Origin of the sequence: Promicromonospora sp. NPDC050249 (assembly GCF_040656015.1) — a bacterium.
GTDB lineage: Bacteria > Actinomycetota > Actinomycetes > Actinomycetales > Cellulomonadaceae > Promicromonospora.
In genome coordinates, this window is sequence record NZ_JBFAKY010000025.1 from 1 (window position 1) to 54,457 (window position 54,457).

Here is a 54,457-nt window from a genome sequence, read left to right on the forward strand (position 1 = left end):
GTGTCCAGGTCCCCCTGGCCTCGCCGGGGAGACCTGGACACACGCTCTGCTTCGCGGACATCCAGAGAGGCCGGAGGGACCGCCGGAACCGCGTCGAGCAGCGTGCGCGTGTACTCGTGCTCCGGCGCGAGCAGCACCTGCTCCACGGGCCCGTGCTCCACGATCCGGCCGTCCCTCATCACGGCTACATCGGAGGCGAGGTCGGCGACCACTCCCATGTTGTGCGTGACCAGCAGCAGCGCGGTGCCCCGCTCGGCGACCAGCTCACGCAGCAGGTCCAGGATCTCGGCCTGCACGGTGACGTCGAGCGCCGTCGTCGGCTCGTCCGCCACGATCAGGCGCGGCTCGCAGGCCAGCGCTATCGCGATGACCACCCGCTGCCGCTGCCCGCCGGACAGCTCGTGCGGGTACTGCCGCGCACGCCGCTCCGGCTCGGGGATACCGACCGACCGCAGCAGGCCGACCGCCCGTTCGCGAGCGACGGCCCGCGGGACCCGCTCGTGGTTCAGCACGGCCTCGGCCACCTGGTCACCGAGCGTCATGGTCGGGTTGAGCGCCGTCATCGGCTCCTGGAAGACCATGGACGCCACGCGGCCGCGAAGGTCCACCAGCTCGCCCTCGGGCATGGCGACGACGTCGCGCGGCCCACCGCCGTCGAACAGCTCCACCGAACCCGTGACCCGCGCGGTCGAGGGCAGCAGCCCCAGCACGGCGAGCGACGTGACGCTCTTGCCGGAGCCCGACTCCCCCACGAGCGCGACGACCCGGCCGCGCCGCACCTCCAGATCGATACCGCGGACGGCGGGCACGTCGCCGGACCCGGTGGCAAAGGTGACGTTCAGGTCCCGGATGCGCAGGACGACGTCGTCCCCGTGCTGGGCCTGGACGGGCAGCGCGCTCATGCGGTCCTCCCCTTCACGTCGACGACGTCCCGCAGCCCGTCGCCCACGAAGTTCAGGGCGCACACGACGATCACTATCGCGAGGCCCGGCGGCAGGATGAGCCACCAGGCGCCCTGGTAGATGTAGTTGATGCCATCGTTGAGCATCGCGCCCCAGTCGGTGGTGGGCGGCTGGATGCCCATACCGAGGAAGCTGATGTAGGCGACGAGCAGGATGGCGTCGGCGACCTGGAACGTCGCGTTCACGACCACCGTGCCGACGGTGTTCGGGATGACGTGCGAGATGACGGTGCGGCCGTGCGATGCACCCATGGCGCGCGCCGCGACCACGTAGTCGCGGGTCCGGACGGACAGCGCCTCCGCCCGGATCAGCCGGGCCGGGACCAGCCACGACACCATCCCCAGCACGACGATCATCATGCCGACCGTCGGCCGCACGATCGTGGAGAGCACCAGCAGCAGGAAGATCGCGGGGATGGCGATCCCGGCGTCGACCACGCGCATCATGACGGCGTCCACGGCTCCTCCGACGTAGCCCGCGATCGCGCCCCACAGGGTGCCGACCACCGTGGCGAGCACGCCCGCAGCCACGCCGACCAGCAGCGATACCCGACCGGCGACCATGAGCCGGCCCAGGTTGTCGTAGCCGAGCGCGTCCGTGCCGAGCGGATGCCCGTCGACCCCGGGCGGGAGGTTCGCGGCGCCGAGGTCGGTCGCCACCTGCTCGGTCGGGTAGACCAGCGGCCCGAGGACGGCGAACAGCACCAGCACCGCGAGCGCCACCGCGCCGACCACGGCCAGCCGGTTCCTCGTGAAACGTCGCAGCGCGGTCATCGTGCGGCCCCCCGGGTGCGCGGGTCCAGGAGCGCCTGGACGACGTCGGCCAGCAGGGAGCCCACGACCGTGGCGACCGAGATGACGAGCACACAGCCGAGCAGGACCGGGAAGTCGCTGCTCTGCGCGGCGCTCCAGAACAGCAGGCCCATGCCGGGGTAGTTGAAGAGCTGCTCGACGACGAGAGCGCCCCCGAACATGACGGGCAGGTAGTAGCCGAGCATCGCGACGACGGGCGTCAGCGAGTTGCGCAGCACGTGCCGGAGCACGACGTCCCGGTAGGCGGTGCCCTTGGCGCGGGCGGTGCGCACGTAGTCCTCGCCGAGGTTGTCCAGGGTCGAGGACCGCATGTAACGGCTGAACGTGGCGACGATCGGCACGGCTCCGGTGAGTACGGGCAGCACGAGCCCGGCGGGCTGGGACAGGACCTCCAGGACCCCGTTGCCCTGCGGTGCCGCCGCCGGGAACAGCCCGGCGGTCTGGCTGAGCAGCAGGATCAGGAGCATCCCGAGGAAGAACGTGGGGGTCGAGTAGGCGACGATCGCCAGGGTCGAGAGCCAGTAGTCGACGGCGCGGTTGCGCCGCACGGCCTGGTAGACGCCGACGGGCACCGCGACGAGCACCGCGAGGACGAGCGACAGCCCGGTCAGGAGCAGCGTCTTGGGCAGGCGCAGGGCGATGGCGTCGGCGACCGACTGGTTCAGCAGGTACGACTCGCCGAGGTCTCCGGTCAGGGAGCGCCCGAGGAACGACAGGTACTGCACGACGACGGGCTGGTCCAGGCCGTTCGCGGCCTCGAACGCCGCTATCTGCTCCGCGCTGGCCTGCTGGCCGAGGACACCTCTGGCCGGGCCGCCGGGCAGCGCGTGCAGCAGGGCGAACACGATCACGCTGACGACGAGGACGACGACGAGCGCCTGGAGCACCCGCCGGATCAGGAACCGGCCGAAGCCGCCGCGCTGTGCCCTGACGGGCAGTGGCGCGGCGACCCCGGGTTCGACGGTCCCGCTCTGTGCTGGGATGGCGGTGGTCATGTCAGTCGGCCCAGCTCCAGCGCTGCGGGTGGAAGCTGGCCAGCGGGTCCTGGGTGGTGCCCTCCAGGCCGTTCTTGATCACCGACACCTGGTATACCGGGTTCGGCAGCCACATGACCGGGAGGTTCTCGGCGCCGTACCTCGAGTACTCCTGCATCACCGACGGGTCGGTGCTCTCGGTGGAGTCGTGCATGAGGGTGTCGAACTCCTCGTCGGAGTACGAGCCGAAGTTCGACGCCGCCCCGGTGCCGAACACGCGCTCGCCGCTCGGGTAGCCGCCGAAGTACCAGCTGCCCGCCGTACCGAAGAACGGCAGCTGCCAGTCGCAGTCCGGCTGGTCCGCGGTGCAGGGCGCGATGGACGAGAGCACGGTGTTCAGCGGAGCCGACTCGATCGTGACGGCGATGCCCGCCGTGTCGAAGGTGGACTTGATCTCGGCGAACATGTTGTCGGTCTCGGCCGAGCCGCTCTGCGTCAGGATGGTGATCGCGAGCTTCTGGCCGTCCTTGACGCCCTCACCGCACTCGTCGTCCCCGTCGCCCGGGGCGGTGCACTCGAGCACGCCGTCGGAGCCCGCGGTCCAGCCGTGGTCGGCCAGCAGCGCGGCCGCGGCCTCCGGGTCGAACGGGTACGGGTTCGCCTTCTGCTCGTCGGAGAGGAAGTCGCTCTCGGGGTTCTGCGGCACGGGACCGTAGCCCGGCAGCGCCGCGCCCTTCCAGATGACGTCGGAGATCTGCTCCTGGTCCACGAGGTGCTGCAGCGCCTGGCGCACGTAGAGCTGGCGGTAGACCGGGCCCAGCTCGGGGTGGTTGAAGTTGTACGGCAGGTACGTGATGGACCAGCCCGCCCACGGCTCGATCGTGTAGTCCAGCCGCTCGTACTGCTCCGGCGCGTCCAGGCCGGTCGTCGGGATGTACCCGTAGTCCACCGCACCGGACCGGACGGCGTTCACCTCGGCGTCCGTCGACGTGTACGGCAGGAGGTTGACGGTGGTGATCGAGGCGGCGTCGTCGCCGTCGTACTTGTCGTTCTTGGTGAGCTCGACCTGGCCGGCGTCGGTGAACCCGGTCAGCGAGTAGGGCCCGTTGATGGTCTGCCACAGCGGGTTGGTCTCGTAGGTGGACAGGTCCTCGCTCTGCGTGACGAGGTAGTCGAAGATCTCCTTCGCGCCCTCCTCCGTCTCGGCGAGCGCCGGGTCGGGTTCGGCGTCGTCGGAGGTCTTGGCCCAGGCGTGCGCGGGCAGCGGCACGATGAGGGTGAGCTGGGACGCCTGCAGCCACTCCGGGTTGTAGACCTTGTCGAAGGTCAGCTCGACCGTCTTGTCGTCGGGGGTCGCGACCTCGGTCACGTTGTCGGGCATGCGACCCTCGGAGTAGCTGGCCCAGACGTCGGTGTTGGCCTTCACGAGGTCGAACCAGAACTTCACGTCCGCTGAGGTGACGGGCTCGCCGTCGCTCCAGGTGCGGTCGTCCAGCGTGATGGTCGCGGTGCGGCCGTCGTCGGAGAAGGTGATATCGGAGGCGAGGTCGGCCTTCGCGACGCGCCCCACCTCGCCCTCGGAACCGTCGTAGGCGACGAGCGGCTCCCAGAGGGTGCGCATGATCGCGGAGTTGTGGGTGGCGAGCTTGCCGGCGATGCCGAGCGGCACTATCCAGTTCGGGGTCGCGTTGGCGGGCAGCGCGTAGTTGACGTCGGTGCGGCCGGCCGCCCCGTCCGCCCCGTCCGCACCGGAGGACGTCGAGCATCCGGCGAGCAGGGCGACGGCTGCGGCAGCCCCGACGGCCAGCCGTACGGCACGTACGGCATGCGTGGTGCGCATCTGAGTCTCCTTGGTGTGCAGCGCCGTCGATGCAAGAGCCTCTGGTCCTGAAGACTTGATTCGGCGGCCGAATAATCAAGCACCGTAGACGCACTAAGTTCTGCTGATCTACGCGCCATCCGTAACAAGACTGTTAATTCGCCCGCGCAAAAAGCCCATGGGCGCAGGCGGCGGCAGGCGATGGTGCAGACTCGTGTCGCTAGCTTGTTCCAGATCCGGCCGAAGTACGGGAAAGCCCCAGGCGCGCCGGACCGCAGAGACGGAGGATGCCCGTGGCCCAGATCGTGCGCCCCCGGGTCGGCGTACCCCGGCTCGAGCGGGAGATTCTCGTGCTCGTGTCGAGCGGCCGGGCCCGGTCCCGCAAGGAGATCGCCGACTCGCTCGGCATCGCACCGTCCACCGTGTCGCAGCGGGTGCAGGCGATGCTCGCCTCGGGTGCCCTGGAGGAGACGGGCGAGGGCGCCTCCAGCGGCGGACGGCGCCCCCGGTCCCTGCGGGTGCCGGGCAGCACCGGCTACCTCGGCGTCGTCGACGTCGGCGGCACCCACGCGCGACTCGGGATCCTGCGGCACGGCGGCGAGCTGGCCACGACGACGGAGGTGGCGATCGCCGTCGCCGACGGCCCGGAACCGGTGCTGACGCAGGTCACTGCGGCTCTGCGTGAGCTGACGGGCACCCTGCCCGACGGCGGCCGGCTGCTCGGCGTCGGTATCTCCCTGCCCGGCCCGGTCGACGTCGCCCGCCGCGCCCTCGACTCGCCGTCGCGCATGCCTGGATGGTCGGGGTTCGACGTCGGGACCTGGCTCGAGGACGCCCTGGACGTCCCGGTGGTGGTCGAGAACGACGCCAACGCGATGGCGGTCGGTGAGCACTTCGGGCACGCCCGCCGGACCCGGCACTCCGTGTCGGTCAAGGCGGGCAGCGCCATCGGCTCCGGCATCCTCGTCGACGACCGGCTGTACCGCGGCGCGGGCGGCGGAGCCGGCGACATCACGCACACCCGCGTCCCCGCCGGCGGCGACACCCCGTGCACGTGCGGCAACCGCGGCTGCCTGGAGACGGTGGCCTCGGGCGCTCACCTGGTGCGGCTCCTGAGGGAGCAGGGGTACGACGTCGCGGCGACCGCCGACGTCCTGCGCCTCGTGCGGGACGCCGACCCCGTGGCGACCACGCTCGCCCGGACCGCCGGCCGGCACCTGGGCGAGGTGCTGTGCACGGTGGTCAACTTCTTCAATCCCGGCGCCGTGTACCTGGGCGGCGCGCTGTCCACGCTCGAGCCGTTCGTCTCGGCGATCCGCAGCCAGATCTACGAGGGCGCCCACCCGCTGACGACCCGCGACCTGGTGATCGCGCCGTCCGCCCTGGGCGCCGACGCCAACCTCGTGGGCGTGGGCCGCCTCCTGGAGGACACGCTCGTACCGCACGCCCTCGCCACCACCGCACCGGAAGGATCACGATGACCAGCACCCGCCCGCGGGTTGCGATCGCCGGCATGTCGATCGAGTCCAGCACGTTCTCCCCGCACCGCTCCGGCTGGGAGGCGTTCACGCTCCGCCGCGGCGACGAGCTGGTGGCGCACTACCCGTTCCTCGCCGACGGCGCTCCCCTGCGCGACGCCGCCGGCTGGACCGGCGTGCTGCACGCCCGCTCGCTGCCCGGCGGGGCCGTGCCCGCCGACGTCTACGAGTCCGTGCGCGACGAGATCGTCGCGACGCTGCGCGCCCAGCAGGCCGAGCACGGCCCGTACGACGGTGTGCTGCTCGACATCCACGGCGCCATGACGGTCGTCGGGCGGGACGACGCCGAGGCCGACCTCGCGGCGGCCGTCCGCGCCGCCGTCGGCCCCGGGACGCTGATCAGCACCACCACGGACCTGCACGGCAACGTGCCGCGCGAGCTGGCCGAGGTCAGCGACCTGATCACGTGCTACCGCATGGCCCCGCACGAGGACGTGTGGGAGACGCGGGAGCGCGCCGCCGGGAACCTGCTCTCGCGGCTACGGTCCGGCGGCGCCCCGAAGAAGGCGTGGCTGCAGGTCCCGGTGCTGCTCCCGGGCGAGAAGACCAGCACGCGGATCGAGCCTGCCGCTTCGATCTACGCGGACGTCGCGCGGGTCGCCGAGCTGCCCGGCGTGGTCGACGCCGCGCTCTGGGTCGGGTACGCGTGGGCCGACGAGCCGAGCTGCCGGGCCGTCGTCGTCGTCACGGGTGACGACGAGGAGCTGATCGTGCGCGAGGCCGAGCGGCTGGGCCGCCGGTACTGGGACGCGCGCGACGAGTTCGCGTTCGTGGCTCCTGCCGCGCCGTACGAGGAGTGCGTGGCGACCGCCCTGGCGAGCGAGCAGCGGCCGTACTTCCTGTCCGACTCGGGCGACAACCCGACCGCCGGCGGCGCGGGCGACGTCACGTGGACGCTGGCACGGCTCCTTGCCGAGCCGGCGTTCGCCGCGACGTCCGAGGCCAGCAGCCGCACCGCGATCTACGCCTCGCTGCCCGACGCCGCCGCGGCCCGCGAGGTCGCGAAGGCCTGGGCGGAGCACGGCGCGGGCGCCGAGGTCGACGTCGAGGCGGGTGCCCGCGTGGACGACGGTCCGCACGGGCCGGTCCGGCTGCGCGGGGTCGTGGAGCACGTCAGCGAAGGTGACCCGGACGCCGGGATCGTGACCGTCGTCCGCGTGGGCGGGCTGCGCGTGATCCTCACGGAGCGCCGCAAGCCGTACCACCTGGAGTCGGACTTCACGTCGATCGGGCTGGACCCGCGCGGGACCGACGTCGTCGTCGTCAAGATCGGCTACCTGGAGCCGGACCTGTACGACATGGCGGCCGACTGGATGCTGATGCTCACCCCGGGCGGCGTCGACCAGGACCTGCTCCGCCTGGGCCACCACCGCCTGACCGACCCGACCCACCCGTTCCACGAGTTCGAGAGCGAACCGAACCTCACCCCGACCCTCCTCTAACCCGTTGAGTGCTGGCTATTCGTTGTCCAAGAGGCCCTCGGACAACAGATAGCCAGCACTCGACGGAGGAGGACAGTCAGGCCTCCGCGACCAGGGAGAACAGGTCCTTCGGGTCTTCCGGCTCCGCGATGAGGTCGAGGTGCTGGAGCAGCTCCGGCGCGTTCGCCGTCACGTCCTCCAGCACGAACTTCAGCGCGGTCCAGTCCTCCACGGCGAACCCGACGGAGTCCCAGACCACCAGCTCCTCGGCGCTCTGCCGCCCCGCAGCCGCACCCGTGATGACCTGCCACAGCTCCGTGACCGGGAAGTCCGGCGCCTGGTGCTGGATCTCGCCCTCGATGCGGGTCTGCTCCGGCAGCTCCACGAACACGCTCGCACGGGCGATGATCGCCGGGTCCAGCTCGGTCTTGCCCGGGCAGTCGCCGCCGATCGCGTTGATGAACACCCCGCCGGTGACCTCGGCGTCGTGCAGCACCGTCGCGTTCTGCTTGTCTGCGGTGCACGTCGTGATGACGTCGGCGCCGCGGACGGCGTCAGCGGCGTCGACCGCCATGACGACGTCGAAGCCGAGCGCCTTGGCGTGCCGGGCAAGCTTCTCCATGGCGAGCGGGTCGACGTCGAAGATCCGCAGCGTCTCGATGCCCAGCTCGGCACGCATGCCGAGCGCCTGGAACTCGGCCTGCGAGCCGCAGCCGATCAGGGCCAGGGTGCGGGACTCTGCGGGCGCAAGGTACCGGGCGGCGAGGGCCGACGTCGCGGCCGTGCGCAGCGCGGTGAGCAGCGTCATCTCGGCGAGGAACGTCGGGTAGCCGTTGCGGACGTCGGCGAGCACGCCGATCGCCGTCACCGTCTGGAACCCGTTCGTCGGGTTGAGCGGGTGCCCGTTGACCAGCTTGAAGCCGTAGGTCTCCGCGTCGGAGGTCGGCATCAGCTCGATGACGCCCTCCTTGGAGTGCGAGGCGATGCGCGGCCGCTTGTCGAGCTCGGGCCAGCGCGCGAAGTCGCGCTCCAGCGCGTCGGTCAGGGCGGCGATGGCCGCCTCGGGGCCGCGGCGGGCCACCCAGCGGGCGGTCGCGGCGACGTCGAGGTACGGGACTGTGGTCATCGCTGGGTCTCCTCGGAGGTGACGGTGATGGCTACGGCGTCGTCCGCCGCCGGGCGCAGCTCGAGCGTGCAGCACTTGACCGAGCCGCCGCCCTTGAAGATCTCGGACAGGTCGACGCCGACCGGGACGAAGCCCCGCTCCTTGAGGGCGTCGGCGTAGTCGCGGGCGCGGTCGCTGAGGAACACGTGCAGCCCGTCGGACACGACGTTCAGGCCCAGCACGGCGGCGTCGTCGGCACCGACCAGGATCGCGTCGGGGAACAGGCGGCGCAGCGTCTCCTGCGCGGCGGGGCTGAACGCCTCGGGGTAGTAGGCCACCACGGTCTCGCCGGAGACGGCGCCGTCGTCGAGCACCGAGAGCGCGGTGTCGAGGTGGTAGTAGCGCGGGTCGACCAGCTCGAGCGGGACGAGCTCGATGCCCTGCTCGGCCAGCTCCAGGCGCTCGGCCACCTCGGCGTGGCCGGCGGGCGTGGTGCGGAAGCCGGTGCCTGCGAGCAGCAGCTTGCCGATCAGCAGCAGGTCGCCCTCGCCCTCCATGGTCTCGACGGCCTCGCCGAGCCGGCGGTAGGGCGCGGCGGCGTCGGTGTCGAACCAGCGGTCGTAGGCCGGGCCCTCGGCCGCACGCTCGGGGAACGTGAAGCGGGCGGCGAGCGCCCGTCCGCCGACGACGATCCCGCCGTTGGCCGCGTAGACCATGTCGGGCAGGCCGGGCTCGGGCTCGATCACGTCGACCCGGTGGCCGCGGGCCTCGTAGGCGGCGCGCAGCGCCTCCCACTGCGCGAGCGCCTTGGTGGTGTCGACGGGCGACGACGGGTCCATCCAGGGGTTGATGGCGTAGACGACGTCGAAGTACGTGGGCGGGCACATGAGGTAGTGCCGGGGTGTGGCGGTCCGCTGCGCGGTGGTCTGCGGCATCGCGGTGGTCTGCGTCATGCCGTGAGGCTACGTGCGCACCGATTCACAACAGCCATGCTTCCGTTGTGCATTCAGCCACGGTTTCTTGCGCAATCGCGCGCCGTACTGAACGATTCGTTCATGGATGCCGTGAACCGGGCAATTGTCGGCGAGCTGCTGCGCGACGGGCGGGCCACCTACCAGGAGGTCGGCAGCGTCGTCGGGCTCTCCGCGCCCGCCGTGAAGCGCCGGGTGGACCTCATGATCGCCCGTGGGGAGATCGCGGGGTTCACCGTGCGCGTCGACCCGCAGGCGATGGGCTGGACCCTGGAGGGGTACGTCGAGATCTTCTGCTCCGGCATCGTCTCGCCCGCGGTGCTCGAGCGCGACTTCGCGCCCATCCCGGAGGTGGTCCGGGTCTCCACCGTGACCGGCGACGCCGACGCGATGGTGCACGTCATGGCGTCGAGCATGGAGCAGATCGAGCACGTGGTGGAGCGCATCCGGACGGTCACGCACGTGGTCAAGACACGGACGGCGCTCGTGATGTCGCGGGTGGTCGACCGTCCGGGCGCCTGATGTGACCGGTCTGGGCCCGGCACACCTTAGGGTGTCCTAACAGGACTTCCCTGTGAGGACCGGAGGGCGCCCCCGATGATCAGAACCACGGTCTCCGACGACGTCGCCGGCTGGCTCGACGTGCTCGGACCTCTCGCGTTCTACCTGGTCGTCTGGGGCCTCGTCTTCGTCGGCACCGCGTTCTTCGTCGGCGTCTTCATCCCGTTCCTCACCGGGGACGGCCTGCTGTTCGGCGCGGGCATCGTCGCGGGCAGCACCGACCGCATCGACATCTGGGTGCTCGCGATCGGCGTCGGCGTCGCCGCGGTGGCGGGCGACCAGGTCGCGTTCCTCCTGGGCCGCAGGTACGGGCGGCCGTACCTGAGCTCCCGGAAGGGACGCTGGGTGCAGTCGATGGTGGTGCGCACCGAGCGGTTCTACGAGCTGTTCGGCTGGTGGTCGGTGGTCATCGGCCGCTACATGCCGTGGGCGCGGGTGTTCGTCCCGGTGATCGCGGGGATCGGCGGCATGCCGTACCTGCGCTTCCTCACCGCGAACGTGTTCGGGGCGCTCAGCTGGGCGGTCCTCATCACGGTGCTCGGGTACTTCGCGGCGTCGGACCCGTCGGTACGGCCCATCGCGTACGTGGTCGCGGGCGTGGTCATCGCGGCGTCGGTGGTGGCGGGCATCCGCGCCTGGCGCCAGGACCGGGCGGGCCGCGCGGCTACTCCCGCATAGCGCCGGGGGATCAAGCGGGCGCGCCGGGGGATCAACTACGCCGCGTGGCGAGCGGCGAGGCTGGGAACATGCCTTCCCAGAGCGTCTCGTCGAGCACCTCCCCCGGGACTGCGGACAGCCGACCGGCCGTCGCCGTCAGCCCCCCGCGCCGCACCTGGACACCCGTCGCGGCGCTCTCCTTCGGCATCGCCATGGTGCTCATGGGCGAGTTCCTCCCGGCGAGCGTGCTGCCTGCCCTCGCGGCCGACGTCGGGGTGAGCGAGGGCCGGGCCGGCCTCGCGGTGGCCGCTACCGCGATCGCCGGCGCGTTCACCGCGCCGAGCATCGCCGTGCTGCTCCCGCGGACCGACCGCCGCACGGTGCTTGTCGCCCTGCTCGGGATCGCGGCGCTCTCGAACGTCGCGGTGGCGCTCGCGCCGAGCTTCGCCGTGCTCCTGGTCGGTCGGCTGCTGCTCGGTGTCGCGCTCGCGGGCTACTGGTCGTTCGCCTTCGGCGCCGGCACCCACGCCGTGCCGGGCAAGGATCGCCTGGTCTCGTCCGCGCTGGCGTTCGGCACCAGCATCGCGACGGTGGTCGGTATCCCGCTCGCCTCCGTCGTGGGGGACGCCGTCGGCTGGCGAGCCACGTTCGGCGGCACCGCGGTGCTCACCGCGCTCGGCGCCGTCGCGCTCGCCGTGGCTCTGCCCTCGGTCCCGCCCCACCCGGGGGCCGGCCTGCGCATGCTGCGCGCGGCCCTGCGCAACGGGCGGCTCATGGCGGGTATCGCCTGCGTGGTGCTGGTCGCGCTCGGCAACTTCGCCGCGTACCCCTACATCCGCATAGCCATCGAGGACGTGGACCCTGCCGCTACCACGTGGCTGCTGCTCACGTGGGGCATCGGCGGGCTGGTGGGCACCCTGCTGGCGGGCGTCCTCGCCCGGTGGCTGCGGCCGCTGGCCGCCGTCGCGCCGGTCGTGCTCTCCGCCTCGCTCGTGCTGGCGGCGTTCGCCACCTCGGTGCCAGTGCTTGCGGTCGCCATGGTGCTGTGGGGCCTCTCCATCAGCATGATGCCGGTGATCACGCAGCTCTGGGTCACCAGGGTCGAGCCGGAGCGGGCGGAGTCCGCGATGTCGCTGCAGGTCACCGCCTTCCAGGTAGCGATAACGGTCGGCGCCGCCCGGGGCGGCGCGCTACTGGACGGGCACGGCGTCCAGTCGTTGCTGCTGGTCGGCGCGGGAGCGGCTGTCGCGGCCGGGATCGGCTGGGCGGTCCTGCGGGTGCCCCGCACCTGAGACCGCCTGCGTGGCCGACGCCGCCGTCCGGCCCGCTCGGGCGGCCGGTGCCGGCGGGACCGACGGGACCCAGGGCCGCCGCCGCGAGACCGGCCAGGCCTCCGGCGGGTCGAGGGACGACGTCGGCCCGGTCGCCGTCGCCCCGGTCGCCGTCGGTCCGACGGGCGCCGGCGGCCCGGTCCGCCACGCGAGCGGCGAGACGCCGTGGTCCGCCGCGAACGCCCGGCTGAATGCCGCCACCGAGCCGTACCCCACCTCGAACGCGACCCGGGTCACCGGGAGGCGCTCGACGGCGAGCAGCGTGCGGGCCCGGTGCATCCGCACCTCCCGCAGCATCCGCATGGGGCTGTGACCCGTCGCGCGGCGGAACCGCCCGGTGAGGGCGGAGCGCGACAGGTGCACCAGACCCGCCATCTCGTCGAGCGTCCACTGCTCCTCCGGCCGGGCCGCCAGCTCTGCCACCACGTGGGCAACCACGGGGTCAGCGGCTGCGGCCCCTGCGCGGTCGCCACCGTCGGCACGGGCTGCGCCCTGCTCGCCCTGGTCGGCGCCCCCGCCGGAACCCGCTGCTCCGTCGGCGTCGTCCTGCGACAGCCGCGACATCGCCGCCCCGATGAGGCCCGCGTAGCTGGACGAGAACAGGTCCCGGCTGCACTTCACCTCGAGGGGGCAGGCGGTCACGAGCGCGACGACGCCGCGCTGCCGCTCGCTGAAACCCCGCACGATCAGCGGGCTCGGTGGCGCCGCGGACGGCACGGTGCACCACAGGTCGCCGCGCACGAGCTCCGTCTCCGCGTCGACGACGAGCCGGTGGGCCGTCCGGGCGTCGACGAGCACCGCGTCGCCCGGCAGCACCCGGCTGCGCGCGCCCGCTGTCTCGAGCGTCACGGCACCGGTGAGGACCAGGGCCCACAGGCCGTTGGACCCGGACGTGGTGGCACCGGCGGGCAACCACTCGCGCTTCAGCGTCGTCATCTGCCACTCCATATGAAGCGGAGCCACGGAAGCCGGTGGGCTATTCCCGCCCGGGCCGGTCCGAACGCGCGGACCGGCGGCACGCACTCGGCCGGGCGATCAACAGCGGGCGTCAGAGGATCAAGTGGCCTGAGGGCCTGGCGGCGACGCTGGAGGCATGCCCACCCAGAGCGCCACTGTGCCCGCACAGCCTTCGCCACCGAGCACCGCATCGAGCACCGAACCGAGCACCGACCTGAGCACCCCGCCCCGCACGACCTGGACACCGGTCGTCGCGCTCGCGTCCGGGATCGCGATCCTGGTCGCCAGCGAGTTCCTGCCCGCCAGCGTGCTGCCTGGCCTCGCGGCCGACATCGGCGTGAGCGAGGGCACGGCGGGCCTTGCCGTGGCCGCGACGGCGATCGCCGGGGCGTTCACGGCGCCGAGCATCGCGGTGCTGCTCCCCCGGGCCGACCGCCGCACGGTGATGCTCGGCCTGCTCGCCGCCGCCGCGGTGTCGAACCTCGCGGTCGCCGTCGCACCCAGCTTCGCCGTGCTGCTGATCGGCCGCCTTCTGCTCGGCATCGCGATCGCCGGGTACTGGTCGTTCGCCTTCGGCGTCGGCACCCACGCCGTCCCCGGCAAGGACCGCCTGGTGTCATCGGCAATCTCGTTCGGCGTCAGCATCGCGACGGTGCTCGGCGTCCCGCTCGGTTCGATAGTGGGCGACGCCGTCGGCTGGCGGATGGCGTTCGGAGGCGCGGCCGTCCTCTGCGCGATCAGCGCGGTCGCCCTCGCGATCGCCCTCCCCTCCGTCCCGGCCCACCCGACGGCGGGCCTGCGGATGCTGCGCGAGGCCCTGCGCAACAGGCGGCTGATGGCCGGTCTCGGGTGCGTGGTGCTGGTCGCGCTCGGCAACTTCGCGGCCTACCCGTACATCCGCCTCGCGATCGACCGCATCGATCCCGGCGCCACCACCTGGATGCTGCTGGCGTGGGGCGTCGGCGCCGTCACGGGCACGATCGTGGCCGGGATGCTCGCGCGCTGGCTGCGACCGCTGGCCGCTGCCGCACCGATCGCGCTCGGCGCCGCGCTGGTCCTCAGCGCGACCGCCTCGTCCGTGCCGGTGCTGACCGTCGCGGTGGTCCTGTGGGGCTTCGCGTTCAACATGGTCCCCGTGATGGTCCAGCTCTGGGGCGCACGGGTCGAGCCAGCACGGACCGAGTCGGCGATGTCGCTCATCGTCACCGCCTTCCAGGTGGCGATCACCGTGGGCTCCGCGCTGGGCGGGCTGCTACTGGACGGGTACGGCGTCCGGTCGCTGCTGCTGGTCGGCGCGGGAGCGGCGGTGGCGGCGGGGCTCGGCTGGGCGTTCCTGCGGATACCCCGCGGCTGACGCCCTTCTCGCGAACGGGGCGCCGGACGGCGCGCCGTTCGCGAGGGGGGCAGGGTGAGGCGCCACGGCGTCGGGGCCCGCCGCCGCGGGCGCGGTACGCCACGCGAGCGGCGAGACGCCGTGGTCCGCGGTGAACGCCCGGCTGAACGCGGCGACCGATCCGTACCCCACCTCGAACGCCACCCGCGTGACCGCCAGGCACTGCTTGGTGAGCAGGGTGCGGGCCCGGTTCATCCGCACCTCGCGCAGCATCCGCATGGGGCTGTGCCCGGTCGCACGGCGGAAGCGGTCGGTCAGCGCCGAGCGCGACAGGTGCACCAGGCCGGCCATCCGGTCGAGGGTCCACCGCTCGCCCGGGCTCGCCGCGAGGGCGGCGACCACCTCGGCGACCTCCGGGTCGTCGGCCGGGCCGCGTGCGCCGTCGGCCTGACCGCCGACCGCCTCGGCCGGCCGGGACATGGCGGAGATCGCCGCGCCGATGAGGCCGGCGTAGGCCGCCGCGAACCGGTCGGCCTTGCACTGCACACTGAGCGGGCAGGTGGTCACGAGGGCGACGACGCCGCGGTGCTCGTCGCCGAACCCCCGCAGGACCAGCGGGCTCGACCACGGCAGGGCGGGGGCCTCCCGCCGGAGGTCCCCGTGCACGAGGTCGGTGTCGACGTCGGCGGTGAGCCGGTATGCCGTCCGGGGATCGACGAGCACCGCGTCGCCGGGCAGGATCGTCCGGCGACCGCCCGCCGTCTCGAGCGTCGCGGCACCGGACAGGATCAGGGCCCACAGCGCGCCGGACCGCACCAGGGTCGCGTCAGCAGGTAGCTGCTCGCGCTTCAGCGTCGTCATGTCCCATTCCATACGAAGCGGAGCCACGAACGCGCGCCGCCTATTCCCGGACCGGCTTCAGCCTGGCCGTGGCCATCGCGACCGGGATCGCCACCGCGCCGATCAGCGCCCCCACCGCGACCGCGGCCGGCACGCCGAACCCGCTGATCGCGAGGCCGCCGACAGCGGCTCCCGTCGCGACGCCCACGTTCGCGGCCGACGCCGGGAGCGACTGCGCGAGCGGCGCACCCGGCCCCGCCAGGCCGACCACCCGGTGCTGCAGGGACGGCGCCATCCCCATGGTGCACAGGCCCAGCAGCGCCAGGATCAGCGCCACCATGACCGGCGACGAGCCGAGGAACCAGAGCGCGACCAGCGACAGCGTCAGGCCGGTCAGCCCGAGGACCAGCGCGCGTGCGGCGTTCCAGTCCGCCAGCCGGCCGCCCACGTAGGCGCCGGCGGCCGTCGCCGCGCCGTAGATCATCAGGTACACCCCGACCATGGCCCCGGAGACCCCGGTGACCTCCTCGAGGAACGGCACCACGTAGCTCCAGGCCGCGCACGAGGCGGCGAACACCAGGAAGCAGACGACGAGCAGCGCGAGCACCCGTGGCGCGAAGGCGCTCCTCAGCTGCCCGCCTCCGGCGTCGTCCGCGCTCGCGCCGGGCAGGGACGGGACCAGGAACCAGGAGGCGGCCAGGACGAGCGCGCCGAGCGCCGCCACGGCGACGAAGGCGCCGCGCCAGCCGGCGACCTGCCCGAGCGCCGTCCCGAGCGGGGCACCGAACGCCCCGGCCAGCGTGTTGCCGAGGAGGATCGCGGCCATTGCCCGGCCGGCCGCCTCGCGCGGGACGACGGCGGTCGCCACCGTGAACGCCGTCGCGAGGAAGAGGCCGTGCAGGGCCCCGGTGATGCCGCGGGAGACCAGGAAGGTCAGGTAGTCGGCGGTGACGACGGCGAGCAGGTTCCCGAGCACGAAGATCGCGATGGAGCCGCGGACCACCGTCCGGCGGTCGAGCCGCATGGTCGCCATGGTCAGGAGCGGACCGCCCGCGGCCAGGCCGACGGCGTAGGCGGTGACCAGGCCCCCGGCGGCGGGCACCGATACGCCGAGGTCGCCCGAGATGACCACCAGCAGGCCGATCACGAGCGTCTCGGCGGTACCGAGCACGAAGTTCGCCGCGAAGAGCGTCGAGAGCGTGCGGCGGGCCGACGGCGGCGCGGCGGGAACCGCTCGTGTCCGTACGTCCATGCGTTCCTCCGGGTGAGCAGTGGCCGCGCCGATCGCAACCAAGTGATTGCGACACTATGGCAACCATCTGGTTGCGTCAAGACGTGAGCGGGCATAGGCTCCGGGGCATGTCCTTTCCCGACCGCATAGAGCGGACCATCGAGCTCGGCCACCCGCCCGCGACCGTCTGGGCCGCCGTGACCACCGCGGAGGGCCTGGCGTCCTGGTTCGGCCACCACGCCGACATCGACCTGCGCCCGGGCGGCGCCGCCCGGATCGCGTGGGACGACGGCGCCAAGCACGACCTCCGGATCGAACGCGTGGAGGAGCCGTCGGCCTTCGCCTTCACCTGGCAGATCCACGACATGCCTGACGACGACCCGCGCCGCACCTACGTCGAGTTCACGCTGGAGCCGGCCGGCGACCCCGCCGGCACGAGCACCCGGCTCACCGTGACGGAGACGGGCTTCGCCCAGTTCCCCGCCGACGACCACGCGGTGGCATATCCGGACCACGTCACCGGGTGGGAGCGGGAGCTGGGCGAGCTCGCCGCATATCTCGCTGTCGCGTGAACGATGATCTCGTGAGCGACCGCCCCGTGAACGAGCCGGAGAAGACAGCCGAGCAGGTCTTCGCGGCACTCGCCGACCCGACCCGGCGCGCCATCCTCGGCGAGCTCGCGGCCCGCGGTCCCGCGACGGCGACGGACCTGTCCGGCCGGCTGCCCATCACCCGGCAGGCGATCGCGAAGCATCTGGCCCTGCTGACGGACGCCGGCCTGGTGATCCCGGAGCCCGGCGAGCGCCGTCGTGTGCGCTACCGGCTGCACTCGACCCCGATGCAGGTGGCCCAGCAGTTTCTCGCGGCGCTCGCGCGGGACTGGGACTCCCCGCTCGCCGCGCTCAAGGCACATCTGGACGGCGGGGCACATCTGGACGGCGGGCAGCCGCCGTCGCGCTGACCTGGGCCTTGCCCTGACATACTGCGGGTGGCATGCCCGCAGGTCATGTCACAGCCAAGGAGTCAACATGCTGATCGCCGGTCTCGTGCTCGCGGGTGTCGCAGCCCTGGTCCACGTCTACATCTTCTATCTGGAGGCCTTCGCCTGGACCGACCGGAAGACCTTGGCGACGTTCGGGATGACCGCAGACCAGGCAGAGGCGACGCGGCCGATGGCTCTGAACCAGGGTTTCTACAACCTGTTCCTCGCGATCGTCACCGGCGTCGGCATCGTCTTCACGGCCACCGGGTCGACGGCTGTGGGTGCGGCCCTCGTGCTCGCCGGAACCGGCTCGATGGTCGCGGCGGCGCTCGTCCTGGTGATCTCGGACCCGACCAAGCGCGACGCGGCGCTCAAGCAGGGCCTCGTCCCGCTGCTGGCGATCATCGCCCTGGTGGTCGGCCTGCTCCTCTGACTCCCCAGACCTCCTGGCCGTGGGCGCTCAGGTGGGGACGTCCATGCGTTGCGTTCCGATGACCGCGAGGAGACGTAAGGCCTCTTCCGACGGCGAACCCGGGTCCGCCGTGTAGACCACCACCTGCTGGTCCTGGTCGGTGAGGTCGAGGGCGTCGCAGTTGACGGTGACCGGCCCGACCAGCGGGTGCCGGAAGGACTTGCGCAGGGTGCGCGCGACCCGCACGTCGCCGGAGGACCACAGCTCCGCGAACTCCGGGCTGCCCGCGACGAGCTCCTCGACGAGCGCGGTCACCTCGGAGTCTTCGGGGTACCGGGCCGCCGTGTTGCGGAGCCGAGCGACGGACGAGCGGGCGAACTCGCCGGCGTCGGAGACGCCGTAGAGCCGCTCCCCCGGCACCTGTGAGCCGAGGAACGCCCGGCGGGCGAGGTTGCGCTCACGACGCGGCAGCGCCGACCAGTCCTCCATGAGCGCCGCCGCGAGCCCGTTCCAGGCGATGACCTCGAGGGTCGCCGAGGTGACGAAGGCAGCGGCCTGCGGCAGCCGGTCCAGCATGAGCTGGACGCTCGGCCGGACCTCGCGCGGCGGTCCTGGCGGTGGGCCCGGAGGCACGCCGGCGAGCTCGTGCAGGTAGCCACGCTCGGCGTCGGACAGGCGCAGCGCCCGCGTGAGGCCGCCCAGGACCTCGCGCGAGGGATGCGGGCCACGGGCCTGCTCCAGCCGCGTGTAGTACTCGGTGGAGATGTAGGCGAGCTGCGCCACCTCCTCGCGGCGCAGGCCCGGGGTGCGGCGTCGCCGCCCTGCGGGCAGGCCGACGTCGGCGGGTGTGATCCGTTCCCGTCTGCCGCGCAGGAACGTCGCGAGCTCTGCTCGGTCCATACCCCGAGTATGGGCAGACGGCGGGGCCATAGCCAGGTACCCGCGCTGCCTGGATAGACCCCGGCGCCCGGCGCAGGCTCGTCGGTATGAGCACACCACCTACCGAAGCGACCACCACGACGACCGGAGCCGGCCTGCTCGCCGGCAAGGTCGCCTTCATCACCGGCGCGGGCCGCGGCATCGGCGCGGCCTCGGCCCGCCTGTTCGCCCGGGAGGGCGCCACGGTGTTCCTCGCTGCCCGCACCGAGGAACAGCTCAAGACCGTCACCGACGAGGTCAGGGCGGCGGGCGGCACCGCGCACTACGCGGTAGCCGACCTGTCCGACGCCGACAGCGTGCGCGCCGCCGTCGACCGGGTGGTGGAGCTGCACGGCCGCCTGGACGTCGCGTTCAACAACGGCGCCACGTTCACCCCGCCACAGCCGCTGGACGAGGTCTCCGAGGCCGACTTCGACCGCCTCTACGCCGTGAACCTGCGCGGGCCGTGGCTGGCCATGGTCGCCGAGATCAACGCCATCCGGGCCACGGCGGGTACCGGTGCCATCGTCAACAACACCAGCATCGGCAGCCTGCGGGCCAACCCCGTGCTGCCCGCCTACGGCGCGATGAAGAGGGGCGTGAACAGCCTCACCGAGTCGGCCGCCGTCACCTACGGGCCCGAGGGCATCCGGGTCAACGCGGTCTCCCCCGGCGGCACGTACACCGAGATGATCCGGGCCTGGGAGGAGCACACCCCGGGGTTGATGGAGCAGCTGACGCCCGGGATCCCGCTGCGCCGCGGCGCCCAGCCCGAGGAGATCGCCGAGGCAGCGGCCTGGCTGCTCAGCGACCGCGCCTCCTTCGTGACGGGCGCGATCCTGAAGGTGGACGGCGGCGCGGGAGCCTGACGCCGGCTGAGGCACGTGGTCGGCGATCCGTCAGGTGATCGGCAGTCCGAGGTGCCGATCACCTGACGGATCGCCGATCACGCCGCGGCTCCTCTGCGGAGGCGGCGCAGCATGCGCGGGTCCTGGAAACCGACCGTACGGGCCGCCGACTCCACGGTCGCGCCGTGGCCGATCAGGTGCTCTGCCCGTTCGAGCCGCAGCAGCTGCTGGTACCGCAGCGGCGTCATCCCGGCGGCCCGGGTGAACAGCCTCGTCAGCGTGCGCGCCGCGACGCCGGCGTGCGCGGCCAGGTCGGCGAGCGGCAGGGTCCGCGCGAAGTGGGTGTCTATGTGGTCCTGCACGCGGTGGACCGTGTCGTCGACGTGCGACCGGTGCCGCAGCATCGCGCTGGCCTGCGGCTCCGTCCCGTTCCGGCGGGTGTAGACCACCATCTCGCGGGCCACCCGGGCGGCGAGCGCGGGGCCGTGCCGCATGGCCAGCAGGTGCAGCGAGAGGTCGATGCCGCTCGCGATGCCGGCGGAGGTGACCACGCCGCCGTCCGTGGTGAACAGGACGTCCCGGACCACGTGCGCCCGGGGGTAGCGGGCGGCGAGATCGTCCTGGACGGCATGGTGCGTGGTGCAGCGCCGGCCGTCCAGCAGGCCGGCCTGGCCGAGGGCGTCCGCCCCCGCGCACACGCTCGCGACGGTGCCGCCCGCGCCGTGGTGGGCGGCGAGCCGCTCGCGCAGCGAGACGCTCAGCCGGGGCCAGGCGACCTTGACGCCTCCGACGCGCCAACCGGGTACGACGACGAGGTCGTCGGGGCCCAGCTCCGGCCAGTCGGTACCCGCGACGAGCGGGAGGCCCTGCGCCGAGGCGACCACACCGGCGTCGGGCCCGCCACCTGCGGAACCATCCGGTTCGACGCCGGAGACGTACCGCAGGTCGTAGGGCCGGCCGAAGTCGCCCGCCGCGAAGAAGGCCTGCGCGGGGCCCGCCAGGTCGAGCAGGTGGACCCCGGGCAGCAGCACGAAGACGACAGTGGTCACGTGGCCGATGCTGTCACGCCCACCTCGGACTTTGCCTCGGACTCTGCCTCGGACTCGAGCTCCGCGACGGTGGCGATGCGCGCGAACCGGTCACGGAGCACGGCCTCGGTGCGCTCCAGGATGTCGGCGGCGCTGAACCGGCCGAGCGGATCGGTGCTGGTGGCGTCGCTCACGAACGTCACGGCGTAGCCGAGGTCGGAGCCGACCCGCGTGGTGGTCTCCACGCACTGCTCGGCCCGGATGCCGCACACGCGCAGCTCCCCCACGCCGTGCGCGGTGAGGATCTGCTGGAGGTTGGTGGTCGTGAACGCGTTGTGCGAGGTCTTGTGGAGCACCGGCTCGTCGGGCAGTGGCTCGCTCAGCTCGGCGAACAGCCGGACGTTGCCGGACGCCGGGTCGAACGGGTTGCCCGTCCCCGGCTCGGTGTGCAGCACCCAGACGACGAGGTCACCGGCGGCGCGGGCGAGGTCGACGAGCCGGTTGACGGGCTCCGCGACCGTCGGGTTGAGAGTGTCGGCCCACTGCGGGCGCACACGGAAGGACTCCTGGACGTCTACGACGATCAGCGCTCGGTTCATGCCTCCAGTCTGGTCACGCGGGCGCTCGGGCGGGAGGCCGGATCGGGTCGCGGGGCGGACGGATCTGGTCATCGTGTGGGCCGCTCCGACCCGGCGAGGACGCCGCCCTGGCGGCCGGCCGAGCGGCCGGCCGAGCGAGGTGTCGCGGGTGGAGTGTGTTGCCGTGCGTAGACGTTGTCTACGCACGGCAACACACTCCGCGGCCGGGCTGTCTGCCGACCGCGCCAGGTGCGGACCGGAGCCCGTCAGACCTCGAAGGCAGCCACGTTTCGCCGCGCCCAGTCGGCGAAGGACCGCGCGGGCCGGCCCAGCACCGTCTCGACGTCCGGGCTCACCACCTGCTCCTCCGGGAGCGGCTCGCCCAGGATCGCCAGGGTGCCGTCGACGACATGCTCCGGGATGTACGCGAGCATCCCGGCGCGGGCCTCCGCACGCGTGAGCTCGACAAACGTCAGGGGGACGCCGAGCGCCTCGGCGAGCGCCCGGGTCCGCTCGCGCGGCGAGACCGCAGCCGGGCCGGTGAGCGCGTAGGTGCGGCCCGTGTGGCCGTCGTCGACCAGGGCGGCCGCCGCGACCTCCGCGATGTCGGACGGGTCGACGGCGGGCAGTGCGACGTCGCCGAACGGCGCGTGCACCGTGCGTTCCGCGCGGACCGACGGCGCCCAGGCGAACGCGTTGCTGGCGAAGTCGCCGGGCCGCAGCACCGTCCAGTCGAGGCCCGACCCTCGCACGAGCTTCTCGAGCTGGGCGAGGGGTCCGTGCGAGACCGAGCCGGACCGCGTGGCTGCGCCCAGCGACGAGAGCAGGACGAGGCGGCGCACGCCCGCGTCGGCCGCCGTGGTGATGATCCGCTCGGTGTCCAGGTGCTCGCCCGAGCCCGGCACCAGGAGGAACATCGCCTCCGCGCCGGCGACGACGGCGCGCAGGCTGTCCGGGTCGGCAAGGTCCGCGCGCTCTCCGCGGACCCGGGGGTCGTCGAGCGGGGCGGTGCCGGCGCGAGACACCGCGGTGACGTCATGGCCCCGTCGGGCAAGCTCGGCGACCAGCGGTCGGCCGATGTTTCCGGTGGCTCCGGTGACGATGATCATGGGTGCTCCTTGGCTCAAGCGACATGACCCCGAACCGGGGCCCGGCGACCCCTGCGGCCGCCCTGCCGCCGACGTTACGAGCCTGAGTACAGTAGGTTCCCTCAGGAAAGTATTGGAGCCTGCCATGCCGAACGCGAGAGCTGCTACGAGCACGTGGTCACCCCAGCCCGACGACGACCCCGCCACCGCCTGCCCCATCTCACCGGTCGTGGACCTCGTCTTCAGCCGGTGGACGACGCCGATCCTGTGGGTGCTGCAGGCTCACGGCACCCAGCGCTTCGTCGAGCTGGAGCGGCGCATCGGGGTGACGCCGAAGGTGCTCACGCAACGCCTGCGGCAGCTCGAACGGGACGGCCTGGTGCAGCGCAGGATCTACGCGGAGGTACCGCCGCGCGTGGAGTACGAGATCACCGAGCTCGGCAGCAGCCTCCACTCCGTCTTCGCCGCCCTGGGCGAGTGGAGCGACGCCCACCTGGCGGACGTCGAGGCCTCCCGCGCCGCATACACAGGGCCGCTCCCCCGCTGAGCGGAGGAGCGGCCCCGAGATCCGAGCGTCAGGCCTTGACGAAGGCCAGCAGCGCCTCGTTGACCTCGGCCGCGTGGGTCCAGAGCAGGCCGTGCGGCGCGCCCTCGATCTCGACGTACTCCGCCTCGGGGAACGCCTTGTGGAACGGGCGGGCCGTTGCGTCGATCGGGAGGATGTTGTCCTTGGTCCCGTGCAGGATCAGGGACGGCTTGCCCGCGGCACGCACCGCCTCGACGTCGGCCCGGAAGTCCTCGATCCAGGCCGAGACGACGGCGTAGGCCGCGACCGGGGCGCTGCGCGTCGCCGTGTTCCAGCTCGCGGTGACGACCTCCTGGCTGATCCGGCTGCCGAGGTTCTCGTCCAGGTTGTAGAAGTCCTGGTAGAAGTTCGTGAACCAGGCGAAGCGGTCGGCGTGGGCCGTGTCACGGATCCCGTCGAAGACCGACTGCGGCACGCCGGTCGGGTTGTCGTCGGTCGCGACGAGGAACGGCTCGAGCGAGGCGAGGAAGGCCAGCTTGGCGACGCGCTCGTGGCCGTAGTTCTTCACGTAGCGGGCGAGCTCGCCGGTACCCATCGAGAAGCCGACGAGGATGACGTCGCGCAGGTCGAGGGTGTTGAGCACCGCGTCGAGGTCCGCGGCGAAGGTGTCGTAGTCGTAGCCTGCCCCGACCTTGCTCGACTGGCCGAACCCGCGGCGGTCGTACGTGATGACGCGGTACCCGGCGTCGATCAGCTCGCGCGACTGGCGCTCCCAGCTGTTGCCGTCCAGCGGGTAGCCGTGGATGAGGACTACCGGCTGCCCCGTGCCGTGGTCCTCGTAGTAGAGCTCAGTCGTGGTGCTGTTCTCGGTGCCGACCGTGATGAAACCCATGATGTGTTCCTCTCCTTGAATCCCGCTTGCCATCCTGTGGCCCGGCGGAGAACGATCGTTCTCTGCCGATATCCGTTACAGTAGAGAACGAACGTTCTCCGCGCAAGTCGTGCGGAGCGAAAAGTGGGGTGAGATCGCATGATCGACGAGAAGACCGCTCGCGAGGCAGTGATCGAGGCCGCCGACGAGCTGTTCTACGCGCACGGCGTCCAGGCGGTCGGCATGGACGCCGTGCGGACGGCGGCGGGTGTGTCACTCAAGCGGATCTACTCGCTCTTCGCCTCGAAGGACGAGCTGATCGTCGCGGTGCTGCGCCACCGCACCACGGTCTGGGACTCCGGCCTCGCGTCCGCGTCGGAACGGGCGACGTCGGCACGCGAGCGCATCCTCGCCATCTTCGACTTCCTGGACGCCTGGTTCAGGGAACCGGACTTCCGCGGGTGCGCGTTCATCAACACGCACGGCGAGCTGGGCGCCTCCTCGACGGCGGTCGCGGACGCCGTCCGCGAGCAGAAGCGCGGCTTCCAGGAGTACGTGGCCCGCCTCGTGTCGGACGCCGGCGCGCCCGCCACCCTGGCGCCGCAGCTCGCCATCCTCGCGGAGGGCGCGCAGACCACTGCCGCCATCGCGGGCACCCCGGACGCCGCGCACCAGGCGCGCGCCGCTGCCGAGACCCTGCTGGACGTGGCAACTGCGAGAGGATGAGGACATGACGACCGACGACACCACCGGCGGCGGACCGGTAGCCACTCCGTACGCCCTGCAGACCGGCCCTCACGAGGGTGACTTCGCGTTCCGCTGGGCGTACGGCAACCCCGAGGCGCCGTTCACCATCATGGAGTTCGGCGACTTCGAGTGCCCCTACTGCGGGGCGGCCAAGCCCGTGCTGCACGAGCTCGTCAACAGCTCCGAGGGCCAGGTCCGCCTGGTGTGGCGCCACTTCCCCCTGTTCGAGCCACACCCCTACGCGCTGACGGCGGCCCTCGCGGCCGAGGCCGCGGGGCACCAGGGGGCGTTCTGGCCGATGGCGGGTCTGCTCTTCAAGAACCAGGACAGCCTCGACGACGCGTCGATCATCCGTTACGGCGAGCAGCTCGGCCTCGACGACACGAGCGCCCTGATCGGTGACCCGGCGCAGCGGTTCGCCGGCGCCGTCCGCAAGGACTACCAGGCGGGCATCGACGCCGGGGTGCACGGCACGCCCACGCTGTTCATCAACGGCGAGCCGTACCTGGGCGCCGTCACGGTCACCGACCTGCGGGACACCATGTCGATGTCCCGCAAGCGCGCCCGCTTCCGCCGGTGACGGCGGTTACCGCGCCAGGAGGGCCCGCAGGTGGGCCACCACCTCCCGCGGGGACTGCTCGGCCATGAAGTGCCCGGCGTCCAGCGTCCGGTGCTCCAGGTCGGCGGCCCACGCGGACCACAGGCCTGCCGCGTCGTAGCCGAGCGCCGTGCCCCAGTCCTGCTGGAGCACCGTGACCGGCATGGCGAGCCGCAGTCCAGCTGCCCGGTCGGCCCGGTCGTGCTCGACGTCGATCCCCGCCGACGCGCGGTAGTCCGCCACTATCGACGGCACCGCCTCCCGCGAGGCCCGCAGGTACTCCGCCCGCACCTCGGCCGGGATCGCGTCGGGACCTGTGCCCCAGGCATCGAGGAAGAACCCGAAGAAGTCGTCGGCGGAGGCCTCGATCATCCGCTCGGGCAGGCCGGGCGGCTGCGCCATGAGGTAGAGGTGGAACGCGACGGCGGCGTCGGCGCCGTGCAGCACGTCCCACATGTCGAGGGTCGGCAGCACGTCGAGGATGGCCAGGTGGGTGACCCGGTCGGGGTGGTCCAGGCCCGCGCGGATCGCGACGAGCGCTCCCCGGTCGTGGCCCGCGAGGGCGAACGTCTCGTGGCCCAGCGCGCCGGCGAGTGCGACCACGTCCTGGGCCATGGTGCGCTTCGAGTAGGTGTCGCGGTCGAGCTCGGCGGGCTTGTCGCTCGCACCGTAACCGCGCAGGTCGGGGACGATCACCGTGTGGTCACGGACGAGGTCCGCGGCGACGTGGCGCCACATGAGGTGCGTCTGCGGAAAGCCGTGCAGCAGCACGACAGGGCTGCCGGAGCCGCCGACGGCTACGTTGAGGACGACGTCGCCCACGGCGACGCGCTGGTGATCGAGCCCAGGGATCTTCTGTGTCATGCCCCGAATCTCCAGGACGTGGATGAGCAAGCGATGAGTAGGCGATGAGGACGGACGTGCGGGTAGGGGTGCTGGGCCCGGTCACCGCGTGGGTCGACGGCGCAGAGGCGGCCCTGGGCGGCCCCCGCCAGCGCGCCGTCCTCGCGCGGCTGGTCGCGGCAGGCGGCCGGACGGTGACCGCCGACCGCCTGGTCCAGGACCTGTGGGTCGACCCACCGCAGGGCGCGCTGGCCGCCGTGCGCACGTTCGTCGCGGCGCTCCGCCGCGGCCTCGAGCCCGGGCGGACGCCGCGCACACCCGCCCGGCGGCTCGTGACCGACGGGCCGGGGTACGCGTTGCACGACGTCGATGTGGACGCCTGGTCGTTCGAGGCCGCGGTGGCCGGGGCGCGCGACCTGACTCCCGCGGCCGCCCGGGCGTCGCTCGACCAGGCGCTCGGCGCCTGGCGCGGCACCCCCTACGCGGGATTGGACCAGCCGTGGGCGGCCGCCGAGCGAGCCCGGCTGGCCGAGCTGCGGCTCGTCGCCACCGAACGCCGCGCCGAGGTGCGGATCGCGCTGGGCGACGCGGCCGGCGTCGTGCCGGGTCTGGACGCGCACGTGGCCGAGCACCCGTGGCGGGAGGAGGCGTGGCGCCTGCTCGCGCTCGCGCTGTACCGGTCGGGCCGGCAGGCGGACGCGCTGGCCGTGCTCCGCCGGGCGCGAGCGATGCTCGCCGACGAGCTCGGCGTCGACCCGGGCCCGCGGCTCGCGGAGCTGGAGGGTCAGGTGCTGCGGCACGACGTCGGCGCCGACGCCGCCACGCCCGACGACGTCTGGCGGGACACCACCTCCGCCTACGAGCGAGTGGTCGCCGCCGGCGCCCGCAGCCGCCTGGAGTCGACGGCGACGCTCCTGCGCACCCTGGCACTGTCCGGTGGCGAGGGCCTGGCGGCGGCCCGCTCACAACGGGTGGCCGCCGTCCGCGCCGCCGAGCAGCTCAGCGATCCGGAGCTCACCGCCCGGGTGATCGGCGCCTTCGACGTGCCGGGCTCCTGGACCCGGTCCGACGACGCGGGCGCTGCCGCCGAGATGGTCGCCGCCGCCGAGCGCACCCTGGCCGCGCTCCCCCAGGACGCACCGGACGCGGTCCGGGCCCGGCTGCTCGCGACCGTCGCGATGGAGTCACGGGGGCTGCCCGGGCCGCGTGGACCGGAGGCCGCGCGCCAGGCGGAGGACCTCGCGCGGCGGGCGGGCGACCCGGCGGTGCTCGCGTTCGCCCTGGCGGGCCGGTATCTGACTGCCTTCGGACGCACGGGGCTGGCCGGTGAGCGGGACGCGATCGGCGCGGAGCTGGTGGCCCTGGCGGCCCGGCACGGGCTGAGCACCTTCGAGATCCTGGGGCACCTGGTGCGGATGCAGGCACAGTCGGCCCTCGGCCGGTGGGAGACGGCGCAGCAGCACGCGGCCGCCGCCGCCGCACTGGGCAGGAGGTACGAGCGGCCGCTGGTGGCGGTGTTCACGGGGTGGTTCGCGGCGCTGCGGATCGCAGCGTCGGGTGCGAGTGCAGACGCCGCCGAGGACGCCTACCGCACCGCCGCCGAGCTGCTCGACGGCTCCGGCATGCCCGGCCTGGCCGAGGGCCTGCTCCCGCTGGCGGTGCTCGCCGTGCGGGTCTGGCACGGGTTACCTGCTGACGGCGGAGTGCCCGACGGCGGTGCGGCACACGGCGAGGCTGTACACGGCGAGGCGGCGGACGGCGAGGCGGCACACGGCGAGGCGGCGGACCAGGCCGCCGCTCGGGGCGCGGGAACGGCCGGCGCAGCAGGAGACAGCAGCCGCTGGGGCCCCTACGAGTCGTGGGCCCGCCCGCACCTGCTCCTGGCCCGCGGGGCGGATGTCGAGGCCGCGGCCGCCGTCCGCCGCATCACCGACCCGCCGCCCGGCCTGCTCGCCGAGGTGCTCTGGATCCTGGCGGGGCGGGCGGCGACCGCGGTCGGAGACCGCCGGGTCGCCGAGCGGGCCCGGGCGGCGCTCGTCCCGGCAGCCGACGAGGTGTCGGCGGGCAGCGGCGTCCTGACCGCCGGCCCGGTGCGGGATCACCTGGACGCGCTGGCGGAGTTCCTCGACGGCTGACGGCGTCGGCGTCGAACCCCGGCCGGGCAACGGACCGAACTCACCGACTTCGGTCCGTTGCTCCGAGATCGGTCAATCAACCGACCGATCTCAGTGCAACGGACCGATCTCGACGAGCCGCCTGTGCAACGGACCGATCTCAGCACCGGACGCCGGCAATCCGCAGCGCCGGCGCCAGGACAGGCCGGGGAACGGTCAGGCCGGCGGGCGCCAGGCGCCGTCCGGCAGCGGCGGCGGGCCGCTGGCCTCGTGCGGCGAGCACAGCGGCAGCCGGTCACCGAAGTACCGGAGGACCAGGATGCCGATGACGCCGGACAGGATCGAACCGACGATGATGCCCACCTTGGCCTCGTTGATCAGCGCCTCGTCGTCGAACGCGAGCTCGCTGACGAACAGCGCGATGGTGAACCCGATGCCGCACAGGAACGCACCGCCGGCGAGGTGTCCGTAGCGCACCTGGCCGGGCAGGGTACCGAGCCCGGTCGTGAGCGCGATCATCGCACCGGCGAACACGCCGATCCCCTTGCCGAGCACGAGGCCGACCAGCACACCGAGCGTGACCGGGCTGGACAGGGCTGCGCTGATCGACTCCCCGGTGAGCGCTACGCCGGCGTTGGCCAGCCCGAACACCGGCACGACGAAGTACGAGCTGACCGGGTGCAGCGCGTCGAGGATGCGGTCGCTCGTGGGGACCGCCGACCGTGCGGCGCTGACGGCGAGGCGGGAGCGGGCCGGGTCGAGATCCTCCATGAGGGCGCGCGCGTACCACCCGAGATCTCGGCGCGCCTCGTCGTCGTGCCCCCGGCGGGCGGTCGGGACCGAGAGGCCCACGACGACGCCCGCGAGCGTCGGGTGCAGCCCGGACTCGAGGACCGCCACCCACAGGATCAGGCCGACGAACAGGTACGGCGGGATCTGCCAGACGCCGATCCAGCGCATCGCGAACAGCACCAGCGTGAGCAGCGCCGCGAGCGCCAGCGCACCCATGGAGATCGCGTCGGAGTAGAAGATGCCGAGGAGGGCGATAGCCCCGATGTCGTCGAAGATCGCCAGCGTGAGCAGGAAGACGCGCAGCTGGTCGGGGCAGCGTGGCCCCGCGAGCGCGAGCACGCCGATGACGAACGCCGTGTCCGTGGACATCGGGAGACCCCAGCCGGACGCGTCCGGGGCGGACGGGTTGATCAGCAGGTAGATGCCGATCGGGACGGCCAGCCCGCCGATCGCCCCGAAGAGCGGCACGGAGGCGGCGCGGAAGGTGCGCAGCTCGCCGACGGTGAGCTCGCGGTTGACCTCGACGCCGACCACGAAGAAGAACACCGCCATGAGGAAGTCGTTCACCCAGTGGTGCAGCGAGAGGTGCAGCTCCCAGGTGCCGACCGTGAGGTTGACGGGCGTCTCCCACAGCGCGTGGTACGAGCCGCCCGCCACGTTCGCCCAGACCAGGGCGATGGCCGACGCCGCGAGCAGGAGCGTCGCTCCCCCGCCCTCGGTTGCGAAGTAGCTGCGTAGGCCCGGGGAGAGGCGTGGGTACGGGATGTCCACCCGAGGCCGGGGACCCGGCCTGGTCGGAACTCCGGTGGGGATCCGGTCTGTCACGGGTCAAGAATGACAGAGTCGGGCGGCGTCAGCGGATCGCTCTCGTCGCGGCGATCGTGCCGAGCAGGGCCAGCGCCTCGGCGGCCGGCGAGCCAGGGGTCGCGTGGTAGACGACGAGCTCCTGGCCCGGCACGCCACGGACGTCGAACGCGTGCACGCGCAGCTCCAGGTGGCCCACGTCGGGATGCAGGAAACGCTTGCTGGTCAGGCGCTTGCCGCGGGCGTCGTGCTGGTCCCACATCCGCACGAAGTCCGGGCTCTTGACCCGCAGCTCGTCGACGACGCCGCGGATCACCGGGTTGCCCGGGGTGAGTCCGTCGGCCAGGCGGAGCCCGGCCACGGTGTTCTCGGCGACGGCGTGCCAGTCCGGGTAGAAGGTGCGCGCGGCGGGGTCGAGGAAGGTCGCGCGGGTCAGGTTCCGCGAGAACGGGAACCCGCCGAACAGCGCCTCGCCGAGCGGGTTGCTCGCCAGCACGTCGAAGGCCCGTCCGAGCACGATCGCCGGGCTGTCCCGCCAGGAGAGCATGAGCTCCAGCAGCGAGCTGTCGACCTCCTCGACCGCCGCGGGAGCCACCGGCCGGGGGCTGAGGCCGGCCAGCCGGTAGAGGTGCTGCCTGCCGTCGTCGTCCAGGCGCAGCACCTCGCCGAGCGAGTCCAGGACCTGCGGTGACGGGCTCACCTCGCGTCCCTGTTCGAGCCGGACGTAGTAGTCCACGCTGACGCCGGTCAGCATCGCCACCTCCTCACGGCGCAGGCCGACGACGCGGCGCCTCCCGTACACGGGCAGGCCGAGCGCCTCCGGGGTCAGCTGCGCGCGCCTGCCGCGCAGGTAGTCGCCGAGCGGTGATGCGGTCATGCCTTCGACGGTACCCGGCCGGCCACGCGTATCCAGGGTGTGCTGCACCCAGGAGGACGGCGTCCTTCCTGGGCCCGGCGCGGCACCGCAGCCTGGATCCATGACCACAGAGACGAACACCCAGCTCAGCAAGATCGTCCTCGTCACCGGAGCGAGCAGCGGCATCGGCGAGGCCACTGCGCTCCGGCTCGCGTCGGAGGGCCACCACGTGGTGCTCGGCGCCCGCCGGACGGACCGCCTCCAGGCCGTGGTGGAGAAGATCCGGGCGAACGGCGGGGCGGCGAGCGCCCACCGGCTCGACGTGACCGACGCCGCCGACGTACGCGCCGTCGTGGACCGCGTCGTCGAGGAGCACGGGCGGATCGACGTCATCGTGAACAACGCGGGCGTCATGCCGCTGTCCCGGCTCGACGCGCTCCTCGTGGACGAGTGGGACCAGATGATCGACGTCAACGTGCGCGGACTGCTCCACGGCATCGCCGCGGTGCTGCCGCACTTCGGGCGGCAGGGTGGCGGGCACGTCGTCACGGTCGCCTCGATCGGCGCGCACGAGGTGTATCCGACGTCGGCGGTGTACTCCGCCAGCAAGTTCGCCGCGTGGGCGATCACGGAGGGCCTCCGCATGGAGTCGGACCCGAGCGTCCGGGTCACCACGATCACGCCCGGCACGGTCGAGAGCGAGCTCGCCGAGCACATCTCCGACACCGGGGCGCGGACCTACATGCAGTCGTTCCGCCGCAACCTCATCCCGGCGGACGCGATCGCCCGCGCCATCTCGTTCGCCCTGGACCAGCCGGCCGACGTCGACGTGAACGAGATCATCGTGCGCCCGGCGGCCCAGCGCTGAGCACACCGACCGGTACACCCACCGAGACACCCACCGAGACGCAGGGAGAGATCATGTCCAAGGTCTGGTTCATCACCGGTTCCTCACGCGGGTTCGGCCGCGAGTTCGCGCTCGCCGCTCTGCGACGCGGAGACCAGGTGGCCGCCACCGCCCGCTCGCTCGCCGCGCTCGACGGGCTCGTCGCGGAGTACGGGGACCTGGTCCTGCCGCTCCGGCTCGACGTGACGGACCAGGCGGCCTGCCGGGGCGCCGTCCGGCAGGCGCACGAGCGGTTCGGGCGGCTCGACGTCGTCGTCAACAACGCCGGGTACGGGCACTTCGGGGCGGTCGAGGAGGTCACCGAGCCGGAGCTGCGCGCCCAGCTCGACACGAACCTCTTCGGCGCGCTGTGGGTGACCCAGGCTGCCCTGCCGATCCTGCGCGCGCAGGGCAGCGGGCACGTGGTGCAGATGTCGAGCATCGGTGGCGTCGGCGCCTTCGCGAACCTCGGCGCGTACCACGCGTCGAAGTGGGCGCTGGAGGCCATCAGCGAGTCGCTGGCGATCGAGGTCGAGCCGCTGGGCATCCACGTCACCCTGGTCGAGCCCGGTGGCTTCGACACCGACTGGGCAGGGCCGTCCGCCCGCACCTCGACGCGCTGGGCGACGTACGACTTCGTCCGGGAGGCCGCCGCCCGGCGCCGGGGTACGCAGGCACCCGGATCCCCAACGGCGGCCGCGGCCGCCCTTCTGGAGGTGGTCGACAGCGAACGGCCGCCGCTGCGGGTCCTGTTCGGCGCCCAGGCGCACCAGATCGTCACCGGCATCTACGAGCACCGCCTCGCGACGTGGCAAGACGGCACCGAGCTGGCCCGCAGAGCGCACGGCTCCGCCGGTTGACCAGCGTTCAGCGGGCGAACACCTGGGTACCGATGGTCCCGAGCAGCTTCAGCCGGTCGGCGTCCTCGCTGCCGGCCCCCGCGGTGTACACGACGATGCGCAGGTCGCTGCCCGGCACCGCGAGCACGTCGCAGTCCAGGACCAGCGGGCCGACGTCGGGGTGCAGGACCGTCTTGTGGTTCGACACGTGTTCGCCCACGACCCCGGCGTCCCACTGCCGCGCGAAGTCGGCGCTGGCGCTCCGGAGGTCCTCGACGAGGGAGAGCAGGCCGGCGTCGGCCGGGTACCGGGCCCGCGCCGCCCGCAGGTCCGAGATCATCGCCGCCTCGAAGCTCGCGCCGTGCTCCGGAGACTGCCGGATGCTGTACGGCGGCCCCACGAAATGGCGCCAGATCGGGTTGCGCTCACGTTCGGACAGCTGGGTCGGGTCGCCGAGCAGGGCCGCCCACATCGGGTTCCACAGCACCATGTTCCAGGCGGCGTCGTTCACGCTCAGCGGGGCGCCGTCGAGCTGGTCGATCAGCCGCCGCACCCCCGGCGGGATGACCTGGGAGAGGTGGCCGGGGCCCGGCACCGGCTGGCCGGCGAGGACGTACAGGTGCTCCCGCTCGGCGTCGGACAGCCGCAGGGCGCGGGCGAGCGAGGACAGGACCTGCGGCGACGGCGAGGTGGCCCGGCCCTGTTCGAGCCGCACTATGTAGTCGACGGACAGGCTGGCGAGCTGCGAGAGCTCCTCCCTGCGCAGCCCGGCGGCGCGCCGCACGCCGCCGGAGGGCAGGCCCACCGCGGCCGGCGCGGTGCGGTCGCGCCAGGCGCGCAGTGCGCTGCCCAGCTCCGTGGATCCGCTCATGCCCCCAACGTATCGAGGCCCGACGAGAACAGCCTGGTACTGGCCGTACCCAGGCTGCACGGGGCGCTGTCTGTCCACCCCAGGACCGACGACGGTGGGGATCTCAGCAGGAACCACCGACCGTTCGGAGCGAAGAACTATGACGACCACCCTCATCACCGGGGCGAACAAGAGCCTCGGCTACGAGACCGCCCGCCGCCTCATCGAGGCCGGGCACACCGTCTACGTCGCGGCACGCGACCCGGAGCGCGGCAAGGCGGCCGCCGCGCGGCTCGGCGGCCGCTTCGTCCAGCTCGACGTGACGGACGACGACTCGGTCCAGGCCGCCGCCGACGCCGTCCGCGCCGAGGCCGGCCACCTCGACGTGCTGGTCAACAACGCCGGGATCTCCGGTGTGCCGAAGACCCCTGGCGACGTGACCGGTGCCGACATGCTGCACGTCTACGACACGAACGTCTTCGGGCCGGTGCGGGTGACGCGGGCCTTCCTGCCCCTGCTGCAGGAGAGCGACAACCCGGTGGTCGTCAACGTCGGCAGCGGGCTCGGCTCGCTGGCGGCGGTCACCGACCCCAGCCGGGTGGAGTTCCACGTGAAGCTCATGGACTACAGCTCCTCCAAGGCCGCCCTGGTCATGGTCAACGCCATGTACGCCAAGGAGTTTCCGGGCATCCGGTTCAACACCGTCGACCCTGGCTACACCGCCACCGACCTCAACGACCACGGCGGGTACAAGACCGTGGAGCAGGGCGCCGAGATCATCGTCCGGATGGCCCTGATCGGCGCCGACGGCCCGACCGGCGGCTTCTTCGACGACGAGGGGCCTGTCATCTGGTGATCTCGCCACCACTCTCGCGCTCGCCGTGAAAGGGTCGGGCCATGACGTCTCCGCACCTGCGCCGAGCCGAGGCGATCGCATGCTGAAGGTCCGCGGCATCTCCTACCTGCTCGGTGAGTCGAGCGCGGACGACGTGCGCCGGGATCTGGAGATCATCGAGCGGGACCTGCACTGCGACACGGTGATGGTGACGGGCGGCGACGTCGAGCGGTTGATCGAGGCCGCTCGCGTCGCCCTCGACGTCGGCCTGGCCGTCTACATCCGACCGGACCACACCGACCGGCCCCGGCGCGAGCTGCTGGAGCGGCTGGACGCCGTGGCCGCGGCGGCCGAGACGCTGCGCCGCGAGCACCCGGACCGCGTGACGCTCCTCGTGGGCACCGAGCTCTCGCACACCGTGCCCGGCATCGTCCCTGGATTCCGCTCGTTCCTGCGGCTGAAGCTCATCCTGCGGTTCCACCGTCTGCTGCGGCGCCGGATCAACCGGCGTCTCCACAGGCTGCTCGTCCGCACCGTGGCGATCGCGCGCCGCCACTTCCAGGGCCCCCTGACCTATTCGGCGGCCGGGTGGGAGGAGGTCGACTGGTCTCCGTTCGACGTGGTCGGCGTCAGCCTGTACCGAGGTGCGCGCAACCAGGCGACCTACGCCGACCGGCTGCGCGGCCTGGTCCGCGACAACGAGGGCAAGCCGGTGGTCATCACCGAGTTCGGCTGCGGTGCCTTCACCGGGGCCGACCTGCGCGGTGCCGGCTCGTTCCAGATCGTCGACTGGTTCGCCGAACCGCCGCGCATCCGCGACGACCATCCGCGCGACGAGTCCGTCCAGGCCCGCTACCTCGGCGAGCTCATCGAGCTGTACGACGCGGAAGGCGTCCACGGCTGTTTCGTCTTCACCTTCGCCATGCCCGACTTCCCGCGTCGCGAGGACCCGGGCCTCGACCTCGACAAGGCCGGCTTCGGCGTCATGGCCGTGACGGAGGACGGCGTCTATCAGCGCAAGGAGGCGTTCGGCGAGGTCGCTCGACGGTACGGCGGCTGACCGCCGATGCTCTCCGCCGCCGTCCGGAGCGCCGCGATCTCGTCCGGCGTGGACATCCGGGCCAGGGGTGTGGATCGCCCAGGCGATCTGGGTCACCCACGCTGCGGGTGCCGCCCGGGCGCTCCGCCGCGCGCCGACCGGCGCCGAGCCGCTGCCGACGACCCTGGCGGTCGACAGGTTCGCCGGACGCGACCACCAGGACCTCACGTCGACCTCGCGTCGGAAGCGCTGCGCCTCTACCAGGACATCTACGCCAACGACGCGTCGGCGTCCGCCTGATCTGCCGCTGACCGAGTCGTGGTCGGCAGGCTTCAGGCGACCGGAACCCCCAGGGTTCCGGCCGCCTGAAGCCTGCTGGACGGAGGTCGGCCACAGGACCTCCGTCAGGTCACGGGCCCGTCGTCAGGTAGGTCACCTGGCGGCCGCTGTTCACCGTCTCGCCCGTGTTGTTGATGACGCGGCGGATGGTGCCGACGCCGCCGAGCGACACGGTGACCATGTTGTGGAACCGGACGCCCGAGCGGACCGGCACCTCGAAGGCCCGGGCGTTCGCCACCGCGGGGTTCACGTTGAAGAACGCGTAGCTGCCCAGCCCCCAGGCCTGGTGGTCGGTCACGGCGTCGCCGACCTTGTATGCCGCCCAGCCCTCGGTCGAGCCGTTCATGTAGGCGGCCTGGTTCGGCGGGTCGTACGGCATCTCGTTCTGGTAGAAGTACGTGCGCCCGCGCTCCCCGTTCCAGATGGTCTGGTACTGCTGGTAGTGCTCGACGAACAGGCCGTACATGGTGACGTCGTCGCCGTTCACGATCAGGCCGTTGCGGCCGGTGTTCACGGTCCAGCCCACCGTCCCGTTGTTGCCGTGGTCGGCCCGCCAGATCCAGGCGTGGTCGCCGATGACGTCGTCGCTGTTGACCTCCATGCTCACCGCGGCCTTGCCCGCGATGGAGCCGCCCACGCGGATGAACACGTCGGACAGCACGGTCGGGTTCGCCGCGTGGTCGGCGGACGAACCCGCCGGGCCCACCTGGAGCAGCACGTTGGAGCTGGTGGTCCCGGCGTCGAACATGATGCCGGCCAGGCGCACGCCGTCGACGTCGGCCACGTTCATGGCGTTGATGCCGCCCTGCGGCACGAACGTGGCGAGGCCCAGGCCGAGCACCACCGTGTTCGCCCGGTTGACCTGGAGCGTCTGGTTGAGCTGGTAAGTGCCAGGGGTGACCAGCAGGTTCTTGCCCGCCGCGAGCGCCGTGTTCATGCTCGCCGCGGTGTCGCCGGGGCGCACCACGTGGAAGTCGCTGATCGGCAGGGACTGCCCGGCGGGGTCGCCGTTCGCCCAGGTGGTGCCTGTCGTCCCGGTGCGGACGGCGGGGACGAACACCCGGTAGGAGCCGTTGTCGTCGACGTACAGGTACGGCTTCTCGGCGACCTTCGGGGTGGCGGCGATCGTCGTGTACGGCGGGTTCGGGAAGCTGTTGCCCGGCGCCCCCGTGCTACCCACGAAGACCTGGTTCCAGTTGGAGCCGGCCCAGCTGCCCATGGCGGAGTTCCGCGTGAGGAACTGCTGCTGGGTGCCGGAGTTGATCTGCCCGTCGACCTTCGAGTCGGCGATGAGGCCGCCCGACGACCAGCCGCCGTCGGACAGGGCGAGGTTGCCGCGCAGGTGCATGCGCCGGTAGGGCGCGGCCTGGGAGACGGACCAGCGGTCGTTGCCGTCCGCGGGCGTCACGGACAGGCCCTCGGCGGAGCGCCAGAAGTTCTGGGTAGCGTTCTGCGAGCCGTCCGGCCACCAGTCGGCCTCGACGTGGACGTGGCCGTTGATGTTCACGTCGTCCGGCACAAGGCCGAGGCCCGCTACCTGGGTGAAGAAGCCGACGTTCGCGTCGACGTCGTACGAGCCCGGGTAGAACAGCATGGCGTGGCGCTGGGGACCGAACTGGTTGGTCTCCTGGGCGTCGAAGACGCTGTTGAGCTTCGACTGGACCGCGGCGTCGGACATGGAGGTGTCGAAGACCGCGACGTTCGGGCCGAGGTCCGGGTTCGCCGGGTTCGGGAGGACAGGGTCAGGGTTCGGTCCAGGCACGGAGCCTCCGTTGTGGGACCACTTCTGGTTGGCGGCGCCGGTGCAGCTCCAGAGCTGGACGCGGGTGCCGTTCGCCGTCGCACCACCCGCGACGTCCAGGCACTTGTTCGCAGCCCGGTTCACCAGGTCGCCGGCCGCGGTCAGGGTCCACTTCTGGCTCGCCAGCGAGCCGAAGCAGTCCCACAGGTGGACGACGGCGCCGTCCGCCGTCGAGCCGTTCGCTACGTCGAGGCACTTGCCGAGGCCGCGGACGGAGCCGTCGTCGGCGAGCGTCCAGGCCTGGTTGGCGTTGTTCGACGTGCAGTCCCAGATCTGGGGCCGGTTGCCGTTCGCGGTGGACCCCTCCGCGACGTCGAGGCACTTGCCGCTCGCCGAGCTGACCAGCGTGCCGGTCGTCGCGGCGACGGCCCCCGGCGATGCCACGACCCCGAGCAGGCCCGCGAGCACGACGGCGGCGAGGGCGCCCACCGCTTTCCGAACAGATGACATGACGGCCTCCGGCGAGTCTCCGCCGCCGCGTCGGTGCGGCAGCACCTCACCATAGGGAGAAACTTACCGACCTGTCAGTTGTGGAAACCCCCTATGCGCGGGCAGCCGCTCGTGTCACGTTCAGCGCCGCCGAGGCAGCGGTCGCGGCTCCTCCGGGTCGCCGCCCACGCCCGCACCGACACCCGCGCCGACGCCGGCTCCGACCGGGGTCCGGGCCGGGGCGAGCTCCGCCTCGTCTGCGGTCGCGCGGCAGTAGACACGCTTGCCGCTGCCCTTGCAGAGCTCGTTCAGCCCGGCGGCGAAGGCGTTCAGGTCCTCCGGGTCCGCACGGCGGAACCGGCGGGACAGCGACCAGTGCTTCACGACGTCGTCCAGCGTCGCCGGGCGCACCATCCCGAACAGGGACACCAGGTGGTTGGACAGGCGGATCACCAGGCGCGCCCCGTCGGCGCTCTCGGCCACGAGCTGGGCGCTGCGCAGGCCGTCGTCCCCGACCGGGCCACCGAGCAACCGCTCGAGCTGGCCCAGTACCGATGCGGGGTCGACCACGTGGGATCCCACGCTGCCGTCGATGTCGCCACCGTCGATGGTCAGGGCTGCTGTCTCGTCGTCCGCGACTGCGAAGTACTCGAACCTCATGCGCGCATCTTTCCGCATGTCAGGGGGTGCTCGGTGCCACTTTCCGCCCGGCGCCTTCGCATCCTGCGGAACGGGTCGCCGAGATCAGCCGTCGGCGTCGAGCGCCGTGACCACGATCACACGCCTGCCCAGGCCACGTACTCCTGGCGCTGCCGTCCCAGGCCGTCGATCTCGGTCTCCACCACGTCGCCCGGCTGCAGGTACGGGAACCGGCCGGACAGCGCCACACCCTCCGGCGTGCCGGTGAGCAGCACGTCGCCGGGCTCCAGCACCAGGTACTGGCTCAGCGTGTGCACCAGCACGTCGACGCCGAAGATCAGGTCAGCCGTCGTGGAGTCCTGGCGCGGCTCGCCGTTGACCCACGACCGCAGGCGCAGGCCAGCGGGGTCCGCGCCGTCGGCCTCGTCGGGCGTGACGAGCCACGGGCCGAACGGGGTGAACCCCGGAGCGCACTTGCCCTTCGACCACTGGCCGCCCGACTCCTCGAGCTGCCACGTCCGCTCGGACAGGTCGTTGGCCACGGCGTACCCGGCGATCACGTCCCGGGCCTGCTCGGGCGAGTCGAGGTAGGACGCGCGGCGGCCGATCACCACCGCGAGCTCGACCTCCCAGTCCGTCCTGGTGCTGCCCCGGGGGATCGTCACCGTGTCGTACGGCCCGGCGATGGTGTTCGGCGTCTTGAGGAAGATGACCGGCGCCTGCGGCGGCGCGGAACCCGACTCCGCGGCATGCGCCGCGTAGTTCATGCCGACGCACACGATCGCTGACGGCCGGGCCACCGGCGAGCCGAACCGCACGCCGTCCGTCTCCACAGCGGAGAGCGTCCCCGCCGCGAGCGCCGCCCGGGTGCGCTCGACGCCGTCGGCCTCGAGGAACGCACCGTCGACGTCCGCGGTCAGCGTGCTCAGGTCGTACCAGCTGGTGCCGTCGTGCACCACCGGGCGTTCCTGGCCGGGGGTTCCGATCCGGGCGAGCTTCATTCTTGCTCCTCTGTGTTGGGCTCCGCGTGAGCGGTGGGAGCTGGCCCACCGGGCACTCCTGCTGCGCGTTCCGTCGACAGGCCGTAGACCCGCCGGGCAGTACCGTGCCAGACCGCCGCCTGTTCGGTGGACGTCAGTCCACCCAGCAGACCTGTCAGCGTGTCCACCCACTCGGCGTAGCGCGTGGCCAGGAGGCTGACCGGCCAGTCCGACCCGAACATGAGCCGGCCGGGTCCGAAGGCGTCGAGCGCATGGTCGACGGCGGGCCGCAGGTCCTGGCTGGACCAGTTCGTCCAGGACGCCTCGGTGACGAGGCCGGACAGCTTCGCGGTGACGTTGGGGTGCGTGCCGATCTCGCGGATCGCCTCCGCCCAGCCGACGAGGTCGCCGCCGTCGGCGGGTCCTGGGTCCGCGAGCGGCGGCTTGCCCAGGTGGTCCAGGACGAACGGGACCTCTGGCAGGTCGCGCGCGAGCCGTGCCACGCCCGGCAGCTGCTCGTGCCTGGTCACGAGGTCGACCGTCAGCCCCTGCTCGGCCACTGCCCGCATGCCCCGGCGCAGGTCCGCGCCGTCGAGGTAGCCGGGGTCGTGCTCCGCCTGGACCATCGACCGGACGCCCACGAGGTGCCCGCCGCCGGGCCCGGAGCGGAGCCTGGCCAGCGCGTCGGCGACACCGGGGTCCGCGAGCTCCACCCAGCCGACGACGCCGCGGATCACCGGGGTGCGGTCCGCGACGGCGAGCAGGTCGACCGTCTCGGCCTCCGTGGGCACCGACTGCACCACGACGGTCCCTGTCACGTTCAGCCCCGCCAGGGCGCGCGCCAGGTCGTCGGTGGTGAAGTCCGCATCGATCGCCCGCATCGACACCGGGTCGATCCAGGGCTGCGGTGTCCGCGTGCGGACCCACAGGTGGTGGTGCGCGTCTATCCGCTCCATCGAGGCGTCTCCTGTCTCCGTGCCCGGAGCACAGGCTAACGGCGGTCCCGGTCAGCTCGTGCGGGAGGTACGCACCAGCGCGACGCCCAGCGCCACCAGGAGGGCCGCGGCCAGGCCGATGGACCCGACCGTCGCGCCCGTCGCGGCGAGGCTGCCCGAGCCCGGCCCTCCCGCGGCGTCGCCCGGGGCGGGGCCCGCCGACGGCTGCGGGGTCGGGGTCAGTGTCGGGCCCACGCTCGGCGTCGCGCTCGGAGCGGGGCTCGGCGTCGGGCTCGGCACGGGCACCCGCACGACGGGGAAGTGCTCCTCCAGCCAGTTCTCGCCGGCACCGGTCACCTCTACCGGACGCTCGGTGGCGTCAGCGGTGTACCCGTCGGGCACGGTCAGCGTGATCACGTAGTCGCCGGGTGCCAGGTCCCCGGTGAAGTACCCGCCTGCGGCGTCGGAGGCCAGGGTGATCGACCCACCGGGACCGGCGACCGTCACCGTGGCGTCGGCCACGGGGGCGTCGGCGTCGTCGGTCACCGTTCCGCCGACGGAGCCGGGACGGGACAGCCCGAAGTCCAGCTCGGCCAGGTCCTCGGCCGTGACGGTGACGTCGCGGGCTTCCCGCCCGTCGGGGCGGTACCCGTCGGGGGGCGTCACGCGCACCGTGTGGTCACCGGGGAGCACGCCGTCGAAGACGTAGGTGCCGTCGGCCTCCGTCGTGGTGCTTGCGGTCCCGTCCGGGCCGGTCAGCGTCACGACGACCCCCGCGAGCGGTTCCTCGCCGACGGTCACCGTGCCCGAGAGCGACGCGGGCGCCCGGACGGCGAAGTCGTTGCCGGCGCTGGGCTCCTCCTGGCCGACCGCCACGGTGATGCCGTCCGGCGCCGTGGCCGTCACGTACCCCTCGGGCAGCTGGCCCAACGCGAACGTGTAGTCCTGCGGCTGGTCGTCGCCGGCGTCCCACCCGACGTCGTCGATCAGGTACTCGCCGGTCGAGCTCGTCACCGCGGTGAGCGGGGTGCCACCGCCGACCGGTGTGAGCGTGACGGTCGCGCCGGGGACGGGCGCGCCGTCGTCGGTGAGCACCGCGCCGCTCACGGCGACGGGCCGGATCTCGCGTGCCGCGAGGTCGACGCCGGTGGCGTCGGCGGAGCTGAGGTCGACCTCGTCGACCACCCGTTCGCCGAAGGGGGTCAGCCCGTGCGGGTAGGCGTCGTCAGCCTCCGGGAGGGTGGTGAGCTCCACGCGGTAGCCGGATGCCGCGACACAGCCGGGGAAGATGTACTGGCCGCTCTCGTCCGACGTCGCGGTGTCGAGCTCGGTGCCGTCCGGGCCGAAGAGCGTGAGAGTCGCGCCGGGGAGGACACCCTGCGGCGCTCCGCCCGCGTCCACCAGGTCAACGGTCCCGGCGATGTCACGGGCCAGGGACGCGAACCACGTCTGGTACACCGGGAAGCCGCCGCGCTGGTAGAACTCGACCGTCAGGCTCTTGATCGGCGCGGAGGGCCGGAACCAGCCGGCGGCACCGGACGTGTCCGCGGCGGCAGCGTTGCCGAGCAGCTCGCCGGTGGCCGGGTCCCAGGTCGGCACGTCCTCCGCCGCCCCCGCGCAGGACGGCGACCCCGCCCCCTGGCAGTAGTTGAACCCGCCCTGCCAGCCCAGCTCCGCGCCGGCGAGCAGCCGGCCGTCCGCGCCGCGTGCGGTCACCACCGCGCGGTCGGCGTCGATGTCGCCCAGCACCAGCGCCCAGCCGCTCGCCGGCGTCGGGTGCTCGAAGGTGTACGTGGTGGTCGACGGCGTCGTGGGCCGGTCGGCCTGCGGGCGGAGGTTGAGGTACTGCTGGTCACGGCTCGATCCGAAGGCCTCGCCCGGCGGCGTCGCCGGACCGAGCCACGAGGACGCGCCGGAGACGACGCCGACGCCGCCCCGTGAGTCGGAGGTCACCGTAGCGGCGGGAAAGCCGCCGGCCGGCAGCCGCACCGTCGTCGACCAGTCGCCCGCCGACCCGGTCAGCGGCTCCCAGTCAGCCCATCCGGCGGACGTCTCCGCGGTCGCGGGCAGCGCTGGGACGACGACGCTCAGCGCGGCGAGCACCACCGCCGCGACTACGCCCAGGCCCGCCGGGGTGTGCTTCACAGTCGAAACGCTAAGAGACAACCGGCGCGGCCGCGCGGGGGGCGAAAAGCTGCACGACGCTCCCGAGGCGAGCGCCGGCTCCGACGGTCAGCCGGCGAACTCGCGGGCTCGGATGCGGGCCAGGTGGGCGTGGACCAGCGGGAGGACGGAGGCGCCCTCGCCGCTCGCCGAGGCCACCCGCTTCATCGAGCCCGCGCGTACGTCGCCGACGGCGAAGATGCCGGGCACCGTCGTCTCCAGGCTGGCCGGCGGCTGGCCGTCGACCCAGAACTCCCGCGGCACGTCCCGCCCCGTGAGCACGAACCCGCGCTCGTCGAGCGCCACGCCCTCGGGCAGCCACGAGCAGTCGGGCTCGGCGCCGAGCAGGCAGAACAGGCCGTCGGCCAGCGTCTTGAACGGCTCGCCGGTGTCCAGGTTCTCGAGCCGGAGCCACTGGAGCCGCCCCTCCCCGCCGCCGTCGGTGACCACGGTCCGGGTCCATACCTGGATGTTCGGCGTCGCCTCGATCTCGCGGATCAGGTAGGCCGACATCGTCTCGGCCAGGCTCTCGCGCCGGACCACTATCGTCACCGCGCCCGCGAACTTGGCGAGGTGGATGGCGGCCTGCCCCGCCGAGTTGCCGCCACCGACCACGTAGACGTCGCGGTCCTGCAGCTCGCGCGCCATCGACGTCGCCGCGCCGTAGTAGACGCCTGCGCCCACGAGGTCGTCGACGGCGGGTACACCCAGGCGGCGGTACTTCACCCCGGTGGCGATGACGACGGTCCGGGCGCACATCTGGGCGCCGGCGACGTGCACGTGCTGGTGCTCGGGCTCGTTCGCCGGTCCCGGCTCGATCCGGATCGCCGGGCGCCCGGTGAAGAACTGCGCGCCGAACCGGCCCGCCTGGATGCGGGACCGCTGGGCGAGCCTCATGCCAGAGATCCCGCGCGGGAAGCCGAGGTAGTTGCGGATCATCGAGCTGGACCCGGCCTGGCCACCGATGGCGTCGCGCTCGAGCATCACCGTGGCCAGTCCCTCGGACGCCGCGTAGACGGCCGCGGCGAGCCCCGCCGGGCCACCACCGACGATGGCCACGTCCGCGATCACGCCGTCGGGGATCGAGTCGAACCCGCCGTAGATGGCCTCGGTGACCGCGGCGGGTGTCGCCGCTGTGAGCACGCGGCCGGTATGGGTGCGCACCAGCGGTAGCTCCGCACCCACCCCGGCGGCCTCGACGATCTCCTGCGCCGCGTCGTCACCCGGCGCGAGCGAACGGTACGGGAAGCCCAGGCGCTCCAGGAGGTCCCGGACCGCCGCCGCTGCCCGGTCGCCCGGCTCCGCGACCAGGTCGTTGATGGTCACCATCGGCCGCCCCACCGACCACCCCCACTCCGACAGCAGCTCGATCAGCGCGGTGTGGAACTCCTCGTCGCGCGGGCCGCGCGGGATGACGACGAACGTGTCCATGTCCCGCCGCAGCGCCGCCGCGCGCAGGTCGTCGATGGCACCGGCGAAGTCGTCGAACCAGACGAGCGCCACGCGCCGCGCCGTCGCGACGATGGCGGGCACGTGGTGCAGGAACTCGATCGAGGTGCCCTCGTCCAGGACGTGCTCCGCCGCGACCATCGCGATCTGCGCGCCGTCGCGCACGAGGTCCCGCGCGCGGTCGAGGCCCGCGTCGAGACCCACGGCGACCTCTATCCGGTAGTCGCGGTCGTACCGGGCGCGGAACTCCTGCTCGACGACGTCGGCGTGCTCGCCGACGACCAGGAGGATGACTGGCCTGTCGCTCATGGCGCCAAGACTAGACGCGGCTCGGCCTGGTCGTGCGGGCCGGCGCGGTCAGGCGGCGACGCCGGGCCGGGTACGGCAGGGGGTGGGCCACCATGTACGCCGCGCCCTTGCAGATCAGCTCCTTGTAGCCGGCGGCGAGGCGCCCACCGGGTGCGGCCGGCTTGGCCCGGTCGTCGGCGGTGACCAGCTGGATGACGGCGTCCTGCCGGCCCAGGCTGATGCACTGGTGCACGTAGCCCAGAGGAGTGTTCGGGAGCTTCCCGCCGGTCAGGCGCGCGGCGATGGAGTCGGCCGCCTGCCAGGCCATCGGGATGCCCGAGGCGCACGACATCCGCAGCGGCGTCCCCAGCGGGCCGTCGGCCAGCGCCACGTCGCCCACCGCGTAGACGTCCGGGTGGGAGACCGACCGCATGGTGCCGTCGACGACGATCTGGCCGGTCGCCGAGACCCGCAGGGTGGTCGCGGCCGCGATCGGGTGCACCGCGAACCCCGCCGACCACACGGTGACGTCCGCCGGGATCGTCCCGCCGGCGCCGGTCAGCACCTCGGTGGCGCCCACCTGCTCGACGTCGGCGTGCTCGTGCACGGTGATGCCGAGCCGGTCGAAGACCGCGCGGAGATGCCGCTGCCCGGCCGGCGAGAGCCAGTCGCCCAGGTCGCCCCGGACCGCGAGCGCCACGTCCAGGTCGCCACGTGCCTCGGCGATCTCGCTCGCCGCCTCGATGCCGGTCAGCCCGCCGCCGACCACTACCACCCGGCCGCCGGGGGCCAGCTCGGCGAGCCGGTCGCGGAGCCTGAGCGCGCCCGGTCGGCTCGCGACGTCGTAGGCGTGCTCGGCGACGCCGGGCACACCGTGCTCGGCCAGCGAGCTGCCCAGGGCGTAGACGAGCGTGTCGTAGCCGAGCTCGTCTACGCCGTCGGCGGGGACGGTGCCGTCCGGGGCGGCGAGGGTGACGATCCTGCGGTCGACGTCGACCGCCGTGACGCGCGCGATCCGCAGGGTGACGCCCGTCCCGGCGAGCAGGTCGCGCAGCGGACGGTGGCGCAGCTCCTGCCCGGCGGCGACCTGGTGCATGCGCACCCGCTCGACGAAGTCCGGTTCGGCGTTGACCAGGGTGACGCCCACGTCGTCGGCGTGCAGACGGCGCGCCACCCGCCCGGCGGCGGAGGCTCCGGCGTATCCGGCTCCGAGAACGACTATGCGGTGCTTCATGGGCCACTCAGCTCCTGTCGTAGAAGGTCTGTGCCTCCTGAACCGGACAGCTGCGCGATCCCTGACACGCCACGGATGTGACGCCGCTCACCATCCCTTGATGATCGGCTCGCCGTGGTCGGACGCCGCCCACTGCCGCGCGGCTCGGCCGAGCTTGTCCGGGTTGACCTGGCTGAGCACCGAGGTGATGCCGTCGTCGGTGGCCTCGAGCGTCATGACGCCGACCAGCGTGCCGTCGACCACGGCGACCAGCGCGGGCCGGCCGTTCGCCGTCCACGCGTAGACGTCGGGGCTTCCGCCCAGCGCCGCCCGCTTGGCCTCGGCAGGCTTGAAGAGCCCGCGCAGGAACTTCGCGACGGCCTCGGCGCCGAAGAACGGCTTGGCACGCGCCGGGACCTTGCCGCCGCCGTCGCCCACGCCCATCGCGTCCGAGGTCAGCAGCCTGACCAGCGGCTCCGTCCGGCCGCTCGTGGCGGCGGCGAGGAACTCCTCCACCACCTGCCGGGCAGCGGCCTGGTCGACAGCCGCGCGGGACCGCTCGGTGGCCAGGTGCTGCTTGGCGCGGTGGAGGATCTGCTGGCTGCCGACCTCGGTGATGTCGAGCAGCTCGGCGATCTCCGCGTGCGAGTAGGCGAACGCCTCCCGCAGCACGTAGACGGCGCGCTCGTTCGGGGTGAGGCGCTCCATCAGCACCAGCACCGCCGTGGACACGGAGTCGCGCTGCTCCGCGGTGTCCGCCGGACCGAGCATCGGGTCGCCGCCCAGCACCGGCTCCGGCAGCCACTGGCCGACGTAGACCTCCCGCCGGGCGCGCGCCGACTTGAGCTGGGTGAGGCAGAGGTTGGTCAGCACCCGGGTCAGCCAGGCCTCCGGCACCCTGATCTGCTCGCGGTCGGCGGCTTCCCAGCGCAGGAAGGTCTCCTGGACGGCGTCCTCGGCCTCCGCGGCGGAGCCCAGCAGGCGGTAGGCGATGGCCTCGAGGCGCGGGCGGAAACCTTCGAAGGCCTCCAGCTCGTCGGGCCGCAACGACTCCTTGGTCATGGGCCCGACCCTACGACGTCGGCGGGCGGGGCAGCTGCGGTCCCGAGCGACCCGGAAAGTTCGCCCGCGGGCAAGGCCCGGTTCCACGCGCCACGGGGCGGCCTGCGGCTCTACGCTGATCCCACCATCGAGCCGGGCTCGCCGGCCCGGCCCCAGGTCGCCCGGACGGGAGTCAGCATGTCCTTCGCCACCCGTGGTTTCTCCGGCCGCAGACGTGAGCCGGACGCACGCCTCCCGCCCGGCCAGACGCTCGTCCAGGACTGGCCGGTGCTCAGCGCCGGCCCCACCCCGCAGATCGACACCGCGGAGTGGGAGTTCACGATCCGCGACGAGACGGGCGCGGAGCACCGGTGGAGCTGGGACGACCTCCTCGCGCTCGGGGTGGAGGACGTCACCGTCGACATCCACTGCGTGACGCACTGGTCCAGGCTCGACATGTCCTGGCGCGGCGTCAGCCTCGACAAGGTCTTCGAGAACGTCGAGTCCGAGCACGAGTACGTCATGGCCCACTCCTACGGCGGGTACACGACGAACATCCCGCTGGAGGACCTGCTGGACGGCAAGGCCTGGATCGCCACGGAGGCGGACGGCGGTCCGCTGGACCCCGAGCACGGCGGACCCGCCAGGCTGCTGGTGCCGCACCTGTACTTCTGGAAGAGCGCGAAGTGGCTCCGCGGCCTGACGATGATGCCCGACAACGACCCGGGCTTCTGGGAGCAGTACGGCTACCACCTCTACGGGGATCCGTGGAAGGAAGAGCGGTACTGGTGAGCGCGTCACCGATGACCCCGCTGCGCCGGTCCGGTCCGCGCCCTGCCTGGCACGTCGCGACCGTCGCCGAGACGCGTCGCGAGACGCCGACTGCCGTGCGGCTCGTCCTCGACGTGCCGACGTGGCCGGGCAGCGCGGCCGGGTCCCACGTCGACGTGCGTCTCACCGCTCCGGACGGCTACCAGGCGAGCCGCTCGTACTCGATCGCGTCCTCGACCCCGGCGGGGCAGGTGGTCCTCGCGATCGACGAGCTGCCGGACGGTGAGGTCTCCCCGTTCCTGGTCCGCGAGGTGCTGCCCGGTGACCAGCTCGAGCTGCACGGCCCGCTCGGCGCGTTCTTCGTCTGGTGGCCCGGCGAGAGCGACCGTCCGGTCCAGCTCGTCGCGGGCGGCTCCGGCGTCGTCCCGCTGTATGCCATGGCCGCAGCGCACGGCGCCGCCGGCGACGACTCGCCCTTCCGGCTGCTGTACTCGGTCCGGACCCCGGCCGACGTCTTCTTCGGGGACGAGCTGGCCGCACTCGCCGGACCGGCCTTCGGACTGGACCTCGTCTACACGCGCGACGCGCCGGACGGCTGGCCCGACGCCGTCGGGCGCCTCACCCGGGAGACGCTCGCCGCCCGCACCATCCCCGCTGCGGAGCGGCCGCGCATCTACGCCTGCGGCTCGACGGGCTTCGTCGAGGCGATCGCGCGCTGGCTGCAGGAGCTGGGCCACGCCGCGGTGGACATCCACACCGAACGCTTCGGAGGCCTTTAGATGACGGATCATCTCGACGGCAACGTTCTCGCCGGCGCACTCTCCGAGGTGTTCACGGGCGATGTGACCGCCGCGCGCGCCCGCTGCGGCGGCTGCGGCCAGATGGCCGCGATCGCCGAGGCCATGGTCTACACCAACGCGCCCGGCCTGGTGGCTCGGTGCGCGGGCTGCGACCACGTGCTGGCCACGATCGTCGACGCGGGCGACCGCCTGATCCTCAGCCTGGCGGGCCTCACGGCCATAGAGCTGACCCGCCCCGTCTCGACTCGTTAGTGGGCCGTGAGGAAGGCGTCAAGGCTCGCCAGGTCGTCGGTGTTGATGTGGTCGACGCCGGCGGCCGCCAGCTCGGTCCACACCGCCTCGCGCGCCGGGCCCGGCTGGTCGGGCGTGGCCCAGAACCGGACCCGGTAGCCCGCGGCGTGCGCCTGGCCCACGAAAGCGTGCAGGCGATCCCGCTCGGCGGCAGGCATCGGGCCAACGCCCTGCCAGGTGAATAGCTTGGTCCAGTTGTCGCTGACCAGCGGCATCAGGCTCGCCGGGAGTCCGGAGCCGAGGTCCGTGGAGCGACCGTCGTAGAACGCGTAGCGCACGGGCTGCGCACGCATGGTCTCCAGCGGCCGGTTGCCGCTGATGACGGCGGTCACCGGACCGGTCCGCACCCGGCCGTGCACGGTGCGCGTCATGAGCCGCGCGTGCTCGGCGAGCGCCTCGTGGACGGCGGCGTACGTGGTCTCGCCCTCGGACTTGATGTCGATCAGGAGCTGCAGGCTGCCGTCCCAGCCGGGGTAGACGCTCCGGCCGCGGCCGCGCGTCAGGTCCTGCAGCGGGTCGAGGTAGAGGCTCTCCAGCGTCCGGTCGGGGTCGACGTCGACGAGGTCGTGCGCGACGAGCAGCTCGCCGTCGACCAGCCAGACGTCCGCCTCGACGCTCGTGAAGCCGTGGGACAGCGCGTCGTACAGCGGGCGCTCGTGCTCGTAGTCGTTGTGGGCGTGCGCGGCGTCGTGGGGCTCGCCCAGGTCGACGCCCCGTCCGGGCGAGGTGGCCGACGCCGGCGTGGCCAGCCCCGCGAACAGGGTCGCGGCCGCGAGGGCCGCGCCGACGATAGTTCTTCCGCGCATTGTCGTCTCCAGGTACCTGCTGAATGCCTGCTGGCCGGTCAACCCATGCAAGCGCCGGCCGCTGACGAACGGGTGAACTCGGGACGACGGCGAGCCGTCGGCGAGCGGAACCGCTCCGGCGGACCCGATCAGGCCTGATAGAATGAACATTCGTTCATTCAACCTGGTGAGCAGCCACGAGGAGGCGCGATGCCCCGCACCACCGCACAGAACGAGGCGCTGAGGACCGCGACGCGAGAGACCGTGCAGACCGCGGCGATCCGCGTCTTCGCCAGGGACGGGTTCACCGCCGCGAGCATCCGGACGATCGCCGCGGAGGCCGGCCTGAGCGTCGGGTCCATCTATCGCCACTACGCGACCAAGCACGAGCTGTTCGACGAGTTCCTGGTCCAGGCCACCACGGGCCTCGCCGCGGCGGCGGCACGCCTCGAAGGGCCGGGCTCACCGATCGACCTGGTCCGCGAGTTCACTACCGCCTACCTGGCGGACCTGGCCGCCGACGACGGCGCGGCGGAGTTCTCCGAGGTCGTCAGCCAAGGATTCAGCACCGACACCCCGGCCGGGACGAGGGCGCGGCTGCTGGCGCCGCACCGAACGCTCTGGCAGGCCTTCTCCGCCGTCGTACGCCGCGGCCAGGAGGCCGGACAGCTCGCCGACGGCGACCCCGACACCATGACCGTGTGCTACTTCGCGACGCTCTCCGGCCTCACCACCCTGCGCCTCGCGCTAGGCCACGACGTGAACCTGCCCAGCGCCGAGCTGGTGCTCCGCATGCTCACAGCCGCCACACCGACAGCCACACTCACAGCAGGGAGCGACGATGATTGAGGTCAAGCGCGGCGACGAGCTGGGCGAGCCGTACCGCCGCGGGATCACGGAGGTCCTCGTCCGCGGCTTCGCCGAGGACTTCGCCTATTTCTCCGACGACTCGCGCGTCCTCACGGACGCCTTCGAGCACATGCTCCTGCTCGACCGCTTCTACGTCGCCGTCGTGGACGGCGAACCGGCGGCCATCGCGTCCGTCACGGAGGGCACCCAGGAGTGCTTCGCCCCGCGGTGGGACAGGATCCGGCAGCATCTTGGCCCCGTCCACGGGACGATGAGCTACCTCATCGTCCGCAGCCAGTTCCTCGGGGCGTACGACGGCGCGCGGGCCGGCCTCGCGGAGATCGGCTTCGTCACCACCGCCCCGCGATTCCAGGGACGCGGCGTCGCGACCGCGCTCATGCGCCACCTGATGGCGCTGCCGGAGTACGAGGAGTACGTCCTCCGCGACATCAAGGACACGAACGCCCCGGCCCTGGGCCTGTACACGAAGCTCGGCTTCGCCGAGTCCGTCCGGCGACCGGTCCGGTTCGCGAAGCGGGCAGGATTCGCCGCGTACGTCTCCATGAGCCTCGCACGGGACTGATCGCCAGTGGCCCAGTGGTGACAGGGACGCGCGTCGCCCCCGGGTATGGGTAGCTCTTCCCATTCCGGGATCTTCCAGGAGGTGCGAACGTCTCCCTAGCCGGTGCGGAATACCGCACCGGCAGGCTGAACCACCGGGTCTCTGTGCGACCTGTTGAGGGGAGAACATTCATGAGGGGAGCGCCTGCGCTTCTCGCGGTGATCGCTTTGCTGGCCTCGATGCTGGCTGCCGTCGTGGGTGTGGCGGCACCCGCGTCGGCCGCAGCCCGGGACGGGAAGTGCGACAGCGGTGAGTTCTGCTACTACTACAACAGCGACAACGCGGGGTCCGTCTCGGACTTCACCGGGTCGATGAGCGACCTGGGCGCCACCCAGCCGTCGTGCTACGAATTCAAGAGCTCCGGCGCCGGCCAGGGCGAGTGCGTGAAGAACAACGCCGCCTCGGTGTGGAACCGGTCGGGCCAGACGGTCCGCGTCTACTTCAACACCGCGTTCGGCGGCATCTACCAGAACATCGGCGCGGGGTACAAGGGACAGCTCAGCGCGGACCTGTACAACAACAACGCCTCGCACAAGTTCGTCGGGACCGCTGGGACCGACACCGGCGCCCGCAGCGGCACCTGTGAGACCGGCGAGTTCTGCTACTACCACAACAGCCGGAACGCGGGGTCGGTCTCCGACTTCACCGAGTCCGCCGGCAGCTACGGCGACGCGCAGCCCACCTGCTACGACTACAAGGGCGCGGGCACCGGCCAGGGCGAGTGCATCAAGAACAACGCGGCCTCCGTCTGGAACCGCTCCAGCAAGACCGTCCGTGTCTACTTCAACAGCAACTACGGGGGCTCCTACCAGAGCGTCGCCGCCGGGTTCAAGGGGCAGCTCAACAGCACCCTCTACAACAACAACGCCTCCCACAAGTTCGTCGGCGCCACCACTCCCGGCGGCGGCTCGCGCAGCGGCACCTGCGAGACCGGTGAGCTCTGCTACTTCCACAACGGCGACAACACGGGGTCCATCTCGGACTTCACCGACTCGACCGGTGACTACGGCGCGACGCAGCCGTCGTGCTTCGACTACAAGGGTGCGGGCACCGGCCAGGGCGAGTGCGTCAAGAACAACGCGGCCTCCGTCTGGAACCGCTCCAGCAAGACGGTCTGCATCTACTACAACAGCTACTACGGCGGTTCCTCGCAGAAGGTGGCCGCAGGTTTCAAGGGCCGGCTGAACAGCACGCTGTCCCAGAACAACGCCTCCCACAAGTTCGTCACGACGGCCGGCTGCCCCGTCTCCAGCGGCCCCGTCGACCCGGGCGCTCCCGGTGGGGACACCAGTGGTGACTACGCGCAGAAGGTCGAGCGCGTCATCCAGGCCGCGCTGGCGCAGACCGGCCAGGGCTACACCTACTCGTGGGGCGGCGGCAACAAGTACGGCCCGACCTACGGCGTCTGCTGCAGCCCGGGCGGTTACGACGACCGGAACCGGTTCGGGTTCGACTGCTCGGGCCTGACGCAGTACGCGTTCTGGCAGGGCGCGGGCGTCGACATCGGCACGTACACCGGTGCGCACCTGAGCAAGGGCACAAAGGTCTCGATGAGCAACCTGCGGCGCGGCGACCTGATCATGTGGGGCGGCTGGTCGAGCACCTATCACGTGGCGATATATCTGGGTAATGGCCAGATGGTCGAGGCGTCGTCGCCCCGGACCTCGACCAGCGTGCACGTGACGAACGTCTACGGCGGTGACTTCGGGATCCGCGTGAACATGTGATCCTTGCGCCCGCGCTGGACCGGTACGGTCCTGTCACCGACCTCGGTGGCAGGACCGTGCCATGTCCACGCACGTATCGCAGCTTCCGCAACGGCTGATGGCGGTTACCGGGATACTCCGGCCGGACGACGGCGAGAACCGGGTACCCGACCTTGGCCAGATCGATCGTGGCGTGGTGCCCGTGATCACGCCCGGAAGGGACCCGGCAGCCGCAGGCAGCCTGGGACGCACTCACCACCGTAGCCACACTCTGGAGGAACCCCTCATGATCACCCCGGCCGACGAGACCCTCCTGCGGCGCGCCATCAGCATCGCGGCCCACGCAGTCACCGTGGGCGACGCGCCCTACGGCTCCCTGCTGGCCGGCCCGGACGGCACGATCCTCGTGGAAGCCCACAACACAGTGCGGCGCGACAACGACATCACCGCCCACCCGGAACTGAAGCTCGCGCGCTGGGCGGCCCGCGAGCTGGACCCGGACACAGCCTCGCACGCCACCATGTACACCAGCTGCCAGCCCTGCACCATGTGCGCCGGCGGCATCATCCGCTCCGGCATCGGCAGGGTCGTCTACGCCCTCGCCACCGAACAGCTCGTCGAGCTCAACCCGCAGTCGGGAGACTGGCCGCCGGTCGTCCAGGACGGCCCGGCCCTGTTCGACGAGGCGAGCAGCCCCGTCCTCGCCTACTACCGACCAGCCGAAGGCATCAGCTGACGCGGTCCCGACCCGAGGTTTGTCGCAGGGCGGTCACTCGGGCCAGGTGTTGTCCAGGATGGTCCGCACGAAGTCCTGCCGGCGGAAGGCCGGGTCGAAGTGGGCGAGCACGTCGTCGTTCATGGTGCCGAAGGTCGTCCGTGGCCGATCTGCCATGCCGTCGTAGAACGCATGCAGGATCCGGTTCTTGAAGTCCGGCCGCGGGTGAGCCGCGACGACCTGTGCACGCTGCGTCTCGGTGATCCGGTCCAGGTCGATGCCGAGCACGTCGGTCTCCACGCCCAGCGTGACCACTGCCACCTCCGGTGCCAAGTGGTGCGGAACCTCTGGCGTGGTGTGGAGCGCTATGCCGAGCCAGACGTCGCGCGCCTCGTCGTGCGAGCGGCCGTGCTCCCGGAGGAAGTTGTACGCGGCCTCGGCACCGTCGATCTCGAACCGGCGGTCCGGCGTGCGGTAGGACGACGTGAGACCCAGATCGTGGAACATCGCGCCGACATAGGCGAGCTCCGGATCAGCCTCCAGCCCCTGGGCGGCCGCCTTGAGCATCCCCCAGAGGAACACCCTTCGGGAGTGGTCGAACAGCGTGTCGTCGGCGGACTGCCGCACGACGGCCGTCGCGTCGCGAACGAGCTCGGTGTCCGGGATCGTGATCCCGGCAATGGTTTCAGGCATGTGTGTCTCCTCGATCCGAGTAGTGGTTGCGGGACCGACCGGGTCCCGTTCCGTTCCGCCCTCGCGCCAGGTCCTAGGGGTGGAGTGCTTCTTGTTCGTTCGCGACCTGGATGATCGTCCTGCCGGAGACGCGGTGGCGGCGTGCGAACGCGTCCGCGGTCTCGGACAGCGGCCGCACGGCGCCGACGATGGGCCGGAGCCGGCCGGTCCGGACGCGCTCGGCAAGGTCAGCCAGGCGGACGCGGTCGGGTTCGACGACGAAGAAGACCGCCCTGCCGTCCGTGGGCTGCACGGCCGGCGGATGCGCGATCGTGACGAGCACTCCACCGGGGCGCACCAGGGCGATCGACGCGTCGAGGACGTCGCCGCCGATCACGTCCAACACCACGTCGACGGGGCCCACCTGGGCCAGGTCGTCCGTCGCCAGGTCGAGGAACCCGCGCGCACCCAGGCCGAGAACGACGTCCCGGTCGTCCGTCCGACCGGTGCCGATCACGCGCGCACCCGCCTCGTGCGCGAGCTGGACGGCGATCGAGCCCACGCCGCCAGCAGCGCCGTGGACGAGAACGGTCTGGCCGGTCGTGAGTCGGGCGTGGTCGAACAGTCCTTGCCACGCAGTCAGGCCGGAAATCGGTAGTGCGGCAGCCGCGGTGTGATCGATGCCGGCCGGCAGCGGGGCCAGGTTGCGGGCCTCCACCGCGACGTACTCGGCCAGGGTCCCGTTCCGGGCCCAGTCGGTCAGCCCGAACACGCGCTGGCCCACGCTCAACCCCGTCGTTCCGTAGCCGAGCTCGGCCACCACGCCGGACACCTCGTGCCCGGGGATGGTAGGGGTCCGGTCGCGCCCAGCGCGGTCGGTCCACGTCGCGGGCCAGTCGAGTTCACCGGGCGTGAAGCCCGCGGCGTGCACACGCACGATGACGTCGTTCTCCGCGGCATGGGGGTACGGCATGTCCATGGACGTCAGACCGCTCAGACCTGC

At 72.4% G+C, this 54,457-nt stretch carries 54 protein-coding genes (1 of these 54 cut by a window edge); 25 read left to right on the forward strand and 29 right to left on the reverse strand.

Annotation, left to right across the window (positions count from 1 at the left end):
• The 4 genes from AB0I32_RS19400 to AB0I32_RS19415 form a co-directional block, all read right to left on the reverse strand.
• The coding region (locus AB0I32_RS19400) for an ABC transporter ATP-binding protein (protein WP_357508933.1) at nt 1-902 on the reverse strand (902 nt) is incomplete at its 3' end.
• Nucleotides 899-1,735: an ABC transporter permease gene (locus AB0I32_RS19405; RefSeq protein ID WP_357508935.1), complete on the reverse strand. Its 837-nt coding sequence runs from the start codon at nt 1,733-1,735 to the stop codon at nt 899-901. The genes AB0I32_RS19400 and AB0I32_RS19405, both read right to left, overlap by 4 nt.
• Nucleotides 1,732-2,769 carry an ABC transporter permease gene (locus AB0I32_RS19410; RefSeq protein ID WP_357508937.1) on the reverse strand — a complete coding sequence of 346 codons (1,038 nt, stop codon included), beginning with the start codon at nt 2,767-2,769 and terminating at the stop codon, nt 1,732-1,734. The genes AB0I32_RS19405 and AB0I32_RS19410 overlap by 4 nt, the downstream gene beginning before the upstream one ends.
• Nucleotide 2,770: 1 nt before the next feature.
• Nucleotides 2,771-4,588 carry a peptide ABC transporter substrate-binding protein gene (locus AB0I32_RS19415; RefSeq protein ID WP_357508939.1) on the reverse strand — a complete coding sequence of 606 codons (1,818 nt, stop codon included), beginning with the start codon at nt 4,586-4,588 and terminating at the stop codon, nt 2,771-2,773.
• A 272-nt stretch (nt 4,589-4,860) separates the two neighbouring features.
• Here AB0I32_RS19415 and AB0I32_RS19420 point away from each other — a divergent pair, with 272 nt between their 5' ends.
• On the forward strand, nt 4,861-6,048 hold the full coding sequence (locus AB0I32_RS19420; protein ID WP_357508941.1) for an ROK family transcriptional regulator: 1,188 nt from the start codon (nt 4,861-4,863) through the stop codon (nt 6,046-6,048).
• The gene (locus AB0I32_RS19425; protein WP_357508943.1) at nt 6,045-7,547 is read left to right on the forward strand and encodes a M81 family metallopeptidase; all 1,503 of its coding nucleotides are present in this window, start codon (nt 6,045-6,047) and stop codon (nt 7,545-7,547) included. Before AB0I32_RS19420 ends, AB0I32_RS19425 begins: the two co-directional genes overlap by 4 nt.
• Before the next feature lie 76 nt (nt 7,548-7,623).
• Here AB0I32_RS19425 and AB0I32_RS19430 read toward each other — a convergent pair whose 3' ends face one another.
• Both AB0I32_RS19430 and ddaH read right to left on the reverse strand, forming a co-directional pair.
• Nucleotides 7,624-8,652: an ornithine cyclodeaminase gene (locus AB0I32_RS19430; protein ID WP_357508945.1), complete on the reverse strand. Its 1,029-nt coding sequence runs from the start codon at nt 8,650-8,652 to the stop codon at nt 7,624-7,626.
• On the reverse strand, nt 8,649-9,584 hold the full coding sequence (ddaH, locus tag AB0I32_RS19435) for a dimethylargininase (protein ID WP_357508947.1): 936 nt from the start codon (nt 9,582-9,584) through the stop codon (nt 8,649-8,651). The genes AB0I32_RS19430 and ddaH overlap by 4 nt, the downstream gene beginning before the upstream one ends.
• Before the next feature lie 102 nt (nt 9,585-9,686).
• On the opposite strand from ddaH, the gene AB0I32_RS19440 reads away from it, so the two are divergent.
• The 3 genes from AB0I32_RS19440 (at nt 9,687) to AB0I32_RS19450 (ending at nt 12,112) form a co-directional block, all read left to right on the forward strand.
• Complete coding sequence (locus tag AB0I32_RS19440) at nt 9,687-10,124, forward strand: Lrp/AsnC family transcriptional regulator (RefSeq protein WP_357508949.1); 438 nt, start codon at nt 9,687-9,689, stop codon at nt 10,122-10,124.
• A gap of 75 nt (nt 10,125-10,199) precedes the next feature.
• Nucleotides 10,200-10,841 carry a DedA family protein gene (locus tag AB0I32_RS19445; RefSeq protein ID WP_357508951.1) on the forward strand — a complete coding sequence of 214 codons (642 nt, stop codon included), beginning with the start codon at nt 10,200-10,202 and terminating at the stop codon, nt 10,839-10,841.
• Nucleotides 10,842-10,909: 68 nt separating this feature from the next.
• Entirely contained in the window at nt 10,910-12,112 is a 1,203-nt protein-coding gene (locus AB0I32_RS19450) for an MFS transporter (protein WP_357508953.1), read from the forward strand.
• On the opposite strand, the gene AB0I32_RS19455 is transcribed toward AB0I32_RS19450, so the two are convergent.
• Nucleotides 12,011-13,087, reverse strand: a complete 1,077-nt coding sequence (locus tag AB0I32_RS19455) for an AraC family transcriptional regulator (protein ID WP_357508955.1) — start codon at nt 13,085-13,087, stop codon at nt 12,011-12,013. The two genes, AB0I32_RS19450 and AB0I32_RS19455, sit on opposite strands and share 102 nt — an antisense overlap.
• A gap of 157 nt (nt 13,088-13,244) precedes the next feature.
• Between AB0I32_RS19455 and AB0I32_RS19460 the strand changes: the two genes are divergently transcribed.
• Nucleotides 13,245-14,462, forward strand: a complete 1,218-nt coding sequence (locus AB0I32_RS19460; RefSeq protein WP_357508957.1) for an MFS transporter — start codon at nt 13,245-13,247, stop codon at nt 14,460-14,462.
• Here AB0I32_RS19460 and AB0I32_RS19465 read toward each other — a convergent pair.
• Entirely contained in the window at nt 14,361-15,302 is a 942-nt protein-coding gene (locus tag AB0I32_RS19465) for an AraC family transcriptional regulator (protein ID WP_357508959.1), read from the reverse strand. The genes AB0I32_RS19460 and AB0I32_RS19465 overlap by 102 nt on opposite strands.
• 40 nt (nt 15,303-15,342) lie before the next feature.
• A complete protein-coding gene (locus tag AB0I32_RS19470; protein ID WP_357508961.1) occupies nt 15,343-16,533 on the reverse strand; it encodes an MFS transporter in 1,191 nt (396 codons plus the stop codon).
• Nucleotides 16,534-16,640: 107 nt separating this feature from the next.
• Between AB0I32_RS19470 and AB0I32_RS19475 the strand changes: the two genes are divergently transcribed.
• The 3 genes from AB0I32_RS19475 to AB0I32_RS19485 all read left to right on the forward strand — a co-directional run bounded on the left by AB0I32_RS19475 (nt 16,641) and on the right by AB0I32_RS19485 (nt 17,927).
• Complete coding sequence (locus tag AB0I32_RS19475) at nt 16,641-17,084, forward strand: SRPBCC domain-containing protein (RefSeq protein ID WP_357508963.1); 444 nt, start codon at nt 16,641-16,643, stop codon at nt 17,082-17,084.
• An 11-nt stretch (nt 17,085-17,095) separates the two neighbouring features.
• Complete coding sequence (locus AB0I32_RS19480) at nt 17,096-17,473, forward strand: metalloregulator ArsR/SmtB family transcription factor (protein ID WP_357508965.1); 378 nt, start codon at nt 17,096-17,098, stop codon at nt 17,471-17,473.
• Between the two features lie 67 nt (nt 17,474-17,540).
• Nucleotides 17,541-17,927 carry a DUF1304 domain-containing protein gene (locus AB0I32_RS19485; RefSeq protein ID WP_357508967.1) on the forward strand — a complete coding sequence of 129 codons (387 nt, stop codon included), beginning with the start codon at nt 17,541-17,543 and terminating at the stop codon, nt 17,925-17,927.
• Nucleotides 17,928-17,954: 27 nt separating this feature from the next.
• On the opposite strand, the gene AB0I32_RS19490 is transcribed toward AB0I32_RS19485, so the two are convergent.
• Nucleotides 17,955-18,806, reverse strand: a complete 852-nt coding sequence (locus tag AB0I32_RS19490) for a helix-turn-helix transcriptional regulator (RefSeq protein WP_357508969.1) — start codon at nt 18,804-18,806, stop codon at nt 17,955-17,957.
• 86 nt (nt 18,807-18,892) lie between these two features.
• On the opposite strand from AB0I32_RS19490, the gene AB0I32_RS19495 reads away from it, so the two are divergent.
• Entirely contained in the window at nt 18,893-19,693 is an 801-nt protein-coding gene (locus AB0I32_RS19495; RefSeq protein ID WP_357508971.1) for an SDR family oxidoreductase, read from the forward strand.
• 77 nt (nt 19,694-19,770) lie between these two features.
• Here AB0I32_RS19495 and AB0I32_RS19500 read toward each other — a convergent pair whose 3' ends face one another.
• The 3 genes from AB0I32_RS19500 to AB0I32_RS19510 form a co-directional block, all read right to left on the reverse strand.
• The gene (locus AB0I32_RS19500) at nt 19,771-20,721 is read right to left on the reverse strand and encodes a DJ-1/PfpI family protein (RefSeq protein ID WP_357508973.1); all 951 of its coding nucleotides are present in this window, start codon (nt 20,719-20,721) and stop codon (nt 19,771-19,773) included.
• The gene (locus tag AB0I32_RS19505) at nt 20,718-21,299 is read right to left on the reverse strand and encodes an isochorismatase family protein (protein WP_357508975.1); all 582 of its coding nucleotides are present in this window, start codon (nt 21,297-21,299) and stop codon (nt 20,718-20,720) included. The genes AB0I32_RS19500 and AB0I32_RS19505 overlap by 4 nt, the downstream gene beginning before the upstream one ends.
• Before the next feature lie 245 nt (nt 21,300-21,544).
• Nucleotides 21,545-22,387 carry an NAD(P)H-binding protein gene (locus tag AB0I32_RS19510; RefSeq protein WP_357508977.1) on the reverse strand — a complete coding sequence of 281 codons (843 nt, stop codon included), beginning with the start codon at nt 22,385-22,387 and terminating at the stop codon, nt 21,545-21,547.
• Between the two features lie 124 nt (nt 22,388-22,511).
• On the opposite strand from AB0I32_RS19510, the gene AB0I32_RS19515 reads away from it, so the two are divergent.
• Nucleotides 22,512-22,913, forward strand: coding sequence for a helix-turn-helix domain-containing protein (locus AB0I32_RS19515; protein WP_357508979.1), 402 nt, complete (start codon nt 22,512-22,514; stop codon nt 22,911-22,913).
• Nucleotides 22,914-22,941: 28 nt separating this feature from the next.
• On the opposite strand, the gene AB0I32_RS19520 is transcribed toward AB0I32_RS19515, so the two are convergent.
• A complete protein-coding gene (locus tag AB0I32_RS19520) occupies nt 22,942-23,784 on the reverse strand; it encodes an alpha/beta hydrolase (protein ID WP_357508981.1) in 843 nt (280 codons plus the stop codon).
• Nucleotides 23,785-23,922: 138 nt separating this feature from the next.
• Here AB0I32_RS19520 and AB0I32_RS19525 point away from each other — a divergent pair, with 138 nt between their 5' ends.
• Nucleotides 23,923-24,489 (forward strand): TetR/AcrR family transcriptional regulator, encoded by a 567-nt coding sequence (locus AB0I32_RS19525; protein WP_357508983.1) that lies wholly within the window; start codon nt 23,923-23,925, stop codon nt 24,487-24,489.
• A gap of 4 nt (nt 24,490-24,493) precedes the next feature.
• Nucleotides 24,494-25,090, forward strand: coding sequence for a DsbA family protein (locus AB0I32_RS19530; RefSeq protein ID WP_357508985.1), 597 nt, complete (start codon nt 24,494-24,496; stop codon nt 25,088-25,090).
• A 6-nt stretch (nt 25,091-25,096) separates the two neighbouring features.
• Here AB0I32_RS19530 and AB0I32_RS19535 read toward each other — a convergent pair whose 3' ends face one another.
• Nucleotides 25,097-25,972 (reverse strand): alpha/beta hydrolase, encoded by an 876-nt coding sequence (locus AB0I32_RS19535; protein ID WP_357508987.1) that lies wholly within the window; start codon nt 25,970-25,972, stop codon nt 25,097-25,099.
• A gap of 44 nt (nt 25,973-26,016) precedes the next feature.
• Between AB0I32_RS19535 and AB0I32_RS19540 the strand changes: the two genes are divergently transcribed.
• On the forward strand, nt 26,017-28,086 hold the full coding sequence (locus tag AB0I32_RS19540) for a BTAD domain-containing putative transcriptional regulator (RefSeq protein ID WP_357508989.1): 2,070 nt from the start codon (nt 26,017-26,019) through the stop codon (nt 28,084-28,086).
• Between the two features lie 195 nt (nt 28,087-28,281).
• On the opposite strand, the gene nhaA is transcribed toward AB0I32_RS19540, so the two are convergent.
• Together nhaA and AB0I32_RS19550 are read right to left on the reverse strand one after the other, a co-directional pair.
• Nucleotides 28,282-29,682: a Na+/H+ antiporter NhaA gene (gene nhaA / locus AB0I32_RS19545; RefSeq protein WP_357508991.1), complete on the reverse strand. Its 1,401-nt coding sequence runs from the start codon at nt 29,680-29,682 to the stop codon at nt 28,282-28,284.
• A 28-nt stretch (nt 29,683-29,710) separates the two neighbouring features.
• Entirely contained in the window at nt 29,711-30,538 is an 828-nt protein-coding gene (locus AB0I32_RS19550) for a helix-turn-helix transcriptional regulator (RefSeq protein WP_357508993.1), read from the reverse strand.
• A 100-nt stretch (nt 30,539-30,638) separates the two neighbouring features.
• On the opposite strand from AB0I32_RS19550, the gene AB0I32_RS19555 reads away from it, so the two are divergent.
• Both AB0I32_RS19555 and AB0I32_RS19560 read left to right on the forward strand, forming a co-directional pair.
• Nucleotides 30,639-31,385, forward strand: a complete 747-nt coding sequence (locus AB0I32_RS19555; RefSeq protein WP_357508995.1) for an SDR family oxidoreductase — start codon at nt 30,639-30,641, stop codon at nt 31,383-31,385.
• Between the two features lie 53 nt (nt 31,386-31,438).
• On the forward strand, nt 31,439-32,263 hold the full coding sequence (locus AB0I32_RS19560; protein ID WP_357508997.1) for an SDR family NAD(P)-dependent oxidoreductase: 825 nt from the start codon (nt 31,439-31,441) through the stop codon (nt 32,261-32,263).
• Between the two features lie 7 nt (nt 32,264-32,270).
• Here AB0I32_RS19560 and AB0I32_RS19565 read toward each other — a convergent pair whose 3' ends face one another.
• Nucleotides 32,271-33,113, reverse strand: a complete 843-nt coding sequence (locus AB0I32_RS19565; protein WP_357508999.1) for a helix-turn-helix transcriptional regulator — start codon at nt 33,111-33,113, stop codon at nt 32,271-32,273.
• A gap of 139 nt (nt 33,114-33,252) precedes the next feature.
• Here AB0I32_RS19565 and AB0I32_RS19570 point away from each other — a divergent pair, with 139 nt between their 5' ends.
• Nucleotides 33,253-33,948: an SDR family NAD(P)-dependent oxidoreductase gene (locus AB0I32_RS19570; protein ID WP_357509001.1), complete on the forward strand. Its 696-nt coding sequence runs from the start codon at nt 33,253-33,255 to the stop codon at nt 33,946-33,948.
• Between the two features lie 79 nt (nt 33,949-34,027).
• Nucleotides 34,028-34,987 carry a hypothetical protein gene (locus AB0I32_RS19575; protein ID WP_357509003.1) on the forward strand — a complete coding sequence of 320 codons (960 nt, stop codon included), beginning with the start codon at nt 34,028-34,030 and terminating at the stop codon, nt 34,985-34,987.
• A 388-nt stretch (nt 34,988-35,375) separates the two neighbouring features.
• Here the strand turns inward: AB0I32_RS19575 and AB0I32_RS19580 are convergent, their stop codons facing one another.
• The 8 genes from AB0I32_RS19580 to AB0I32_RS19615 all read right to left on the reverse strand — a co-directional run bounded on the left by AB0I32_RS19580 (nt 35,376) and on the right by AB0I32_RS19615 (nt 46,264).
• On the reverse strand, nt 35,376-37,556 hold the full coding sequence (locus tag AB0I32_RS19580) for an RICIN domain-containing protein (protein WP_357509005.1): 2,181 nt from the start codon (nt 37,554-37,556) through the stop codon (nt 35,376-35,378).
• Nucleotides 37,557-37,676: 120 nt separating this feature from the next.
• Nucleotides 37,677-38,195 carry a hypothetical protein gene (locus AB0I32_RS19585; RefSeq protein WP_357509007.1) on the reverse strand — a complete coding sequence of 173 codons (519 nt, stop codon included), beginning with the start codon at nt 38,193-38,195 and terminating at the stop codon, nt 37,677-37,679.
• A gap of 116 nt (nt 38,196-38,311) precedes the next feature.
• On the reverse strand, nt 38,312-39,175 hold the full coding sequence (locus tag AB0I32_RS19590) for a fumarylacetoacetate hydrolase family protein (protein ID WP_357509009.1): 864 nt from the start codon (nt 39,173-39,175) through the stop codon (nt 38,312-38,314).
• Nucleotides 39,172-40,110, reverse strand: a complete 939-nt coding sequence (locus AB0I32_RS19595) for an amidohydrolase family protein (RefSeq protein ID WP_357509011.1) — start codon at nt 40,108-40,110, stop codon at nt 39,172-39,174. Before AB0I32_RS19595 ends, AB0I32_RS19590 begins: the two co-directional genes overlap by 4 nt.
• A gap of 51 nt (nt 40,111-40,161) precedes the next feature.
• Complete coding sequence (locus AB0I32_RS19600; protein WP_357509013.1) at nt 40,162-42,234, reverse strand: carboxypeptidase regulatory-like domain-containing protein; 2,073 nt, start codon at nt 42,232-42,234, stop codon at nt 40,162-40,164.
• 87 nt (nt 42,235-42,321) lie between these two features.
• The gene (locus tag AB0I32_RS19605; protein ID WP_357509015.1) at nt 42,322-44,010 is read right to left on the reverse strand and encodes an FAD-dependent oxidoreductase; all 1,689 of its coding nucleotides are present in this window, start codon (nt 44,008-44,010) and stop codon (nt 42,322-42,324) included.
• 10 nt (nt 44,011-44,020) lie between these two features.
• On the reverse strand, nt 44,021-45,223 hold the full coding sequence (locus AB0I32_RS19610; RefSeq protein ID WP_357509017.1) for an FAD-dependent oxidoreductase: 1,203 nt from the start codon (nt 45,221-45,223) through the stop codon (nt 44,021-44,023).
• Nucleotides 45,224-45,310: 87 nt separating this feature from the next.
• The gene (locus tag AB0I32_RS19615; protein ID WP_357509019.1) at nt 45,311-46,264 is read right to left on the reverse strand and encodes an RNA polymerase sigma-70 factor; all 954 of its coding nucleotides are present in this window, start codon (nt 46,262-46,264) and stop codon (nt 45,311-45,313) included.
• 177 nt (nt 46,265-46,441) lie between these two features.
• Here AB0I32_RS19615 and AB0I32_RS19620 point away from each other — a divergent pair, with 177 nt between their 5' ends.
• From AB0I32_RS19620 to AB0I32_RS19630, 3 genes are read left to right on the forward strand one after another with little or no spacing between them, the layout of a single operon-like run.
• Nucleotides 46,442-47,035 carry a molybdopterin-dependent oxidoreductase gene (locus AB0I32_RS19620; protein WP_357509021.1) on the forward strand — a complete coding sequence of 198 codons (594 nt, stop codon included), beginning with the start codon at nt 46,442-46,444 and terminating at the stop codon, nt 47,033-47,035.
• Complete coding sequence (locus AB0I32_RS19625) at nt 47,032-47,793, forward strand: FAD-binding oxidoreductase (protein ID WP_357509023.1); 762 nt, start codon at nt 47,032-47,034, stop codon at nt 47,791-47,793. The genes AB0I32_RS19620 and AB0I32_RS19625 overlap by 4 nt, the downstream gene beginning before the upstream one ends.
• Nucleotides 47,794-48,066 carry a DUF6510 family protein gene (locus AB0I32_RS19630; protein WP_357509025.1) on the forward strand — a complete coding sequence of 91 codons (273 nt, stop codon included), beginning with the start codon at nt 47,794-47,796 and terminating at the stop codon, nt 48,064-48,066.
• Here the strand turns inward: AB0I32_RS19630 and AB0I32_RS19635 are convergent.
• On the reverse strand, nt 48,063-48,911 hold the full coding sequence (locus AB0I32_RS19635; protein WP_357509027.1) for a phosphatidylinositol-specific phospholipase C/glycerophosphodiester phosphodiesterase family protein: 849 nt from the start codon (nt 48,909-48,911) through the stop codon (nt 48,063-48,065). The two genes, AB0I32_RS19630 and AB0I32_RS19635, sit on opposite strands and share 4 nt — an antisense overlap.
• 189 nt (nt 48,912-49,100) lie before the next feature.
• Between AB0I32_RS19635 and AB0I32_RS19640 the strand changes: the two genes are divergently transcribed.
• The 4 genes from AB0I32_RS19640 (at nt 49,101) to AB0I32_RS19655 (ending at nt 52,803) form a co-directional block, all read left to right on the forward strand.
• On the forward strand, nt 49,101-49,739 hold the full coding sequence (locus tag AB0I32_RS19640) for a TetR/AcrR family transcriptional regulator (RefSeq protein WP_357509029.1): 639 nt from the start codon (nt 49,101-49,103) through the stop codon (nt 49,737-49,739).
• Nucleotides 49,732-50,322: a GNAT family N-acetyltransferase gene (locus AB0I32_RS19645; protein ID WP_357509031.1), complete on the forward strand. Its 591-nt coding sequence runs from the start codon at nt 49,732-49,734 to the stop codon at nt 50,320-50,322. The genes AB0I32_RS19640 and AB0I32_RS19645 overlap by 8 nt, the downstream gene beginning before the upstream one ends.
• 170 nt (nt 50,323-50,492) lie before the next feature.
• The gene (locus tag AB0I32_RS19650; protein ID WP_357509033.1) at nt 50,493-52,088 is read left to right on the forward strand and encodes a peptidase inhibitor family I36 protein; all 1,596 of its coding nucleotides are present in this window, start codon (nt 50,493-50,495) and stop codon (nt 52,086-52,088) included.
• 265 nt (nt 52,089-52,353) lie between these two features.
• Complete coding sequence (locus AB0I32_RS19655; RefSeq protein ID WP_357509035.1) at nt 52,354-52,803, forward strand: nucleoside deaminase; 450 nt, start codon at nt 52,354-52,356, stop codon at nt 52,801-52,803.
• 33 nt (nt 52,804-52,836) lie between these two features.
• Here AB0I32_RS19655 and AB0I32_RS19660 read toward each other — a convergent pair whose 3' ends face one another.
• Nucleotides 52,837-53,475 (reverse strand): HD domain-containing protein, encoded by a 639-nt coding sequence (locus tag AB0I32_RS19660; protein ID WP_357509037.1) that lies wholly within the window; start codon nt 53,473-53,475, stop codon nt 52,837-52,839.
• A gap of 73 nt (nt 53,476-53,548) precedes the next feature.
• Nucleotides 53,549-54,457: the 3' portion of an NADP-dependent oxidoreductase gene (locus AB0I32_RS19665; protein ID WP_357509039.1), read on the reverse strand. The gene runs 30 nt beyond the window's last position; only the last 909 of its 939 coding nucleotides appear in the window; its start codon lies beyond the right edge, outside the window; its stop codon occupies nt 53,549-53,551.

Excerpts from the sequence above, each read along its gene's own strand:
- AB0I32_RS19460 (WP_357508957.1), top strand. The coding sequence starts at position 13,245 with ATGCCCACCCAGAGCGCCACTGTGCCCGCACAGCCTTCGCCACCGAGC.
- AB0I32_RS19645 (WP_357509031.1), top strand. The coding sequence starts at position 49,732 with ATGATTGAGGTCAAGCGCGGCGACGAGCTGGGCGAGCCGTACCGCCGC.
- AB0I32_RS19535 (WP_357508987.1), bottom strand. The coding sequence starts at position 25,972 with ATGACACAGAAGATCCCTGGGCTCGATCACCAGCGCGTCGCCGTGGGC.
- AB0I32_RS19565 (WP_357508999.1), bottom strand. The coding sequence starts at position 33,113 with ATGAGCGGATCCACGGAGCTGGGCAGCGCACTGCGCGCCTGGCGCGAC.
- AB0I32_RS19415 (WP_357508939.1), bottom strand. The coding sequence starts at position 4,588 with ATGCGCACCACGCATGCCGTACGTGCCGTACGGCTGGCCGTCGGGGCT.
- AB0I32_RS19520 (WP_357508981.1), bottom strand. The coding sequence starts at position 23,784 with ATGGGTTTCATCACGGTCGGCACCGAGAACAGCACCACGACTGAGCTC.
- AB0I32_RS19555 (WP_357508995.1), top strand. The coding sequence starts at position 30,639 with ATGACCACAGAGACGAACACCCAGCTCAGCAAGATCGTCCTCGTCACC.
- AB0I32_RS19405 (WP_357508935.1), bottom strand. The coding sequence starts at position 1,735 with ATGACCGCGCTGCGACGTTTCACGAGGAACCGGCTGGCCGTGGTCGGC.
- AB0I32_RS19470 (WP_357508961.1), bottom strand. The coding sequence starts at position 16,533 with ATGGACGTACGGACACGAGCGGTTCCCGCCGCGCCGCCGTCGGCCCGC.
- AB0I32_RS19495 (WP_357508971.1), top strand. The coding sequence starts at position 18,893 with ATGAGCACACCACCTACCGAAGCGACCACCACGACGACCGGAGCCGGC.
- AB0I32_RS19450 (WP_357508953.1), top strand. The coding sequence starts at position 10,910 with ATGCCTTCCCAGAGCGTCTCGTCGAGCACCTCCCCCGGGACTGCGGAC.
- AB0I32_RS19510 (WP_357508977.1), bottom strand. The coding sequence starts at position 22,387 with ATGATCATCGTCACCGGAGCCACCGGAAACATCGGCCGACCGCTGGTC.
- AB0I32_RS19550 (WP_357508993.1), bottom strand. The coding sequence starts at position 30,538 with ATGACCGCATCACCGCTCGGCGACTACCTGCGCGGCAGGCGCGCGCAG.
- AB0I32_RS19620 (WP_357509021.1), top strand. The coding sequence starts at position 46,442 with ATGTCCTTCGCCACCCGTGGTTTCTCCGGCCGCAGACGTGAGCCGGAC.
- AB0I32_RS19630 (WP_357509025.1), top strand. The coding sequence starts at position 47,794 with ATGACGGATCATCTCGACGGCAACGTTCTCGCCGGCGCACTCTCCGAG.
- AB0I32_RS19410 (WP_357508937.1), bottom strand. The coding sequence starts at position 2,769 with ATGACCACCGCCATCCCAGCACAGAGCGGGACCGTCGAACCCGGGGTC.
- AB0I32_RS19655 (WP_357509035.1), top strand. The coding sequence starts at position 52,354 with ATGATCACCCCGGCCGACGAGACCCTCCTGCGGCGCGCCATCAGCATC.
- AB0I32_RS19440 (WP_357508949.1), top strand. The coding sequence starts at position 9,687 with ATGGATGCCGTGAACCGGGCAATTGTCGGCGAGCTGCTGCGCGACGGG.
- AB0I32_RS19530 (WP_357508985.1), top strand. The coding sequence starts at position 24,494 with ATGACGACCGACGACACCACCGGCGGCGGACCGGTAGCCACTCCGTAC.
- AB0I32_RS19590 (WP_357509009.1), bottom strand. The coding sequence starts at position 39,175 with ATGAAGCTCGCCCGGATCGGAACCCCCGGCCAGGAACGCCCGGTGGTG.
- AB0I32_RS19505 (WP_357508975.1), bottom strand. The coding sequence starts at position 21,299 with ATGAACCGAGCGCTGATCGTCGTAGACGTCCAGGAGTCCTTCCGTGTG.
- ddaH (WP_357508947.1), bottom strand. The coding sequence starts at position 9,584 with ATGACGCAGACCACCGCGATGCCGCAGACCACCGCGCAGCGGACCGCC.
- AB0I32_RS19540 (WP_357508989.1), top strand. The coding sequence starts at position 26,017 with ATGAGGACGGACGTGCGGGTAGGGGTGCTGGGCCCGGTCACCGCGTGG.
- AB0I32_RS19615 (WP_357509019.1), bottom strand. The coding sequence starts at position 46,264 with ATGACCAAGGAGTCGTTGCGGCCCGACGAGCTGGAGGCCTTCGAAGGT.
- AB0I32_RS19595 (WP_357509011.1), bottom strand. The coding sequence starts at position 40,110 with ATGGAGCGGATAGACGCGCACCACCACCTGTGGGTCCGCACGCGGACA.
- AB0I32_RS19660 (WP_357509037.1), bottom strand. The coding sequence starts at position 53,475 with ATGCCTGAAACCATTGCCGGGATCACGATCCCGGACACCGAGCTCGTT.
- AB0I32_RS19635 (WP_357509027.1), bottom strand. The coding sequence starts at position 48,911 with ATGCGCGGAAGAACTATCGTCGGCGCGGCCCTCGCGGCCGCGACCCTG.
- AB0I32_RS19490 (WP_357508969.1), bottom strand. The coding sequence starts at position 18,806 with ATGGACCGAGCAGAGCTCGCGACGTTCCTGCGCGGCAGACGGGAACGG.
- AB0I32_RS19485 (WP_357508967.1), top strand. The coding sequence starts at position 17,541 with ATGCTGATCGCCGGTCTCGTGCTCGCGGGTGTCGCAGCCCTGGTCCAC.
- AB0I32_RS19570 (WP_357509001.1), top strand. The coding sequence starts at position 33,253 with ATGACGACCACCCTCATCACCGGGGCGAACAAGAGCCTCGGCTACGAG.
- AB0I32_RS19445 (WP_357508951.1), top strand. The coding sequence starts at position 10,200 with ATGATCAGAACCACGGTCTCCGACGACGTCGCCGGCTGGCTCGACGTG.
- AB0I32_RS19650 (WP_357509033.1), top strand. The coding sequence starts at position 50,493 with ATGAGGGGAGCGCCTGCGCTTCTCGCGGTGATCGCTTTGCTGGCCTCG.
- AB0I32_RS19575 (WP_357509003.1), top strand. The coding sequence starts at position 34,028 with ATGCTGAAGGTCCGCGGCATCTCCTACCTGCTCGGTGAGTCGAGCGCG.
- AB0I32_RS19580 (WP_357509005.1), bottom strand. The coding sequence starts at position 37,556 with ATGTCATCTGTTCGGAAAGCGGTGGGCGCCCTCGCCGCCGTCGTGCTC.
- AB0I32_RS19525 (WP_357508983.1), top strand. The coding sequence starts at position 23,923 with ATGATCGACGAGAAGACCGCTCGCGAGGCAGTGATCGAGGCCGCCGAC.
- AB0I32_RS19610 (WP_357509017.1), bottom strand. The coding sequence starts at position 45,223 with ATGAAGCACCGCATAGTCGTTCTCGGAGCCGGATACGCCGGAGCCTCC.
- AB0I32_RS19430 (WP_357508945.1), bottom strand. The coding sequence starts at position 8,652 with ATGACCACAGTCCCGTACCTCGACGTCGCCGCGACCGCCCGCTGGGTG.
- AB0I32_RS19560 (WP_357508997.1), top strand. The coding sequence starts at position 31,439 with ATGTCCAAGGTCTGGTTCATCACCGGTTCCTCACGCGGGTTCGGCCGC.
- AB0I32_RS19640 (WP_357509029.1), top strand. The coding sequence starts at position 49,101 with ATGCCCCGCACCACCGCACAGAACGAGGCGCTGAGGACCGCGACGCGA.
- AB0I32_RS19465 (WP_357508959.1), bottom strand. The coding sequence starts at position 15,302 with ATGACGACGCTGAAGCGCGAGCAGCTACCTGCTGACGCGACCCTGGTG.
- AB0I32_RS19605 (WP_357509015.1), bottom strand. The coding sequence starts at position 44,010 with ATGAGCGACAGGCCAGTCATCCTCCTGGTCGTCGGCGAGCACGCCGAC.
- AB0I32_RS19425 (WP_357508943.1), top strand. The coding sequence starts at position 6,045 with ATGACCAGCACCCGCCCGCGGGTTGCGATCGCCGGCATGTCGATCGAG.
- AB0I32_RS19585 (WP_357509007.1), bottom strand. The coding sequence starts at position 38,195 with ATGAGGTTCGAGTACTTCGCAGTCGCGGACGACGAGACAGCAGCCCTG.
- AB0I32_RS19475 (WP_357508963.1), top strand. The coding sequence starts at position 16,641 with ATGTCCTTTCCCGACCGCATAGAGCGGACCATCGAGCTCGGCCACCCG.
- AB0I32_RS19455 (WP_357508955.1), bottom strand. The coding sequence starts at position 13,087 with ATGACGACGCTGAAGCGCGAGTGGTTGCCCGCCGGTGCCACCACGTCC.
- AB0I32_RS19515 (WP_357508979.1), top strand. The coding sequence starts at position 22,512 with ATGCCGAACGCGAGAGCTGCTACGAGCACGTGGTCACCCCAGCCCGAC.